Here is a 57447-nt window from a genome sequence, read left to right on the forward strand (position 1 = left end):
AGGTCGCGCTGCTCGGCGACTCCAGCGCGGCCGGGTACGGCGTGGACCGGGTCGAGGAGACCCCCGGCGCACTGCTCGCCAGCGGCCTGGCCGAGCGCGCGAACCGGCGGGTGCACCTGCGCGAGTTCGCGGTCGTCGGGGCGCAGAGCTCGGACCTGGACGCCCAGATCAGCCGGGTCCTGCCGATCGAGCCGGACGTCGCGGTGATCCTCATCGGCGCCAACGACGTCACCCACACCGTGCTGCCCTCGCACTCGGTGCGCCAGCTCTCCGAGGGGGTACGCCGGCTCCGCGAGGCCGGTATCGCCGTGGTCGTCGGCACCTGCCCCGACCTCGGAACGATCAAGCCGATCGCTCCCCCGCTCAAGCAGGTCGCCCGGGCCTGGTCGCGCCGGCTCGCGGCCGCGCAGACGATCGCGGTGCTGGAGGAGGGCGGCCGGACCGTCTCGCTGGGCTCGATCCTCGGCCCCGAGTTCGCGGCCGCTCCCGCCATCCTGTTCGGGCCCGACCAGTTCCATCCGTCCGCGGACGGCTACCGCTCGCTGGTCACCGTGCTGCTGCCCTCGGCGTTGGCGGCGCTGGACCTGGTCCCCGCGGACGAGGTCCAGCCCGAGGCGTTCCGCGGCGAGGGCGTGCTGCCGATCGTGACCGCCGCGGTGCAGGCCGTGAACAACCCCGGCACCGAGCTCGAGAGCACCGAGGTCGCCGGCGCGCGGCGCGGGGTGCGCGGGCTGTGGGTGGAGCTGCGGCACCGTCGCCGCCACCCGCAGACCGAGGGCGAGGCCCCGGACGTCCGCGACGAGCCCGTCGACGCCGACCAGGCATGACGAACGACCCCCACCTTCGTGAGGTGGGGGCCGTTCGGTGGGCTTGCCTGGTCAGGTCACCAGGTCTCGATCGCGCCCGCGGGCGCGGTCGCGATCAGTCCTGGCTGAAGATCGCCAGCAGGCGCAGCAGGTTGGTGTAGATCCAGACCAGGCTGACGGTCATCGCGAACGCCGCGCGCCACGACTCCCGCTCCGGGATCCCGTTGGCGATGCCCTGCTCGACGAAGTCGAAGTCCATCACCAGCATGAACACACCGAGCACCAGACCGGCGATCGCGGTTAGCAGGCCCAGGCCGCCGAAGCCGAAGAGCCCGAGCGAGGCGCCGAACATGCCGAGCACCAGCTCCATCAGGCTGAGCCCGATCATGCCGAAGACCGCAGCCATCACGAACATGCGGAACTTGTTGCCGACCTTGATGTTGAAGACCTTGTAGGCGGCGAGCGTGCCGGCGAACGCGGCGAAGGTGCCGATCACGGCACCGGAGACGACGCTGTCACCGAACTGCGCGTCGAACACCTTGCTCAGGCCACCGAGCGCCACACCCTCCAGGGCCGCGAACGCCAGCACCAGGGCCGGGCTGATCACGCGCTTGAAGGAGTTCACCATCGACAGCGCGAACGCGCCGAGGCTGCCGATCATCACCGCGCTGTAGAGGCCGCTGAGGTCCTGGGCGGTGGTGTTGGCGTCGATGGCGGGCGTGAGGATCCACGTGGCCAGGGCGAAGACGATCACGGTGCCGAGGGCGAACGCGGTCTTCTGCACGACCGAGTCGATCGTCATCGGGCCCGCGGACACCTCGGTGGGCGCGCCCGGCGTACCGGTGCCCCAGGTGGCGGGGTCGGTGTAGCCCTGCTGGCCGTAGCCCGGGTGGGCGGTGCCGTTGCCGGCGTACGTCTGGTTCCCGTAGGCGTTCGCGCCGGGACGGTTGAACTCCTCCGAGCGCCGGAACACCGGGTTGTTGCTCTGCATGGTCTCCTCCTTGGAGGCCGGGGGCGACCGTCTCCCTGACGGCTCGTCTCACAGAACCCAGTCTAGAAGGGTTCACGGGGTCCAACGCCTCAACGGCCCCAGACGTTCCCGCGACTGGTGACCTCCGGCCCTGAGCCGTCGGCCCCGGAGGCCGCCACACTCCGGACATGAGTGGGGTGGACGCATGAGTGGAATCGACTACGTGTTCGTCGCCGTCGTCGGCGCCCGGTTCCTGCTGCCGCTGCTCATTCCGCGCTACCCGCTGCCCGCGGTGGTGGGCTGCCTGGTCCTCGACGGGATCGACCAGTCGGTCTTCCAGTGGTTCGGTTACGACCCGCCCGGCTACCAGAGCTACGACAAGGCGATGGACGTCTACTACCTGGCGATCGCCTACCTGGCCACGCTGCGCAACTGGGCGGCGCTGCCGGCGTACGCCGTCGGCCGGTTCCTGTACTTCTACCGGCTCGTGGGCGTCGTGGTCTTCGAGCTCACGCAGCTGCGGGCCATGCTGCTGCTCTTCCCGAACACCTTCGAGTACTTCTTCATCGCCTACGAGGCCTGGCGGACGCGCTGGCAGACCGTGCGCATCACGCTGCGGCACTGGGTGGTCGTCGCGGCGCTGATCTGGGTCGTCGTCAAGCTGCCGCAGGAGTACTGGCTGCACGTCGCCCAGCTCGACGTCACCGACACGCTGGCGGAGTACGACTGGGCGTGGCCGTTGCTGATCTCGCTGATCCTGCTGCTCGTCGCGATCCTGTGGTTCGTCGTACGGCCTCGCCTGCCCGAGCCGGACTGGAGCCTGCGACTGGCCGCAGATCCCCTGCCGGAGGCGATCGACACCGCGGCCGAGCAGGCGGCCTGGCGCGCTGCCTCGGGCACCGTCGTCTCGGGGGCGACCTTCGAGAAGGTCATGCTGCTGGGTCTGATCTCGGTGATCTACGCGCAGACCCTGCCCGGCATCCACGCGAGCAACCTGCAGCTGTTCGTCGGGGTCGGCGGCTTCGTGGTGTTGAACGCCGCGATCACGCTGGCGGTCGCGCGCCGCGGTCGCTCCATCGAGTCGGCAGGGTTGGCCTTCGCAGCCCGGCTGCTGGTGAGCATCGGGATCGTGGCGGTGGCGCGCCTGTTCCTGGGCTCGGACGCGAGCGCATGGAACACGGTGTTCTTCCTCGCGCTGATCAGCCTGATCACCACGCTGCACGACCGCTGGCAGCCGGTGCTGGACTACCGCCGGCGGGCGGCCGCCCCTCCTGCGAATGCAGTGCCCGCCCGTGAGGCAGGTGCCTAGGGTTCAGCTCCACGAGGGCGTCACTCGCGGCGGGGTCGGCTTCGGATCCAGTCCGGGGGTGGGTGCCCGCGCTTCGGCGGGGGCCGGAACTCGGGTCGGCCGTCGTGGGGGTTGAGGCGGACCTGCCAGGGGGTGTGGTGGATGACGCGGTGGTGCTGGCCGCAGAGGAGGACGAGGTTTTCGAGGTTGGTGTGGCCGCCGTCGGCCCAGTGGGTGATGTGGTGGGCGTGGCACATGATCGGGGGGCGGGTGCAGCCGGGGAAGGTGCAGTGCCGGTCCCGGCAGACCACGGCCCGCCAGATCGCTGGGGTGACCAGTCGGCAGGTGCGGCCGACGTCGAGGACCTCGCCGCGGCCGCCGAGGGCGACCGGGATGATGTCGGCGTCGCAGGCCAGCCGGCGGATCACCGAGGGCGCCAGCTCGAGCCCGTCGTCGGTGACCGCACCCAGGGGCGCGGCGGTGCTGGCGCCAGTGGTGTAGGTGGTGGTGCCGAGGGTGGCCCAGTCGATCTGCTGGCGCAGCACCTCCAGGGACGTGGTGACGGTGACCCGGGGTCTTGCGCCGTGGCAGTCCGGGGGCAGGTCGGTGTCCAGGGCGTGCTGGGCGGTGGCCACCAGGGCGTCCCAGAGCCGGGCGCCGTGGTCGCGGGGGTCGACGTTCTCCTCGCAGGTCTCGGGGTCGACGGCGGGTTCGGGCTTGGTCAGCGGGAGGAAGGCGGCCTTGAGGATGGCGGCGTCCTCGACGGTGCCGCGGCCGCGGAGCCGGATGCCGCCGGCGCCGTCCTCGGTGATGGACAGGTGCCGGTGCAGGTGCGCGGCCCGGTCCTCGCGGTCCAGGGCCTTCTCGGCGTCGCGTTCGGCCTTGTCGGGGTCGACCACCAGCACCAGGCGCTTGGCGGCATGGTGCAGCTCGGTCGCGGTGAGCCGGGACGCCGCCTCCAACAGCAGCTCCTCGCCCTCCGCCCGCACCGACGGGTTGAGGGGGAGCTTCTCGACCGCGGCCACGATGATCGCGGCCTGCTCCGGGGACACCCGCCCGGCCAGCAGCGCGGCGTGGGTGGCGGTCCGCTCGCCCACCAGGAGCGGCGCCTGTTCGACGGTGCGGTGCCCCTGCCCGCGCTTCATCCCGGCCAGGTGGGTGAACCAGCCCGCGGTCGAGGACCAGGCCAGCTCCTGCTTCGGGACCTTCCGGGCCTCGATCTCGGCCAGCATCGAGGCCTCCAGGCCGGCCAGGTGCGCCCGGAGCGTCTCGGCCTCGGCGACCGCCTCGACCAGCTCCTCCGACGTCTTGGCCGCCCACAAGGTCTCGTCCAGGTTCGCGACCAGGCCGTTGGCAGCCGCGACCACCCCCGCGGGGGTGGTCGGCGTCCCGGTCTGCTGCTCCATGTCCTGACTCAACCAAAGCCCACCGACAGTGGCAGGTCCCTGACCTGTGCATATCTCATCTGGTGAGACGCTATACGAAGAAACTTTCGAGAATCTTTTCGAGCCGATGGGGACCGCCCGCGACCGTGAGCCGGGAGGCGAGCGCAACCCCGAGGAGACCCCCGCCGTAGCCAGCCAAGACCGCAACCAGAGCAGACCCGCGAGCGGGGAGGCCGCGGCAACCCCGAGCGGAACCGCCCCACAGCTCCCGAAAGCCGCAGCTACAGCCCATCCAGGCAACCGCAGGACGCAGTCGGCACACAGTGCCCCCGGTGGGACTCGAACCCACACTCGATCGCTTTTAAGGCGACTTCCTCTGCCGATTGGGATACGAGGGCCTGCCGGGGATTCTTGCAGCGGCCGCCGCACGACCGAGCACCTCGTCCAGCATCGGTTCGGTCAGCCTGCCGGTGAAGGTGTTCTGCTGACTGGGGTGATAGCTGCCGAGCAGGGTGACCTCGTGCTCGGGCCCGCGGATCACGGCCTCGGCGCCGTGGCCGAAGCGCGGCCGCGGACGCGGCACCTCCCACCCGACCCGGCCGAACGCATTCAGCGCCGCGGCCCAGCCGAAGGAACCGAGCGCGACGACCATCCGGACCGACCCGGCCACCAGCCGCAGCTCGGCGTCCAGCCAGGGCGCGCAGGTGTCGCGCTCCTCGGTGGTCGGCTTGTTCAGCGGAGGCGCGCAGCGCACCGTCGCCACCATCCGGGTGTCGACGAGCTGTTGGCCGTCGGCCGCGTGGGTGCTGGTCGACCGGGTCGCCAGCCCGACCCGGTGCAGGGACGCGAACAGCCAGTCACCGGAGCGGTCGCCGGTGAAGATCCGACCGGTGCGGTTGCCACCGTTGGCCGCGGGCGCCAGGCCGACGATCAGGACCCGGGGGTCGCGGGCTCCCCAGCCCGCGATCGGCCGTCCCCAGTAGGGCTCGGTGGCGAACGACGCCCGCTTGTCCCGCGCCACCCCCTCGCGCCAGGTGACCAGCCGGGGGCAGGCCGCGCAGACGGAGACCCGCGCGTCCAGCTCCTCAAGGCCGACACCGGCGGCCAGGCGGCGTACCTGCGCGGGCGTCCGGGCGACCGGGGTGTCCGGCGCGGCGGGGTCGTCGGGCCAGCCGGTGCCGGGCGGCACCGGCGAGTCGAAGAGCTCTCCGGTGGCGGGGTGTGGGAGGAGGAGTGGGCTCACCGGCCCATGATGCCCCGCCACCGAAGATGTCTCAGCAGGTCAGGAGACCGGCGGCGCGGCGGTGTCGGCGGGCCAGGTCTGGTCGGCGCTGTGCGCACCGCCCTCGCCGCGGCGTACCTTGTCCGCCGCGGCGGAGGCGGCCGTCGAGGCCGTCTCCTTGGCCTTCTCGACCACCACGTCGCGGGCCGCCGCGGCCTGCTCGGCGACGGCGTCCTGGGCCTGCTGGCGGGCGGACTGGACCCGCGGGTTGCGCATCACGCCGCGCGCGCCGGCGGCGATCTGCTCGTAGCGCTCGCGCCCGGCGCGGGCACCGAGGACGTAGCCGGCAGCTCCGGCCGCGATGAGGGTCAGCTTGCTCATGGTGTGTGCTCCTGTTCGGTTCGGGTCAGCGGGTACGACGCCACACGAGGAGGCCGATCACGGCCACCGTCACGACGGCGCCCGCGATCAGCTCGGGGCGGGGGCTGCCGGACTCGGTGGTCGCGCGGTCCCGCAGCTCGGCGGCCCGCTGCTGGGCACGCGCCTTCAGGTCGAGCTTCGACTGCAGCTGGGTGACGGTCGCGGCCAGCTCCTCGCGCTGCCGCTCGATGTCGGCCTCGATCTCGTCCGGTGACGTGCCGTTGGTGCTCATGAGTGCGCTCCCTTCACGGTCGCGACGTCTTCCCGGACGTTCGCGATGGTCCTCTCCGGTGCGGGCGGCGTCGCCTGCTCGACCTCCTTCTTGCCGGCCATGGCGACCGCGCCCGCGGCGGCGAGGACGACCAGGGCCACGATCAGGGCCGACAGCCACGCCGGCAGCAACAGCGCGAGAGCAAGGATCGCGGTCGCGATCAGCGTCGCCACCCCGAAGAACGCCAGCAGGCCGGCGGCGCTGAACATGCCGACGCCGAGGCCGGCCCTCTTGCCCTTCTCGGTCAGCTCCGCCTGGGCGAGGCGCAGCTCGCTGCGGACCAGCTCGGGGATCTGCTCGGACAAGCGGTGCACCAGGACACCGAGCGGCTCGTCCGGGGGGCGGGTCACGGGTTCGTCCATGTGTCCCCCGTGCCCACTGGCGGGCGGGGCTAACCCCCGGGCTCCACCATCGACCAGGCGATCCCGTCGAGGATGTCCGCCTCCGAGGCGACGAGGGAGTCGACGTGTGCGCGGGCGAGCACCCGCGACAGGATCAACGCGCCGGCGGCGATGACGTCGGCGCGGCCGGGGTGCATCGAGCCGATCGCCAGGCGCTCGGCGACGGTCATCCCGACCAGCCGGTCGACCACCTGCTGCAGCGCGACGAACGGGATCACCGCCTGGTCGATCGCGTCGGCGTCGTACGCCGGGAGGTCGAGCGCCGCGGCCACCACCGTGAGCACGGTCCCCGCCACCCCGACCACCGTCGCGGCCCGGCTCACGTCCACCGGGCAGGAGTCGAGGTGCGCGTCGATGTCGGCGACGCAGGCCGCGACCTCGTCGGCGGTCGGCGGGTCGGAGCGGAGGTGCCGCTCGTGCAGCCGGACCGAGCCGATGTCCATCGAGTGGGCGAGGTCCGGCGATCCCGAGGAGCCCAGGATCAGCTCGGTGGAGCCGCCACCGATGTCGATGACCAGCACCGGCTCCGCGGGCGGGGTGCGCAGGTTGCGGATCGCGCCGTCGAAGGCCAGCGCGGCCTCCTCGGCCCCCGTGACCACCTCCGGGGAGACCCCCAGCCGCTCCCGCACGCCGGCGGCGAAGACGTCGCCGTTGCCGGCGTCACGGGTCGCGGAGGTGGCGCAGAACCGGATCCGGGAGACGCCGTGCTCGCGGACCAGCACGGCGTACTCGTCGATGGCGGCGAACGCCCGCGCCAGCGCCTCGTCGGCCAGCCGACCGGTCCGGTCGACGCCCTGGCCGAGCCGCACCATCCGGGTCTCCCGCACGACGACGTCGGGCAGGCCCTGCCCGACCACGGGGGCGATGAGCAGCTTGATCGTGTTGGTCCCGCAGTCGACCGCGGCGACGACGGTCACGAGGTGGGGTCCACCGCCGTGACGCACGGACCAGTCGACCACCAGTCCCCCAGCGCCTCGAGGACCTCGTCGCCCAGCGGGTTGACCCCGTGGCCCTGGGCCAGCGCCTGACCGGCGAGCACGTGCAGGCACTTCACCCGATCGGGCATCCCGCCGGCGGAGACCCCCTCGATCTCGGGCACGCTCTGCCCGACCTCCCGGGCCAGCTCGCCGCGGAACTCGAGGTACCGCTGGTGCGCCGCGGTGTACGCCGTCGCCAGGTCGGGATCGGTGCCCAGCCGCGCCTCCATCTCCTTCATCAGCCCGGACCCCTCGAGGGTGCCGATGCGGGAGGCCGCGCGCGGGCAGGTCAGGTAGAAGGTCGTCGGGAACGGCGTGCCGTTGGGCAGCCGCGGCTCGGTCGTCACGACGTCGGGGTTGCCGCACGGGCAGCGGTGGCCGATCTCGTGGATCCCCCGCGGCTCCCGCCCGAGCTGGGCGGCGATCGCCGCCGTGTCGCGCGCGGTCACCGGTTCACTCACTGCTGCTTCTCCTCGGTCCCGTCGATCTCGGTGGCCGGCGGCGCCTCGGGCTCGGGCGGGACGCCGGCCAGCTGCACCGACCGCCACTCGGTGGTCCACCAGGCGGTGGGGCGGTGCTGGTTCACGGTGGAGGGATCGGTGAGCGTGCTCTGGCTCTCCAGCGGCTTGCCGTCCATGCCGAGCACGACGTACGACGTCTCTCCCGGCATCAGGTAGCCGAACCGCTCGCGAGCCTGGGCCTGGACGTAGGCCGGGTCGTGCCAGCGCCGCTTCTCCCGCTCCAGCTCGTCGATGTTCGCCTCACGCTGCGCGATCTGGGTCTTGAGGTCCTCGATGTGGGTGCGCTGCTGGAAGTAGGCGCGCATCGACGAGGCGTAGGAGATCGCCAGCACGGACAGCACCAGCACCAGGATCGCGGCGCGGCCGGTCAGCCGGGGGCGGCGTGGCCGGTCCCCGCCCGCGGCCTGTGCCGGGGGCGGCTGGGGTGGCCGGCCGCCTCCGCCCCGCCCGGACCCGGTGGTGCGACCGGGTCCGGTGCGACCCCGGGGACGTGAGCCCCGGGGTGGCGTGCGGCGGTTGTCGGCCATGGGAACGATCCTGCCCCGGTCAGGCCTGGAAACGCGGGAAGGCGGCCGCGCCGGCGTAGCGCGCGGCGTCGCCGAGCTCGTCCTCGATGCGGAGCAGCTGGTTGTACTTCGCGACCCGCTCCGAGCGCGCGGGCGCACCGGTCTTGATCTGGCCACAGTTCGTGGCGACGGCGAGGTCGGCGATGGTGGTGTCCTCGGTCTCGCCCGAGCGGTGGCTCATCATGCAGCGGTAGCCGTTGCGGTGCGCCAGGTCGACCGAGTCGAGGGTCTCGGTCAGCGAGCCGATCTGGTTGACCTTCACCAGCAGCGCGTTGGCCTGGCCGCCGCTGATGCCGCGCTGCAGCCGCTCGACGTTGGTGACGAACAGGTCGTCCCCGACGATCTGGATCTTGTCGCCGAGCTGGTCGGTCATCGCCTTCCAGCCGTCCCAGTCGTCCTCGTCGAGGGGGTCCTCGATGGAGACGATCGGGTACGCCGAGGCCAGCTCGCCGTAGTAGGCGGCCATCTCGTCGGCCGACTTCGAGACGCCCTCGAAGGTGTAGGTGTTGTTGTCGCAGAACTCGCTGGCGGCGACGTCGAGCGCCAGCACCACGTCGCGGCCGAGGGTCAGCCCGGCCGAGGACACGGCCTCGGCGATCAGGTCCAGCGCCGCACGGTTGGAGTCGAGGTTCGGCGCGAAGCCGCCCTCGTCGCCGAGCCCGGTGGCCAGGCCCTTCTTCTTCAGCACCGACTTCAGCGCGTGGTAGACCTCCGCGCCGGTGCGCAGCGCCTCGCGGAACGTGGGCGCGCCGATCGGCGCGATCATGAACTCCTGGATGTCCACGTTGGAGTCGGCGTGCGAGCCGCCGTTGAGGATGTTCATCATCGGCACCGGGAGCAGGTGCGCGTTGGGGCCGCCGACGTAGCGGTAGAGCGGGAGGCCGGCCGAGTCGGCGGCGGCGCGGGCGACCGCGAGCGAGACACCGAGGATCGCGTTGGCGCCGAGCTTCGCCTTGTTCGGCGTCGCGTCGAGCTCGAGCATGGTCTGGTCGATGAGCCGCTGGTCGTCCGCGGCCAGGCCCTCGATGGCGGGGGCGATGGTCTGGATCACGCCGGTGACGGCCTTGTGCACGCCCTTGCCGGCGTACCGGTCACCGCCGTCGCGCAGCTCGACCGCCTCGAAGGCACCGGTCGAGGCGCCGCTGGGCACCGCGGCCCGGGCGAACGAGCCGTCGTCGAGGAGCACCTCGACCTCGACGGTGGGGTTGCCTCGCGAGTCGAGGATCTCGCGGGCGCCGACAGCTTCGATGGATGCCACGGTTGCTCCTGGTGATGGGGGTACGGCACGGCCGCACCTCAGCCTAGTCCCGGCCGGTCCCGATCCCGGGAGCACCCGCGGCGGTGGACCGACCACGGGCGACGGGTCGACGTTCTCCCGGCTCGACGAGCGACGGGTCGGCGATCTACAGGAGGCGGCGGACGGCGTCGCGCAGGGCCTGCTCGGGGTCGATGCCGGCGGCATGGGCCTCGGCCACGAGCGCGAGCAGGCGGTCGCCCAGGTCCGGCGGCGTGGTCTCGACAGGCTCGACCACCGGACCCCGCTCGACCACCGGACCCCGCTCGGCCACCGGACCCCGCTCGACCACCGGACCCCGCTCGGCCACCGGACCCCGCTCGGCCACCGGACCCGGCTTCCGCTCGCGGGCCAGCCGGTCGAGGACCTTGTCGGCGTAGAGCAGCGCGGGGAGGGTGGGCGGGAGGCCCTCGGTCACGGAGTCGCGGGGCTTCTCCTGCGCCTTGATCGCCTGCCAGGCGTCGTTGACCGCGGCGGCGTCGCCGGCCGGTGCACGCGGCTGCCCCTCGGGCGCGAAGACGTGCGGGTTGCGGCGGTACATCTTCTCGGTGATACCGCGGGCCACGTCGTCGAGGGTGAAGCTGCCGGACTCCTCGGCGATGACCGCGTGGAAGTAGACCTGCAGCAGCAGGTCGCCGAGCTCCTCGCACAGGTGCTCGCCGTCGCCGGTGGCCTCCCACGTGTCGAGCGCCTCGAGCGTCTCGTGCAGCTCCTCGACGAGGTAGCGCGACAGCGAGCGGTGCGTCTGCTCGCGCTTCCAGCCGCACTCCGCCCGGAGCTTCCGCATCACCTCGCGGAACACCAGCAGCGGCTCCCCGGACGCGGGCTCGGCCACGGTTGCCTCAGCCGCAGCGGTGCGAGTCGGGCAGCCCGCCGGCGTACGCCGGGTCGGGCTGCTCGGCGTCGGCCTTCGTCGCGGTGTCGCCGAGCGCGTAGGACACGCTGGTGTCGGTCGGCACGGCCTGGGCGTTCTTGATCTCGACGCCGAACTGCGGGTCGATCGACACGTCCTGGTCGTCGAGCCACTGGCTGAACGCCTTCTGCCCGGCCGCGATGCTGTCGGAGGACTGCGCGCTCCGGACACCCTGGTCGCGCAGCACCTGCTCACCGACGGCCTGCTCGACCCCGGAGATGTAGGTCGAGGAGGACTCGATCTTGATGACCGCGTCCTGCTGGTCCTCGGGGAGCGAGGCCACCGCCGACTCGAGCTCGGCGACCTTCTGGTCGTACTGGCGGCCGGCCTCCACGCCCTTCTCCGCGGCGAGCTGCTGCGCCGCGCTCAGCAGCGCGAGCTGCCCGGCGACCCCGCCGCGCAGGTAGCGCATCGGCAGGACCTGGTTGTCGCTCTGGAGCTGGCCCTCGATCGCGCTGCAGTAGCTGGTGGCGGTCGAGTCGACCTCGGACACGCTGACGGTCCGGTCGCCGACCTGCGCGGCCACACCGGGATGGAAGTCGGTGCCCGCGACCCCGCACCCCGACAGGCCGCCGGCGAGCAGCAGGGACACGGCGACCAGACCGATCAGCGGGCGGGGCTTGCTCACGAGTTCTCCTCGGGTGGCGGGCTGCGCTAGGCGCCCTGGGGCTTGTCCTGGGGCGGATCGATGATGGCGTCGATCACACCGCGGGCCCATTCAAGCAAAGCCACCCCGGTGATCGGACGACCCCCGACCACTGCCGTCTGCGGGCGTGGCACGAGGATCGTGTCGAGCTGGGGCTTCACGATCGACTTCGGGTACATCCGGTTGAGCCGTACGACGCGCGAGTCCGGCAGCGAGACCGGCGCGAACCGCACGTTCTTGCCCGCGATCGTGACCTCGCCGATCCCCGCCTGGCGGGCCCGGGCCCGGAACCGCGCCACCAGCAGCAGCGAGGAGACCTCCTGCGGCGGCTCGCCGTACCGGTCGAGCATCTCCTCGTTGAGCAGGTCGACGTCGTCGTCGGAGCGCACCTCGGCCAGCCGCTTGTACATCTCCAGCCGCAGCCGCTCGCTGGGGATGTAGTCGTGCGGCAGGTGCGCGTCGATCGGCAGCTCGATCCGGACCTCGTTGAGCTCGGGTTCCTTGTCGCCGCGGAACTCGTTGACGGCCTCGCCGACCAGCCGGACGTAGAGGTCGAAGCCGACGTCGGCGATGTGACCGGACTGCTCCCCGCCCAGCAGGTTGCCGGCGCCGCGGATCTCGAGGTCCTTCATCGCGATCGCCATGCCGCCGCCGAGGTCGGAGTGCTGGGCCAGCGTCGCGAGCCGCTCGTGCGCGGTCTCGGTGAGCGGCTTCTCGGCCGGGTAGAGGAAGTAGGCGTAGGCGCGCTCGCGCGAGCGCCCGACCCGGCCGCGCAGCTGGTGCAGCTGCGAGAGGCCGAGGGTGTCGGACCGCTCGATGATCATCGTGTTGGCGTTGGAGACGTCGAGGCCGGACTCGACCAGGGTCGTGCAGACCAGCACGTCGAAGCGCTTCTCCCAGAAGTCCAGCATCACCTGCTCGAGCTGGCGCTCGTTCATCTGCCCGTGCGCGGTGGCGACCCGCGCCTCGGGGACGAGCTCCCGGATCCGGGCGGCGGCCTTCTCGATCGAGCTCACCCGGTTGTGGATGAAGAAGACCTGGCCCTCCCGCAGCAGCTCGCGGCGGATCGCCGCGATCACCTGGCGGTCCTCGTAGCCGCCGACGTAGGTCAGCACCGGGTGCCGCTCCTCCGGCGGGGTGGTGATCGTGGACATCTCCCGGATGCCGGTGATCGCCATCTCCAGGGTGCGCGGGATCGGGGTCGCGGACATCGACAGCACGTCGACCGAGGTGCGCAGCCGCTTCATCAGCTCCTTGTGCTCGACGCCGAAGCGCTGCTCCTCGTCGACGATGATCAGGCCGAGGTCCTTGAAGCGCACGTCGGGGTTGAGCAGCCGGTGGGTGCCCACGACGACGTCGATCGTGCCGTCGGCCATGCCGGCCATGACCTCCCTGGCCTCCTTGTCGGTCTGGAAGCGGGACAGGCCCTTGAGCACGACCGGGAAGCCGCTCATCCGCTCGGTGAACGTCGAGAGGTGCTGGGTCACCAGCAGCGTCGTCGGCACCAGCACGGCGACCTGCTTGCCCTCCTGCACCGCCTTGAACGCCGCCCGGACCGCGATCTCGGTCTTGCCGTAGCCCACGTCGCCGCAGATCAGCCGGTCCATCGGGACGGTGCGCCGCATGTCGGCCTTCACCTCGTCGACGGTCGAGAGCTGGTCGGGCGTCTCCTGGAACGGGAAGGCGTCCTCGAGCTCGCGCTGCCACGGGCTGTCGGGACCGTAGGCGTAGCCCTGCGTCGCCTGCCGCGCGGCGTACAGCTTGATCAGCTCGGCGGCGATCTCGCGGACCGCCTTGCGGGCCTTGTTCTTGCGCTTGGCCCAGTCGGCGCCGCCGAGCCGGTCCAGCGACGGCTGCTCGCCACCGACGTAGCGGGTCACCTGGTCCAGCGCGTCGGCCGGGACGTAGAGCCGGTCCGCCGGCCCCCCGCGCTTGGACGCGCCGTACTCCAGGACGAGGTACTCGCGCACCGCGCCGCCCACCTCGCGCTGCTTCATCTCCACGAAGCGGCCGACACCGTGCTGCTCGTGGACGACGAAGTCGCCGGCCTTGAGCTCCAGCGGGTCGATCTGCCGCTTGCGCCGCGCCGGCATCTTGCGCATGTCGCGCGTCGAGGACTTCTGCCCCGACAGGTCCTCGCCGGTCAGCACCACCAGCAGGGTCGCGTCGTCGACGAAGCCTTGCGAGAGGGCGCCGCAGGTCACCGTGACCACGTGCGGGTCCAGCGTGACCTCGTCGGGCTCGACCATCCGGGCGGCCACGTCGCGCTCGGCCAGCACCTCGACCATGCGCTGCGCGGGCCCGTGCCCGGGGTGGACCACCGCGACCCGGTGGCCCTCGTCGACCCAGCGCTTGATGTCGCCGAGGGCCCGGTCCACGTCGCCGCGGTAGGAGTCGACGGGGTGCGCGGGCAGCATCCGGCTGGGCACCGCGCCGGCGAGCACGTCGACGTCGACGCTGACCACCTCGCCCAGCGCGTCGCGCAGCGGCTGCCCGTCGGTGGTCGAGCCGGTCGAGACCCCGTCGTCGGCGATGCCGAAGGGGCTCATCGTCCACCACGGCTTGTGCTGGTCGAGACTGTGCTCACGCACGTCGGACAGCGAGCGGTACGACGCGGCGCCGAGGTCGATCGGGGCGGTGCCACCGCCGGCGGCCGCCGCCCAGCTGGCGCCGAGGAACTCCTCGCTCGTCGCGACCAGGTCGTGGGCCCGGCTGCGCGCCCGCTCCGGGTCGAGCACCAGCACGTGGGTGTCCTCGGGCATCAGGTCGACCAGCAGCTCCATCTCGTCGACCAGCACCGGAGCCAGCGACTCCATGCCCTCGACGGCGATGCCGGCGGCGATCTTGTCGGTGAGCTCGACCAGCTGCGGGTGCGCCTCGCCGAGCTCGGCGGCGCGGCGGCGGACGTCCTCGGTGAGCAGCAGCTCGCGGCAGGGCGGCGCCCACAGCCGCTCGACCTTGTCGAGCGTGCGCTGGTCGGCGACGGAGAAGCTGCGGATCTCCTCGACGTCGTCGCCCCAGAGCTCCACGCGCAGCGGGTGCTCCTCGGTCGGGGGGAAGACGTCGACGATGCCGCCGCGCACGGCGAACTCGCCACGCTTCTCGACCAGGTCGACCCGCGAGTACGCCGCGTCCGCGAGCCGGCGTACGACGTCCTCGAGCGGCGCTGTGTCACCGTTCGTCAGCTCGACCGGCTCGAGGTCACCGAGGCCCTTCACCTGCGGCTGGAGGATCGACCGGACCGGCGCCACCACGACCTGCAGCGGACCGTTCGAGACGTCGGTGCCCGGGTGCCGCAGCCGCCGCAGCACGGCCAGGCGACGGCCGACGGTGTCGCTGCGCGGGCTCAGCCGCTCGTGGGGCAACGTCTCCCAGCTCGGGTAGTAGCCGATGCCGGCGGGGTCCAGCAGGTCCCCCAGCGAGGTCACCAGGTCCTCGGCCTCACGCGCGGTCGCCGTCACCGCGAGCACGGTCCGACCGGCCCGCACCAGCCCCGCGACCACGAACGGTCGCAGCGCCTCGGGGCCCGTCAGGTCGAGGGCACGCACCGCCCCACCGCGGGCGTCGGCAAGCGCCTCGGCCAGCACGGGCTCGGCAAGGACGGCGTCGGCGAGGCCGGTGAGCGGCACAGGGGCTCCTGGAGACAGGGACAACACGACAGCCCCCTGCCGAGCGGGCGAGGGGGTCGGGGCAATCGTACGCGCGCGGCCACACGCGGCCCCGCGTGCCCGGAGCCGGCAGTGCCTCAGCGGCGGGGGGGCTCGCTCGCCCGCTCGAGCAGGCCGGCGCCGGCGAGATCGGTCGCCGCGCTGCACACCTGGGCGAAGTCGAGGTCGGCCCGGTCCGCGATGTCCAGCAGCGTGGCGCAACCGTCGGAGTACCCGAGCGTCCACAGCATCGCCATCACGGCGTCCGAGGCCGACTTGCCGCCGGTCGTCGGGTAGAGCCCGCGCTTGCCGAGCTGCGGCTCGCCATGCGGGCTGAGGTTGAGGTAGGCGGCGTCGTTCTCGAGGATCTCGACGATCCGCATCAACGCGGCGTGGGCGTCCAGCAGCTCCCCGTCCTTGACGAAGTCGAGGTCGTCGGCGGACGTGTGGTACTCCGGGAACTCGCCGTGCGGGGTGCGCGAGAGCCGGCCGACCGGGAGGTCGAACCCGATCGCGTTGAACTGGCGTTCGTCGTAGCCGTAGGGCGAGTAGTCCCGGACCTCCCCGCCCCGGCGGCTCACCACGTGGGTCGCCGCCCGGTCGATCGTCCGGTCCCCGCGGCGGGTCCGCTTGTAGACGAGCGGCCCGGGGCCGCCGAGGCCGGTGAGCACCAGCCCGTGCCGGATCCGGTCGAGCAGCGGCCGGTTGCGGCTCAGCCAGGTGATCGACCCGATCGTGCCCGGCGCGAAGACGAACCGGTAGGAGAACCGCCGCCACGGCAGCGCCGCCACCGCACGGGCCACCTCGAGGGCCACGACGATGCCGGAGAGGTTGTCGTTGGCCAGCGACGGGTGGCACACGTGGGAGGTGAACAGGACCTCCTCGGCGCTCTCGCCTGGGATCACGAGCTCGCCGTACGTCAGCTCCCCGGGCCGCAGGGTCGTGTCGACCACCACGTCGAACGGCCCCTCCCCCATCGCCTCGAGCTGCCGCTGGGCCAGGCAGAAGCCCCACGTGCGCTGGTAGTACGTCGTCCGGTACGGGATCCAGTCCGGGTGCTCGGGCAGCGTGTGCAGGTGCGGGCGCAGCTCGTCCATCGACATCCGGGCGCGCACGGGCACGCTGTAGCTGACCAGGTGCAGGTTGTGCTCCTGGAAGTCCACCACCCGCCGGCCGGTCGGGTCGGCGATCCAGGCGTCGCGGACGTTCCACTCGTCGTTGACGGTCCAGTCGTACGCCGCCGTGCCCGACGGCACTGCGCGCCGCCGCAGCTCCAGCCCGGGGCGCAGCGACTCGCCGATCACGTCGAGGGTCTGGCGCACGCCGTCGCCCGTGATGCTGCGACAGATCGGGTAGAGCAGCTCCATGCGCGAGCGCATGCGCTTCGCCCGGGCGGCGTCGTCCTCGGCGCCCATCGGCATCAGTGCCCCGGGATCATGGCCGCATGAAGAGCAGGTCGTCGAGCAGGCCCTGGCCCCGCAGCTGGTTGATCCGCTCGAGCCGGACGTACCGCGGCCCCTCGAAGTCGGCGGCCTCCAGCCCGATGCGCTCCATGTCCGCCGCGAGCTCGTCGATCCCGGCGGGGACCGTCCAGCTCGGGCGGAAGCCGGGCAGCAACGACGTCACCTTGCCGAAGTCGACCCGGTAGTCCCGCTTGTCGGAGGCCGCCCCCTCGGCGAAGGTGACCGGCACGTCGAAACGCTCCGCCACCGCGTTCGCGATGTCGCGGATCTGCACCACGTCCTCGTCCCGGCCGACGTTGAAGGCCTGGTCGTGCACGACGTCGCGCTCGGCCTCGAGCACGGCGAGGAAGGCGTTCGAGATGTCTCGCACGTGCACCAGCGGACGCCACGGCGACCCGTCGCTCTGCAGCCGCACCTCGCCCCGGGTGAAGGCGGTGCCGGTCAGGTTGTTGACGACGATGTCGGCGCGCAGCCTCGGGGACGAGCCGTACGCCGTGGCGTTGCGGAGGTAGGTCGGGCTGAAGTCGTCATCGGCGAGGCGGGAGATCAGCTGCTCGGCCATCACCTTGCTCTCGCCGTAGGGCGTGACCGGGTTGAAGTCGCTGTCCTCGGTCACCGGGGCGTCGCCGGCAGCGCCGTAGAGCGAGCACGAGGAGGAGAACAGGAACCGGGGCACACCTGCGGCCTTGGCCACCTCGGCCATGTGCGCCGCCCCGTGCGCGTTCACGGAGTACGTCGCCTCGGGGTTGAGGTGGCCGACCGGGTCGTTGGAGATCGCCGCGAGGTGGACCACGGCGTCGAACCCCGCCACGTCCTCCGGCTTCTGGTCGCGGATGTCCCCGGTCCGTGACTCGTAGTCGCGGGACGGCGACCCGAAGTCACAGCCGTCGTACCAGCCGGCGTCGAGGCCGACCACCTCGTGGCCCGCCTCCAGCAGCACGGGCACCAGCACCGCGCCCACGTAGCCGCGGTCACCGTTCACGAGCACCTTCATCGGGTCTCCCCTCATCCTGAGTAGACGGCGTACCGGAGAAGCTCCTCGGGCACGCCCCGGTCGTAGGGCGCGACCGTCTCGGCGGGGAGACGCTCCAGGTCGGACACGCGCAGGTAGTCGCGCATGGTGGTGCCGGTGCAGTGCGAGTCCACGTTGGGCGTGCCGGTGCCGCTCTCGACGTCGGCGCGGTGCACGGTCCGGAAGTCGACGCTGATCCTGGTCCGGCCGGAGTTGTTCGGCACCGACGAGTGCAGCTGTGCCCCGGAGAACACCATCATGCCGCCGACCGGCGGAACCGGGCGGATCTGCGGGTCGAGGTCGATGTGCTCCTCCGGCTTGGGCTGCTCGCGGGTGTCCACCCCGATCTGCGAGGCCGCCAGCGCCCTGCTGTCGCGGTTCCACTGGTAGTAGTTGTAGTGCTCGCTGCCGTTCTTCACCGGCCGGTCGAAGTACGCCGGGTGGAAGGCGACGACGTTGTCCGGCGTCACGTCGTAGATCGGCAGCCACCAGTTGACCTGCATCATCGGCGCGGAGTACCAGGTGTCGCGGTGCGGGTGGAACGCGTAGGCGATGCCCGTCGTCAGGTAGTCGTCCGAGGTCGAGGTCCGCAGCCGCGGCACGTCGAAGTAGGTCAGCTCCGGGTCGCAGCCGTGCTCGGTGAGGATGGCGCACAGGTGCCGCTTGGACTCCGGGTGGTGGATGAACGCCGGCTTGAGCGCGGCGAGCACGCCGGCATAGGTCTCGACGTCCATGTCGTACTGGGCCGTCTCCGGGTCGTGGCCGCGGAAGGCCTCCTCGACCATCCCCCTGGTGAACGCCACGAACTCCCGTACGGCCGGGGACGCGGTGTGCACGAAGAGGTCCCCGGAGTAGAGGGCGGTACGACGTTCGTCGTCGCTCACCCTCGGGTCGACGATGATGCTGGTCATTGCTTTCCCCGCTTCTCTTCCGATGAGGACCGCGGCGCGCGGTCCAGCTGTCGCGGTGCGGAGTGCTCGCGCAGGGCGGGCGCGACCGGCCTCCCGTGGAAGGAACCGGTGGCCGTGCCACGCTCGAGCGCCTCCCGGTAGACCGGGAGCGCACCTCGCACCGCATCGACGGTGATCTGGATGTCGTCGTCGGCGTGGGCCGCGGAGACGACGAAGGACTGGCCGAGCACGCCGCGGCGCAGCAGCTCCTGCAGGAACAGGGTCCGGAACTCCTGGGAGGGCTCGCCGTCCGGTCCGCACGTGGTGAAGAGCAGGCAGGACGGGCGCCCGGCGACCGCGAGGTGGTCCTCGAGGCCGGCGGCCCGGATGTCGGCGCTCACCGCCTCGGCCAGGGTCCTGCCCTGGCGCTCCATCTCCCCCACCACGTCCCGCTCCCGGTACGCCCGTTCCACGGCCAGGTAGGCGGCCAGGCCGGCTGTCTCGGCGCCGTGCGTGGTCGACAGCAGGAACACGCGCGACGCGTCGGTGCGCAGTCCGCCCAGCTCCATCAGCTCGCGCCGGCCGGCCAGCGCAGAGATCGGGAACCCGTTGCCGAGCGCCTTCCCCCAGGTGGACAGGTCCGGGGTGACGCCGTACAGGTCCTGGGCGCCGTGCAGCGACCAGCGCATGCCGGTGATCATCTCGTCGAAGATCAGCACGAAGCCGTCCCGGTCGGCCAGCTGTCGCAGGCCCTCGAGGAAGCCCGGGGCGGGTTCGGCCAGCGCCGTCGCGGGCTCGAGGATCAGGCAGGCGATCTCGCCCGGGTACTCCGACAGCAGCGCCCGGACGGAGTCGAGGTCGTTGAACCGGAATCCGACGGTCAGTGCCCGCTCCTGCTCGAGCGTTCCCGCGTTCATCGGCGTGGTGCCGATGAACCAGTCATCGGTCGAGAAGAAGGGCTGGCTGGCGCACCTGGCAACCCGCGTCCGTCCCGTCGCCGCACGGGCGAGCTTGACCGCCGCCGTGGTCACGTCGGACCCGTTCTTGGCGAACTTCACCATGTCGGCGCCCGGGACCTGCTCGAGGAAGGTCTCGGCCGCGCGGAGCTCCAGCAGGGTGGGGCGGGTGAAGCTCACCCCCTCGGTGATCGCCCGGGCCACCGCCGAGGTCACCGGCTCGTACCCGTGGCCCAGGGTCACCGCTCGGAGCCCCATGCCGTACTCGACGAACGTGTTGCCGTCCAGGTCCTCGACACGCGCGCCGGACCCGCGCACGATCATCGGCGCCATCCCCTCGGGGTACTGGTCCGAACCGCGTGCGTAGGTGTGGGCGCCTCCGGGGACCAGCTCGTGCAGGCGCGCCTGGGCTGCCGCCGACCTGTCGAACACGGGGACCGGCTCGTCGTCGTCGAACGTGCCGGCGACATCGGCGACCGTGCGGGCGACGGTCATGACGCGCTACCGCGCTCGGTGAGGTCCAGCACGACCTTCGACGCGAAGAACCCCTCGGCGTACTGGCTCCGGCACTCGACGCCGCGGATCCTCATCAGGCCGAGGAAGAACTCGTCGTCCCACCAGTCGCGGCCCACCTGGCTGGGGAAGCAGTCGTTGAGCAGCTCGACCTTCCGGCGCGCCACTCCGGCGTCCAGCGGCACGAAGTGGGTGGGCGCGCCGAGGTCCCCGTCCCACTTGGGGATCTCGTAGTGGAGGATCAGCGAATTCCGCCAGACGGTGCTCGCCAACGTCCCGATCAGCCGGTGGTCCTGGTGGGCGTCATCGACCCGGGGGGCGAACACGATGTCCGGGGCGCAGCTCGCGGCCACGTCCTCCAGGACCTGCTTCACGTCCTCCCACCGCGCCGGCAGTCGCCCGTCGGGCAGCTCCGCGGTCTCGACCTTCGCGCTGGGGATGAAGCGCGACAGCGCGGACGAGCCTTCGCGGACCCGCTCACCCTCGCCCGTCAGGACGACACCGGTGACCCGCACGTCGGACCGGAGGGCAAGCTGGAGCAGGGTGCCGCCACACCCGATCTCCACGTCGTCGGGGTGAGCCCCCAGGCAGAGCACGTCGAGCGGCCCCTCCCGCACGGCCAATCCGATCACGTAGTCCCCTCCATCGATCCCCGGAGGTTCGATCGTGTCCGAGGACGTGGGGGCACCGGAACCGCTCGGGAGGCAAGTCCCCAATATTCGGGGCCCCGTCGGCCGGATCTTGTTGCTCCCCACCGACGCGCTTACGTTCGACGAGACCTCGGTGCCCGTCCTCGGCCGCCGCCCGCTCGGAACGAGGAGCGTCATGCCCTTCCGCTCAGCTCCGGCCTCACGCCGGGACGACCTGGGCAGCAACGGGCCCCGTCCGGCCCGCTCGATGCGTGCGGCGCTGCTCGCCGCCGTCGGGGTGCTCACGCTCACGCTCGGCGGGAGCGCCCTCCTGGCGACCTCGGGGACGGGACCGGGGTCGCGCTCCGCCGACGGTGGCACCGGGCCGTACCCCGACGTCGCCCGCGGGGCTCCCACGACACCGCCGGCTCGCATCTGCGGCTCGAAGGAGCTCGAGGGACCGGCGACCCCGCCCGCCGGTGCGCGGGAGGTCAGCCCGTCCCAGGACCTGTCGCAGCTGGCGCTCCGCTCCCCGCCCGGCGCCACCTTCTGGCTCGCGCCCGGGGTCCACACGCTGGGCACCGGCGAGTACGACCAGGTGGGACCCAAGTCCGGTCAGACGTTCATCGGCGCCCCCGGGGCCATCCTCGACGGCCAGCACCTCAACCGGTACGCCTTCGGTGGCGACGCGACCGGGGTGACCATCGCGCACCTGACGGTCCAGAACTTCGGCGCGAGCGGGGACAACCCCAACGAGGGAGTCGTGAACCACGACGCCGGCGACAGGTGGCGGATCGTGCACAACACGATCCAGCACAATGCCGGCGCCGGGGTGTTCATCGGCGACGGCGACGTGGTCGCCGACAACTGCCTGCTCGAGAACGGGCAGTACGGCTTCAGCGCCGCCGAGGTCGACGGTGTCCGCAACGTGACCCTGCGGCACAACGAGATCGCCGGCAACAACACCGACGACTGGGAGGCGCGTCAGGAGGGCTGCGGCTGCACCGGCGGCGGGAAGTTCTGGGACACCCGCAACGCGCGGATCGTCGACAACTGGATCCACGACAACCTCAGCGCCGGCCTGTGGGCCGACACGAACAACACCGAGTTCCTCATCAAGGGCAACTACATCTCGGACAACGCCGGCCAGGGGATCATCTACGAGACCAGCTACAACGCCGCGATCATCGACAACGCCTTCGTCCGCAACGGCCTGGTCGACGGCCCGGACTGCGACTGCTTCCCCCTCGGCGCCCTGTACCTCTCGGAGTCCGGCAGCGACCCCCGCGCCGGAAAGAAGTTCGGCGCCAGCTTCGAGGTCGCCGGCAACCGGTTCGTCGACAACTGGTCGGGGATCATGGCGTGGGAGAACGCCGACCGCTTCGCCGGCTCACCGAACAACACCAGCACGGGCTACTCGACCCTGGTCAACCCGGAGGTGGCCACGGTGGAGGCGTGCGGCGACCCCGACAAGATCGGGACGCCCCCCTACGTCGACGACTGTCGGTGGAAGACCAGCAAGCTGCGGATCCACGACAACCTCTTCGCGTTCACGCCCTCGCACCTCGGGTCCGCGTGCACCCCGTCCGCCGGCTGCGGCTGGATGGGCCTCTTCTCCAACGTGGGGTCCTCCCCGTCCTGGTCCCCCTACCAGGGCGAGGGCGTCGAGAAGGACCTGACCTTCGGGCAGGACAACCGCTGGGAGTCGAACAGCTACGTCGGTCCTTGGCAGTTCATCGTCTACGACATGGGCCGCACCGTGGGATGGGAGACCTGGCGCAGCTCGCCGTACGGGCAGGACCGCCTCAGCACGATGCAGTGAGCGGGCCCGCCGGCCCGGCCGGCGACCGCGTCGTGGAGGCCTACCGCATGTTGGGGGATTTCGTCGCCGCCCCCCGGCCGCCCGGACGTCATCGATGACAGATTGAAGGCCCCACCTCGATCGGTGCCGTCGCCGGAGGATCAGGAGCGAGATGAGCATGTCTACCGTGCCGCGGGTGAGCATCGGGTTGCCGGTGTACAACGGCGAGAACTTCCTGGCCCAGGCGCTCGACGCCCTGCTGGGGCAGAGCTTCACCGACCTCGAGCTGATCATTTCCGACAACGCCTCGACCGACGCCACCGCGGAGATCTGCCGCCGGTACGCCGCGCAGGACGAACGCATCCGCTACGTCCGCCAGCCGCGCAACCTCGGAGGCGCGCGCAACCAGGCGATCGTGGGCGAGATGGCCCGTGGGGAGCTGTTCAAGCTGGCGGCGCACGACGATCTCTACGGCCGTGACCTGATCGCCCGATGTGTCGAGGTGCTCGATGCGCACCCCGACGTGGTGCTGTGCCATGCGGACATGGCGTTCATCGACGCGTCGGGCGAGATCATCGGTCGCTACGACTACACCATGGCCACCGACTCGCCCTCGGCCCCGGAGCGCTTCAGGAGCCTGCTCCGCACCGACGGCGGCGACGACGAGTACGGCGTGATCCGCACCGAGGTGCTTCGCCGGGTACGAGCCGTCGACAGCTACCACAACCCGGGCCGCCCCTACGTCGCCGAGATCGCCCTGCACGGCCGCTTCGAGCAGGTGCCCGAACTCCTCTACTTCCGCCGCGACCACCCCGACCGCGGTGACCGCAGCCCCACCATCTCCGCGCTGTGCGCGCGGATGGATCCCCGCCGCGCGAGCCACTCGAACGTCCGCCTGCTGGGCGAGTACGTCCTGGGCTACTTCCGGGCCGTCCATCGCGCACCGCTGTCCACCGCCGACCGGGTCGCCTGCTACCGGCACCTGGTCGGGTGGCTGGCTTCGCGGGCCGCCAACCGCAGCTGGCGCGTCGCACGGGGAGGCGGCCGGCTCGCCTGGCGGGTGCCCACGCCCGAGGTCGACGTCGCGCTGCCCGAGCGCCCCCTGCCCTGATGCGCCGCACCCGACACCGGACCCATCGCCAGCCACCGCTGCGCGTGGGGCTCTTCGGGATCCTCGGCTCGGGGAACCTCGGCAACGACGCCTCCCTCGACGTGGTGATGAGATCGCTGCGCGAACGCCACCCGGACGCCGACCTGGGATTCTTCGCGATGGGTCCGGACCACCTCGAGCGGCGCTACGGCGCCCCGGCCGTGCACCTGCAGTGGTACGAGGCGAACATGGAGCGCCTGGCCCGGCTGCCGGCCCCGCTGCTGAAGGTCGTGGGGAGGTTGCTCGACCCGGTGCGGACGCTGGCCTGGGTCCGGCACCAGGACGTGGTACTCGTGCCCGGCGCGGGCGTCCTCGAGACGACGACCCCGATGCGGCCGTGGGCGTTCCCGTACAGCCTGCTGAGCCTGGGCCTGGCGGCGAGGCTGGTCGGCACCCGCGTGGGCCTGGTCTGTGTGGGCGCCAACGTCGTGGCCAAGGGCCCGACCCGCTGGATCCTCTCGCGCGCGACGCGTCTCGTGGACTACCGCTCGTACCGGGACGAGCTGTCGCGTGACGCGATGCGTGAGATGGGCGTGGACGTCCACGCCGACAAGGTCTACCCCGACCTCGCCTTCGCGCTGGAGGTGCCGGAGCGCGGGCCCGTGGGACCACGCACCGTCGGCTTCGGGCTGATGAACTACCGCGGCGGTGCGCAGGACCGCGCCCGGGCGGACGAGATGCACGAGGCCTACGTCGACGCGGTGACGCGTCTGGTCCGGCTGCTCGTGGACGACGGATGGCAGGTCCGGCTGTTCCCGGGTGACAGGGAGGACGAGACCGTCGTGCGCCGGGTCCTGGGGGCGGTGCAGCTCCGGTCGGCGGGGGACGGTGCGGCTCCCGTGGTCGCCGAGCGGGTCGGCACCATGGCCGACCTGATGCGGGTCATGGCCGGGGTCGACGTCGTGGTGGCGACGCGCTACCACAACGTGCTCGCCGCCCTGAAGATGTCGATCCCCACCCTCTCGATCGGCTACGCCGCCAAGCTGGACGTGCTCATGGCGACGATGGGCCTCGGGGAGTTCTGCCAGTCGGCGGCCTCGATCGACGTCGATCGGGCCATCGAGCAGCTCCGGGAGCTCGAGGCCCGGAACGACGAGCTGACCGAGCTCCTGCGCCAGCGCAACCGTGCGCAGACCGAGGGGGTCCGGCGCCAGCTCGACGCCCTGTCGCGGTTCCTGCGACCCGGTACGGCCGAGGCAGTCGACCGCCGCTCAGCTGCGGGCGAGCCAACGTCGCAGGCGTGAGTCGCGGGGCGCCGGCACGCCACGCCGTCGTGGGGCGCTCGCGACCCGAGCCGGTCTGCGCCCGGGCAGCGAACGGCGGAAGAACTCCTGGAGCGGCCGCTCGAGGATCCGGTAGCAGAGGTAGGCGCCGACGACGACGAAGATCGGCGTGGCCACGAGCGTCAGCGCGTGGACCAGCGGTCCGGAGGGCAGCATCGGCGCGAGCACCGCGGCCAGGAGGGTCAGCGCAGGCACGTGGATCAGGTACAGCGAGTAGGAGCAGTCACCGAGGCGCTGCATGGGCCTCGGGAAGGTGCCGCCGTGGCTGACCTCGACGCCCACCGCACCGTAGACGAGGAGCGCCGCGGCGAGGCCGGGTCCGAGCACGCGGAACAGGTCGGAGGGGAACTCCGCCCAGCCCGAGGCGGCCAGGAGCGCGAGCACTCCCACCGCGGACACGATCCCGACCACGAGCACCAGCCGCGGCCGGAACAGCCAGCCGCGCAGCACGGCGTACCCGATCCCGACGCCGAGCACGAACTCCAGGCTGAGCGGGCTCGAGACCAGGCTCAGGTAGGGGTTGCTGCTGTGCCCCAGGGCGAGGAACAGCACCAGGGTGAGGCCGGTCCAGGCGCCCATCACCCAGCCGAACCGGCGTCGTCCCAGCGTCAGGGCGAGGGTGAACAGCAGGTAGAAGTACATCTCGTAGACCAGCGACCAGGCCACGAGCACCGGGAGCCGGCCCTCGTGGGGAAGCAGGAGGTAGGACCCCAGGATGTCGGTCTGGTTCCCGTCGTCGAAGCTGACGCTCGCGGGGCTGAGCACGAAGAGCAGCAGGATCGCGGTGTTGACGATCCAGTAAAGCGGGTAGATCCGGGTGATCCGGCGGTAGAGGAAGCGGCGGGCCGAGCCCGGCTCGTCGAACACCCGCCACGTGGTGACCACCATGATCAGGCCGCTGATCACGAAGAAGAGGTCGACCCCGGTGTTGGCCGGCAGGTTGCTCCGCCAGGTCCAGGACGAGCCGAACACCCGGGTCTCGAAGCCGTCGGGGCCGGAGACGTGCGCGCACACGACGATGAGTGCGGCGACGCCCCTCAGCGCCTGGATGTTCCCCAGCGTCGTGCCGCGCCCCCGCTGGTGCGTGGCGCGATCGACACGCTCGACCGACATCGGACTCCCCCTTTGTTGACCTCGCCTCAACCCCAGATGTCGCGGTGGACGTTGAAGATCACGCGGGAGCCGAAGGGCTCGATCTTGATCGGGAGCTCCTTCATGTGGCCCAGCTCCTCACGGACCGCCGCCTGGTACTCCACCGGGCAGGTGATCAGCACGAAGCCGCCACCGCCCGCACCTGCCACCTTGGCGCCCGTCGCTCCCACCGCGAGGGCGCTGTCGACCGACTCGTCCAGCTGCTGGTTGGAGACGCCCGAGGCGAGCTGCCGCTTCGCCAGCCAGCTCTGCCCCAGGGCGGTCCCGACACACTTGGTGTCACCACGGCGCAGGCCCTCCGCCGCCCCCGCCGCCAGGTCCCTGAGCTCGTGGAGCTGGACGAGCCGGTCGGCGATGTTGGCGGTCTGCTCGTGCAGAATCGTGTCCGCGCTGCGGGTGATCCCGGTGTAGAAGAGCATCAGCTCGTCCTGCAGCTGGTGGTGGTCGCGCGGCGGCAGGCGCAGCTGGTCGACGACCACCCGGTCACCGGGGCCGAAGCTCATGTCGCAGATCCCGCCGAACGCTGCGGCGTACTGGTCCTGCTTGCCGATCGGCTTCTGGCACCGGTCGAGCTCGATCGTGCAGGCCCGTTCCGCGAGCTCCTCCGCCGAGACCTGCCGGCCCTGGTAGGTGAACAGGGCGTGCAGGAGCCCCACCGTGACCGCCGACGACGAGCCGAGGCCCGAGCCCGCGGCGGGGATGTCAGCCAGCGTGGTGATCTCCACCCCCTTCCTGATCCCGGCCATGTGCATGGCCTCCCGGACCAGGTCGTGGCGGACGTCCTCGACGCGGGTGACGATCTCCTTCTGCGAGTAGTTGATGTAGATGTCGTCGTCGAAGCGCTGCTTGACCACGACGTAGACGTACTTGTCGATCGCGGCGTTGAGCACCCGCCCACCGTGCTCGCGGTAGTACGCCGGGAGGTCCGTGCCGCCGCCCACCAGGCCGATGCGCAGCGGGGTCTGGGTGATGATCATTCGACGCTCACGCCTCTCCATTCGCGAGTGGCGCGGGCGTGCGCCTCCGGGGTGCCGATGTCGAGGAACCAGGCATCGCCCAGGCTCAGCGCCCGGGCCCTGCCCACCAGCCGCGGCAACAGGTGGAAGCCGATGTCCTGGGGCGGTGACCCCTCGATGAGCCCCAGCACGTCGGGGTGGAAGGCATAGAGGCCGGCGTTGGCCAGGTCGCTGCGTGGACGGGCCGGCTTCTCCTGGAAGCCCGTCACGACGCCGTCGGTCACCTCCACGATGCCGCAGGCCTCGGGCTGTGCGGTCCGGAAGACGGTGAGGGTGGCCAGCGAGCCGCCGGTCGCCTGCGCCTCGACGAGCAGGCGCAGGTCGAAGTCCGTGAGGTTGTCGGCATTGACGGCGAGGAACATCTCCTCGCCCCGGACGAAGTCGCTGTTGGCCAGCAGGGTTCCCGCGCTCCCGAGCAGCCGGGGCTCGAAGACGGTCCTGACCAGGGGTGGTCCACCGCGCCGGGCCAGGTGGGCCTCGACCAGCTCCGGCAGGTGGTGCAGGTTCAGCAGCACCTCGTCGACCCCTGCGGCGGCAAGGGCATCGAGCCAGATGTCGAGCAGGACCTGCCCCCGGATGTCCACCAGGCACTTGGGGGTGTGGTCGGTGAGGGGCCGCAACCGGGTGCCGAGACCGGCGGCCAGCAGGACAGCCTTCACACCGATGCCTGACGTACGACGCCGAGCGACCGCATCTTCGCGTCCGCCTCGGCGAGGATCCGGTCGAGGTCCGGCATGCCCTCGAGCCACTTCGCGTACTCGGCCACCGAGTCCGCCGGTGTCCGCCTCGGCATCCAGCCCAGCGCCTCGAGCCGGCTGAGGTCGGAGACGATGTGGCGGGTGTCGCCGAAGCGGTACTCCCCGCTGATCCTCGGTGAGCGCTCGGAGCCGTAGTGGGCGCGCACCACCTCGGCGAACTCGGCCGTGGTCCAGCCGGTTCCGCCACCGACGTTGAGCACGCTGCCCACCGCGCGCTCGTCGAGGAGGGCGACCAGGTTCGCGTCGACCACGTCGTGGATGTTGACGTAGTCCCGGATCGCCCGGCCGTCCTCGTAGAGCACCGGCGCGCCACCGAGCAGGTAGTGCAGGCAGAAGATCCGGCACGCGCCGGAGTACGCGTTGTACACGGACTGACGCGGGCCCTGCACGATGCTGTAGCGCAACGCCGTCGTGGGGACGCCGTACCGACGACCGAGGTTGACGGCCACCATCTCCTGGCCGTACTTCGACATCCCGTAGGCGTTCTGGGGGTTGGAGACGCTCTCGGGCGTCCGCCGCATCTCCATGGGGCCCCCGCAGACCGGGCAGCCGATCTCCCACCGACCGCGCTGGAGGTCGGACTCGGGACGCATGTCGGGGGTCTGGTCGCCGTGCTCGGCGCAGTGGTAGAGCCCCTCCCCCATCGCGGACTGCGAGGAGGCGACCACGACCCGCTGCAGGTCGATGTTCTCCGCCACCAGGATCTCGTACAGCAGGGCGGTCGAGCCGACGTTGACGTCGGTGAACCTGGAGAAGTCGGTGAGGTAGTCCTGGTAGGCGGCGAAGTGGAAGACCGCGTCCGTCCGTCGCACCAGGTGGGTCAGCAGGTCCCTGTTGCGCACGTCGCCCACGAACAGCTCCGCCCCCGGCGTCAGGTAGCTGGGGCGACGGTCGCGGTGCACCGGTGCCGTCAGGGCGTCCAGCACGGTCACCTCGTGCCCCAGCTCGACCAGCCGGTCACTCGTGTGGGAGCCGATGAAGCCGGCTCCTCCCAGGACCAGGACCCTCATCGGCGACTCCTCCCCAGCTCGTGGACCTCGCGGTAGACCGCCAACGTCTGCTCGGCGGTGGCCGCCCAGGTGAACTGGCCCGCACGCTCGGGCCCGAGCTTGCGCAGCAGCTCACCGTCCTCGCCGCAGGCCGCGACGACGGCCCTCGCCAGGGCCTGGGGATCGCGGGGATCTGCCAGCAGGGCGGCACCGCCGGCGGTCTCGGGCATGGCGCTGACGTCGGAGGTGACCACCGGGCACCCGCACGCCATGGCCTCCAGGAGCGGCAGCCCGAAGGTCTCGTTGAAGGACGGGTACACGAAGACGTCCGCGGCCCGGTAGAAGTGCGGGGTCTCCTCGAGGGGGACTCCCCCCACCCACACGACGTCGTCGGCGATCCCCAGCTCCGCGGCCAGCGCGTGCAGCCCCGCCACGTAGTCGGTGTCTCGTCCGGGGCCCACGACCACGAGCTGGTGACCGCCCAGGTCGGGCCTGGCCGCCGCGAAGGCGCGGAGCAGGCCCTCGCAGTTCTTGTAGGGCCACAACGACGACACGAAGAGCACGTAGGGCCGGCTGACGCCGTACGCCGCCACCCGGCGCCGCGACTCGTCCGGGTCACCGGGGTGGAAGAGCTCGTGGTCGACCGCCTCCGGGATCAACCGCAGCTTGGCCGGGTCCACGTCGAGGTGCCGCTGGACCTCCTCGCGCAGGCTCTCGGAGTTGATGATGATGGCGTCGGCCACCCGGGCGGTCCGCGGGTAGTTCAGGCGACGGTAGAGGCGTACCTCGGGCCGGATGGTCTGGGGAACGGTGAACGCGTGCAGCGTCTTGAAGTGGGCCACCAGCCCCGGCGCGGGCCGCACCAGCGGCGCGATGAGCGTGCTGAAGACGTCGATGCCGGCAAGCGGCAGGCGTACCGGCGCGTAGACGTGCTCGCTGAGCGTCCGCAGTCGGGGACGCTCGTTGGACCACGGGAACCCGAGGTGGTGGACCCCGGGCCCGTAGGCCTGGTGCATCGGACGGGACCTGCGGCTCACCAGCAGGTGGAGCTCCTCCTCCTCCCGCAGCAGGCGGGCCATCTCCGGGATGACCCGGGTCCAGAACCAGTGCGCGCCCGAGGGGTGGTCCGGATCGTCGGTGAGCAGGTTGATGGCGACCCGCATGCCGTCAGAACGTCTGCGTGGCGACGTCATCGGAGGACATCCTCGACTGGCGGACGTACTGGGCCAGCAGGTGCATGCAGGCCTGGTGGGCGTCTTCGACGACCCCGTAGTTCTGGGAGTCGACGTGCACCGCGACGTCCGCGATGGACCGCGCCGGATGGCCCTCGAAGCCGGTCAGGGAGATGGTCTGCAACCCGTTCTCCCGCGCCCACTCCAGCGCCCGCAGGATGTTGGGTGAACGACCGGACGAGGACACCACCAGCAGGACGTCACCGGGTCGGGCCTGCGACTGGAGCTGGTACTCGAACACCGCCTCGTAGCCGATGTCGTTGGCGATGGCGCTGAGCAGCTCCGCGTTGGCGCTCAGGCTGGCGACCCGGGTGCGCAGGTCCGTGCCGTTGCGCACCCCCTTGCTGTGGTCGCACTGGAGGTGGTTGGCGATGGAGGCCGAGCCGCCGTTGCCACAGGCGAAGACCGCGGCGTCGCGCTCGTAGGCGGCGTTCAGCAGCTCGGCGGCCAGCTCCACCTGTGCGAGGTCCACCGTGGCGAGCGCCTTGGCGAGCTGCGCAGCGTAGTCGAGCGCGAAGGTGTCGGCGTGCTCGTAGTGCTCGGCCGGGAAGCGCGGCTCCAGGAATCCGGCCAGCCGGCCGGACACGGGATCCGGGACCGGTGGCGTGTCCTGGGTGCGCAGGATGCGCTCGACGGCAGCCGCGAGGTCCGGCACCGACTCCACGTCGGCGTCGCCGGTGGCCGTGCCGAGGTGGAGCGCACGCGCCCCCACCGCACGGGCCAGCCCGATGTCGCAGGCCGCGTCGCCGATCACCCACGACGCGGTCAGGTCCAGGTCGAGGGCCTCGGCCGCCGCGAGCGCCATGCCCGGCGAGGGCTTGCGATCGGCACTGATCCGGGCGAAGCCGTCGACGGTCCCGTCGGGGTGGTAGGGGCAGAACAGCCACATGTCGACGTGGGCGCCCTTCCGGGCCATCTCGGCTTCCATGTGGGCGTGCACGCGGTGCACGTCCTCGAGCCGGTAGTGGCCGCGGGCGACGCCCGCCTGGTTGGTCACGACGGCCACCGGGATGCCGGCGGCGTTCAGCTCCGCGACCGCCTCGATCGCCCCGTCGATGAAGACGACGCGGTCCACCGAGCCGACGTAGCCGCTGTCGACGATGATGGTCCCGTCCCGGTCCAGCAGGACGCCCGCCCGGCTCATCTGTTGCCCTCGTTCATCACAGTTGCCCCCTCGTGTGGTGCGCAGTCGTGTACGTGCTGGGTGGAAGGCTCAACCGACGGCGGGCTGGTCCACGGGAAAGATCTGTCGCCCCGGCTGCACCGGCTGGTCACGCCACAGCGCCCACGGACTGATGCCGTGCTTGTACGCCGTCTCCAGCGCGGTGCGCTCCTTGAGCGTGTCCATGGGGGCCCAGAAGCCGTCGTACCTGGCGGCGAGCATCTTGCCCTCGCGTGCCGCGCGCAGGCACCCGTCCATGACCAGGTCGTCGCCCTCGTCGAGGTAGTCGAAGATGCCCTGCCGGAGGATGAAGTAGCCGCCGTTGATGCACATCGCCATGTCGGCGACCGGCGTCAGTCCGGTGACGCGGCCGTCCTCGGTGAGGTCCACGACGTGGAAGGAGTCCTGGGGCTTGACCGCCAGGAACTGGCCGACCGCTTCGGTCTCGAGGAAGTCGTCGATGAGGTCGTTCATCGGCGCGTCCGTCAGCACGTCGCCGTAGTTGGCCAGGAACACCGAGTCGTCCTCGAGGTAGGGGCGCACGCGCCGCAGCCGCTCGCCGATCGCGGTGTCGATGCCGGTGTCGATGAAGGTGATGGTCCAGTCGCTGATGTCGGTGCCGAGCATCTCGACGTGCTTCCCGCCCTTGGTCAGCACGAAGTCGTTGGACGTGGCCTCGTGGTAGGTCAGGAAGTAGTCCTTGACCGCCTGTGCGCCGTGGCCCAGGCAGAGGATGAACTCCGTGTGCCCGAAGTGCGCGTAGTAGCGCATCACGTGCCACAGCACCGGTCGGGTCCCGATCGGCATCATCGGCTTGGGCAGGGACTGGTTGTCGGCACGCATCCGCATGCCCAGTCCTCCGCAGAACAGCACTACCTTCATCTCAAAGCTCCCGTGACGGTTCAGAAGATCTCGAGCTCGGGCAGGGCGACGACGAGCTTGCCGCCCCACTCGCGGACGTACTCCAGCTGGGCGCTGATCTCCTTGCGGAGGTTCCAGGGCATGACCAGCACGTAGTCGGGCCGCGCCTCGGCCAGCGCCTCGACCGGGTGGATGGGGATGTGGGTTCCCGGCAGGAACTTGCCGTGCTTGTGCGGGTTGCGGTCGACGCTGAACTCCATGAGGTCGCTGCGGATCCCGCAGTGGTTCAGCAGCGTGTTGCCCTTGCCGGGCGCCCCGTAGCCGACCACCTTCTTGCCGTCCCGCGCACAGGCGATGAGGAACTCCAGGAGGTCGTTGCGCACCTTCGCCACCGCACCCGCGAAACCGTAGTGTCCGGCCACGGTGTGGAGGCCGGCCGCAGCCTCTTCGGCGAGCACGGCCTCGACCGCCGCGCTGGCGGGGACGGCGGACTCGGTGGGCATCGACCACGTCCGCAGCGAGCCTCCGTGCGTCGGGAGCTCCTCGACGTCGACCACGGTCAACCCTGCCGCGGCCAGCACCCGCTGGGTCGTCAGGAGCGAGAGGTAGGAGAAGTGCTCGTGGTAGATCGTGTCGTACTCGTTGCCGTCGATGAGGCGCAGCAGGTGCGGGATCTCGATGCTGACGTAGCCGGTGTCCGCGACGAGCGCGCGCAGGCCCTTGCTGAAGTCGACGATGTCCGGCACGTGGGCGAAGACGTTGTTCGCGACCACGAGGTCGGCCCTGCCGTGCCTCTCGGCGACCTTGGACCCCGTCTCCTCGCCCAGGAACATCACCTCGGTCGGCACGCCCCTGGCGACGGCGGCCTCGGCGACGTTCGCGGCCGGCTCGATCCCCAGCGACCGGATGCCCCGGGCGACGCTGTGCTGGAGCAGGTAGCCGTCGTTGCTCGCGACCTCCACGATGAACGACTCGTCGTCCAGGCCCAGGCGGGCGGCGGCGAGGTCGATGAACTTCTCCGCGTGGCGGACCCACGAGTCGGAGTACGACGAGAAGTAGGCGTAGTCGGTGAAGATGTCCTCGGCCGGGATGTAGGCGGGCAGCTGCACCAGCAGGCACTGGGAGCAGACCCGCACGTGCAGGGGGTAGAAGGTCTCCCCCTGGTCGAGCTGGTCGGCCGACAGGTAGCTCTCGCAGGGCGGCGACATCCCGAGGTCGACGAACGTGTGCGTGAGATCGGCCCAGCACAACCGGCAACGAGGACTGCTCATAGAGGGTATTTCCTTCGTCGAGACGCGTTCACACGCCCGTCGCGTGTGATATTCGAGTCTCGAATCCGACCGCGGAGGATGGGCCGATGGAGTTCGCAAATACCGCAATCCGGGGACTGGTCCACTTCAGCGGACCCGTGCACCGGGACTCCCGGGGCTTCTTCAGCCGCACGTTCGACGCGGCGACGGCCCGGGAGGCGGGGATCGACCCGGACGCGTTCGTGCAGGACAGCCTGTCGCGCTCGGCCCAGGGGGTCCTCCGCGGCCTCCACCTGCGGGTGGGACACGGCGAGGGCAAGCTGGTCCGGTGCTCCAGCGGGGCGGTCTTCGACGTGGTCGTCGACCTGCGTCCGACGTCGCCGACCTACCGCACCTGGCTCTCCTTCGACCTCGACGGCGAGTGCCAGAACTCGATCTACATCCCGCCCGGGTGCGCCCACGGCTTCCAGGCGCTGACGCAGCCGGCCGACACGTCGTACCGGATCAACCGTCCGCACGACCCCTCCGAGGACCTGACGATCGCGCACGACGACCCAGAGCTCGCCATCCCCTGGCCCCTGCCGGTCACGGTGATGTCCGAGGCCGACCGTGCGGCCAGGCCGCTGTCCGAGCTGGCGGACCGGCTCGCGCTCGTCCGGGCGACGCCGTGACCCCCGAGGTTCGTCGCCGCCTGGCGATCCGGACCGCTGCCCTCGCCGGGCTCTGCTACCTGGCCCTCACCATCATGGTCGCCACCGGCACCACCCAGCACCTCGATGACGCCGTGCGCCAGTGGTTCCGGCCCGACGACGTGTGGGGTCAGGCCCAGATCCGGACGGGGCCCACCATCGACGCCCTCGAGCCGCGGCGCGTCTTCGCGGTCCTCGCCGTGGTCGGCGTCGGCGCGTCGGTCCGGAGGCGGACCTGGCGCCCGCTCGTCTTCACCGCCGGGGTGGCGCTGACGGCCAGCGTGCTGACCCTCGTCAGCAAGTACGCGACGGACCGCCCGGATCCCAGTGCGGACAAGTTCACCGGCGGGAGCTACCCGTCGGGGCACATGGTCGCCGACCTCGTCTGCATGGGCTGCGCTGCGATGGTGCTCTGCTCACGGACGCGGTGGTGGATGTGGGCGCTCGCCGGGCTGGTCTCCGTCGCGATGGCCCTGTCGCTGCTCTTCGCCGCCGCGCACTGGTTCACCGACGTGCTGGGAGGAACCCTGCTGGCCGTGGCCGTGCTGGCGGCCGCCAGCGCGGTCCCGCTGCGGTCGGCCCTCGGTCCTCGCCCGGGGAACCGGTCGGCTACGAAGACTCCCGACCCGCGATCGGCTCGTGGCCCAACGCTGCGCAGTGCTCGGTGAGCGCCATCCGCAGCTCGTAGCGCCAGATGACGCAGCCCACGACTCCGGCCAGCACCAACCCCCAGGTCGACCCCGCTGCGCCGTCCACGGCGGCGCCGAGGCTGCCGCACACCAGGTACAGGGCGGCGTTGCTGAGCTGGGCCGCCAGGCTGCGCCTCGAGGCTCCCAGGGCCCGGACACCCGCCGCCGCGGCGTTGAGGAAGCAGCCCGTGACGAGGACGGCGGTCATCGGCACCAGCAGCGACCAGGCCGGCTTCCACAGGTCCGCCAGCAGGAGCTCACCCGGTCCCTGGGGCAGGATGACGTAGACGGCCACGCCCCACGCCGTCGCGGCGACAGCCGGGACCAGGCCGAGCCAGAGGCAGAACCGTTCGAGCCGCTCGGGCGCGCGGTCCAGCACGTGTCCGGCCTCGGGGATGGCCACCTGGCTGACCCCGCTCAGCAGGACGAGGAAGGGCCCCATGAGGATCTCCGCCGCCCGGATCTCACCGACGGCCGTCAGCCCGGCGATCGCCCCGACAGCGAACATCCGCACCTGCCGGGCACCTCCGACGCTCACGTTCTCCGCCAGGTAGCGGCCGCCGAGGTCCCGGTGGTCGACCAACCAGGCGCGCACCCGGCGCAGCTGCGGCCGGATCCGGCTCTGGGCCAGGCCGACGAGCGCGGCCAGGGTGGCGGTGCCGCCGAAGGCCAGGACGCAGGTCACGTCCGTGGCGCGCCCGGTCGCGACCAGGGCGAGGACCGCTCCGATCTGGAGGACTGCCCAGACCAGGTCGTTGACGAAGGCCTTGTCGCCCCTGCCCTGCGCGAACCAGGCGAACCGGTAGCTGTCCTGGAGCAGGATCCCCGGCAGGCCGAAGCCCAGGGCGACCAGGCCGGCTCCGACCGTCGACGGGAGGGCGAGGCCGACCGCGATGCAGCCGAGCCCGGCGATGACGCCCGAGACGAGCGCCGTCGCGGTCGACGCGGCCACGGCCTGGCGCCAGGCCGATGGCTGGACTCCGCTGAAGCGCACCAGCAGCGGGTCGGTCGACGGGCCGCGCGAGGCCGCGAGGACGAACCCGAACGTGACGAAGGCGAGGGAGAACGCACCGAACCCCTCGGGGCCGAGGCTGCGCGCGACGAGGAGCCCGAGGACCAGGTTGCCCAGGCTCGAGATCCCCTGGTCCGCGACTCCCCAGCCGAGCCGCCGGAACAGGCCCATGGACCGCAGCCCGGCCCGACCTGCGTCGGCACCGTCGGGCGGGCCGTCCGCGTCGCCCGCGGGGTGGGTGCTCGAGCCGGCCGAGGACGGGGAGCGCATGGTCACGTCCGTCTCCCGGTCCACTCCGGTGCGAGCAGCGCCGCGGCGACGGTCAGGTCGAGGAGGTACGGCGAGGTGGACCCGAGCCCGCTCTCCGTGAACGAGGCGGTCAGGCAGTAGACGATCAGGAACAGCGCGACCGCACGCTGCGGGCTCCGGGGCCGCGTGGCCGCCATCAGCAGCAGGACCAGGATGATCGTCGCCTGCACGATGATGCCGAACCAGCCCTGGTCCAGGTAGGTCGCCACCCAGTTGCTGTCGACCGGCAGGCCGTTGAAGGACTGGTTGGACAGGCCCGAGCCGAACATCTCCTCGATCCTCGGTCGCGGCGTGTCGAAGACGACGGACCACACCTTCGTGCGGCCGGTCAGCTGCCCGGCCTCCTCGGCGCTCTGGCCGCGCAGCGCCCAGGCCGTCAGCTGCGGCGCGAACAGCGTGGCGACCCCCACGGCGCCGACCGCGCCGAGGGCCGACGTACGACGCACCCGCACGTGCCCGAGGAAGAGGCTCGCGCCGGCGACCACGAGCCCGACCAGGCAGGCGACCAGCGCGGTCCTGGTGTGGGTCCCGACGAGCACGGCGCCGGCGGCCACGAGCGTGAACAGCATGTGCCTCCCGGTGATCACGCGGCACAGCCACAGCACCGTCGAGGTGCCCAGCAGCACCGCCGCGTAGTGGGCGACCTGGGTCGGCGGTATCGGCCAGAGCACACCGGCGAGGCGCCCCTCGAAGGCGAATGCGAGCCCCGGCGCGATCGCCGCCCCGAGGAAGACCGAGCCGAGGATCACCCACAGGACGCGACGGTGGCAGCGCAGCAGGACCATGTCCGCGCGCCCCCACCAAGGCGTCAGGAGCCAGAGCACCAGGACGAACCCGGCGAGCCGACAGGCCCGGAAGGTCGAGCTGAAGGCGAAGACGTTGTGGATGCTGACCATCAGGGCCACGACGCCGAGCATCGTGAGCAGCACCAGGAACAGGTTGGGCCGCATCACTCCTCGCGGGTTCACCGCGAGGGCGAGCACCAGCGCGAGCATGAGGGCGGCCTGGGTCAGCAGCTGGCCCACGAGCTGCGGGATCGGGAGGACGGTCTGGCCGCCGATGAAGGTCAGGACGTTGAAGAACAGCGCCCCCCAGACGGCGACGAGGCGCCCGGGCACCGCGCGGACGCGCAGGTCGTCGGCCGCGCGCACCCGCCGGCCGGGGGCGAGGGTGCTCAAAGATCCGCTCACCGCGAACCCTTCTCGGCCTCGGTCCAGCCGGAGCCCGCCGGGTCCGGCCGGCCCAGGCTCTCGTCGGTGCGGTCGGCGCCGACCAGCATGGCGAAGTCCGGCTCGAGGCCCGCCGACCGGACCAGCTCCCCGGTGGTCCGGAGCCGCTCGGCGTTCGAGCGGCCCGCGGCCACCAGGAGCACCACGCGGTCGACCCACGACGGGAGGTGGTCGACCCCCACCGCCGGATCCACCTCGGCCAGCACCAGCACGACGTCCGCCCTGTTCCACGCAGCACGTCTGGGGTGGTCCTTGGGCAGCGCGTGGCGCATGCCGGGAGCAGTCCCGACCGGCCCGCGGGCAAGGCTCGGTTGTCCCTCGGGCCGGAAGACCACGGGCTCGTCCCGGCCACCCTCTCCCGTCTCCTGCCGGGCGAGCGCCTTCTTCACGGCCGCGTCGAGGCGTCCCGAGTCGCTGAGGTCGACGAGGAAGACCTTCTTGCCGAGGCCGGCCAGGTGGGCGCCCAGGGTAGCGGTGACCAGCGCCGCCTCCTCGATCTCGTCGACGGCCACCAGGGCCAACCGGGCCGTCTTGCCCCGGGGGGCCGACACCGCGGGCTCCAGCCCGCGCACCAGGACCTGCAGGCCTCGTTCGCGGGACTCGCGTCGAGCACCCCGCCGCCACCAGGCCTTCCCACCGCGCACCTTGCGAGCGCTGTACCGCACCGGAGTGCCGAGGGCCAGGGCCACCTCCTCGCGACGGCGGACCCGGTCGGAGGTCAGGGCCTGGAACAGGACCAGCCCCATGCCGATCGCCAGGCCGCCGATCAGGCCGGACCCCGCGGTGAGGACCAGGCGCTTGACGGCGGAGCGAGGGACGGCACTGGGCGGGTCCAGGACGTGGCTCGACTCGATGATGGCGTTCGACTGGAGCTCGGCCTCCTCGACGAGCTGCTGGATCCGGCCGTACTCGGCGTTGACCTGGGACCGTCGGGACAGCGCGTCCGTGGCCCGGCTCTGGCCCTCGGGACCGGTTGCGCTCAGCGCCTCGTACTGCGTGCTCAGCTTCTCGGACTGGTCCTTCAGGGAGGCCATCTGCTTCTCGTAGCCGGCGACCAGCGCCTGCGACTGCGACTCCAGCTGGTCGGCCCGGAAGGAGAGGTAGGCCTCGGCGAGCGCCGTGACCCGGGCGACGGCAGACGCGTCGTCGGGTGCGGCCACGTCGATGACCAGCACCGAGGGGGTCAGGTCGGTCGCGGTGATCGACGCCTGGAGCTCCTCGGGCGTCATGGGCAGCCCGAGGTCCTCGATGACCGACTCCGCGACCGTCCTCGTGCGCAGCAGGCTCACATCGGTGTCCATGGCCACGGTCTGCTCGGTCGCCGGGTCGTGCGACATCAGGAGCGTGACCGTGCCGTGCCCCTTGGCCGGCATGCCGAAGTTCCACGCGAGGCCCAGCAGCAGGCCGGTGATTGCGGCCGCGACCCAGACCTTCCAGCGCCGCCGCAGCGCGGAGCGCAGGAAGTGGAGGCTGACGAACCCGGTCGCCGGGCCGTTGCCCTCGGCCTCGTCCGGATCGGGGTCCTCGATGCGCCAGGAGGTGTCGATCATCGCGGCCTCCGACGCAGGCCGGAGACATTGCTGCCGCCGGGTGCGGGGCTCGGCAGGCCGGTGAGGCGTGTGGGAAGGGCGATCTGCTGGGAGCGCTCGTGCTGCAGCAGCCGGCCGGTCGTGCGATCCAGGTTGTCCGGGTCGGCGACGATGATGCCGGCGATCCTGCGACCGGCGTCGTCGGCGGTCACCGCGGTGAGGGCCAGCTCCTCGGCGGTCGCCGACCCGGAGGAGACGGCCAGGATCGTGACCGAGGTCTCCGGCAGCTCGACCAGCTCCGGCTTGCGTCGGTCGACGACTGCCAGGACGACCCTCAGGTCCGCGTCGTGCCTGTCCGTGACGTGGGCGTCGACCAGGAGTCCCGGGCGGACCTCCGCGCTTCCCTGCGAGCAGGCCGCCCACAGCGGCGCCGCGGACTCGTGGCGCTGACCGGCCACCAGGGCCGTCCGGACACCGGACGAGGCGGCGTACGCCGCGAGCTGCGGTCCCATGGCCAGTCCCCGCAGGTCCTCGGAGAGGGCGATCACCGTGATGGACATCGGTGGATGCGCGGCCTCGTCCCCGTCAGGCAGCCGTCCGAGGGGTGAACCGTCGAACACGAGCTGGTGGAGCGCCTGTCTCAGTGCCCAGGCGTCGACCGTGCCCGGCGCGTAGGTCTCCAGCAGGGAGGCCCAGCCTGCGACCGCTCGCGGCACCCGGCTGCGGATGGAGGCGATCACGGGACTCCCCAGCGCGTCGGCAATCTCGTCGCGGTAGCGCAGCTTCCGGTCGCGCTTGCCGAGCAGGGTCAGGATGATCGCCGCGATGGCCCCGACGACGACGAGACCGAACAGCGAGAAGGCGATCGCCCTGCCGACCAGCCCGGGTCGCTTCGCCGGCGTCGCCTTCTGGATGATCGTGGCGGTGCCGTCGGGCTGGCTGACCGCCGTCCGCTCCTTCACCTGGTCCAGCTGCAGGACCAGGCCGGCCTCCTGGGCGGTCAGCTGGGCCAGCGCGGCGGCATCCGCCTTGCCCTGCTCGGACGTCGGGTCCTCGCCCACCTTGCGGGCCTGGGTCTTCTTGATCTCAGAGGCGACGGTGGCCATGCTGTCGCGCAGCTCCTGCTCGCGCTGGTCGAGCGCGGCCAGCTCGGTGTTGGTCAGCGAGCTCGACGCCTTCGTCACGTACTCCACCTCGGAGGCCGCCACCGCGGCGGCCAGGGCCTCGGCGTAGTCGGGGGTGCCGGCTCGGGCCACGATCTCGAGCACGTCGGCGGTGGGCGCACTCACCTTCACGCGCTTGGCCAGGGCCTGCACCGACAGCGACGGCGTGACGGCCTCACCGGCGGGGCCGAGCACCGCGTCGCTGGTCGCGATCCGGATCTCGGTCTTGACGTCCCGGGCAGGCGTCTGACCGTCTGTCTGCTTCACCGGTGGGAGCAGCACCTGGGCGGTGCTGGCGTACGTCGGCGGACGGAGCACGACGAAGCACAGCCCGGCCGCGACACCCGCAAGGGCTGCCAGCGCCAGCACCAGCCGGTGCCGGCGAAGGATCGAGAGCGTCGAGCGCAGGTCCACGGACTGCTCAGCCATGGGTCACCGCCTCCTCGGTGGTCGTGCGGGGCTCGGGCCCGAAGTCGAGGGTGGAGCGCAGCTCGACCGACTCCTCGAGCACGCCGGACCCGATGAGGGTCGTCGTCGGGATCCGCTCGCCGAACCGGGGCGAGTACCACCCGAGGACTGGGTGCGCCTCGCCGCGGTGCGCCGTCCATCGCAGCTGTTCCGGCAGGTGCAGCACCGCCGCACAGGTCCCTCGCTCGCTCGGCCAGCTCAGCTCGGCGGCCGCCCCCACCAACCGCACGTCGACCTCCGGCCCGACATGGAACGCGAGCCGCAGTCCGTGCGAGGCCTCGCCGGTCACCTCGTCGAGGATCGCCAGGCTGCGCGTGCTGCCGTCCAGGGTGACGGTCCGGGTGTGCCGGAGGGTCGGGTCGAGCCGGGCGTAGCCCGTGTGGTGCGCGGTCCACGTCTGCACCGGGTGCTCGCCGATGTCTGCCCCGGTCACGTGGCCGTCGGTGTGGGTGCTCCACAGGAAGGGTCCGGTCTCGACGGACTGGCTGGTCCCGTCGACCTCGATCGTGTTGTGGGCCAGCGTGGACCGGAAGTAGCTCCGCCACGCCGGCTCGCCGTGGTAGCAGTAGGTGCCCGGGTCGACCAGCACGTCGACGCCCCCGTGCCGCACCTCGACGGACAGTGCGTCGGCGTGCGCATGGGCCGCGATCGACAGGAACCCGTGGGGGCCCCCGTCGCACCGGCACCAGATCTCGGGCCCGTCCCCGGCCGGCGTCCGGAGCAGGTACATCCCGGCGTCGGGGAAGGCACGGGGAGCGGTCTCCGGTCGGCGCATGCCCACGGGACGGTGCGGCACCAGCGCGGCCGTCGTGACGGCACCGACGCTCGCGGCGGTCGTCGGCCACCAGGGTCGTGGGTCGACCAGGGCGGCGCCCAGGCCCAGCAGCGAGCCCCAGGGTTCCGCGTCGGGGTCGTCGAGGACGAGCGCGCGGCCCTCGTCGCCGTCGCCCTGCCGCGGCGGCCGTCCGGTCTCGTCGACCATGGCGGCGGCCGCGTCGAGGGACGCGGCGAGCAGGGCCCAGGTGTCGACCAGCAGGGGATGGCCGACGGCTTCGCTCTCGACGGCGGCGACCAGGCCGAGCTCGGTGACGAAGCGGTGGTAGTCGGTGGCGAGCTCGCGGTTCACCCCGCTGTCGAAGGTGTTCGCCCGGAGCTCCCGCTGGAGCCGTCGGGACGCGTCCTCGCGCCAGGCGTCGCTCTCGGCGTACCACGGGAAGGCGCAGGCGGCCGCGAGCCGTCCGGCTTCCTCGGCCACGACGTGGTTGTTGGCCGACGAGCCGCGGCTGCGGAACGCGGAGAGGTAGTGCTGGTGCCACCAGATCTGGCGCAGCGCGTCCTCGTTGGTGTCGAAGAGGTCCTCGACCTTGGACCAGTCGTCGAGCAACCGGCGCACCCAGACCCAGCTCGTGAGCCGCACCCCGAGCTCGATCCCGCTGGTCCAGTGCACGCCGGACAGGAACGGGTTCTCCGCCCACCAGGACCGGAGCTGCTCGTCGACGAGCAGGGCGTAGGCGTCGTCGGACGTCAGCCACCAGGCGGTCGCCAGGACGGTCAGGTGGTGGTGACGCGAGAGCTCCCACACCGCCTTGACGTTGCCGGTCTCCTGCTCGTCGCGGTGGTTGATGCGGAACGCGAGCCGGTCCTGCGGGGCCCGCCGTCCGGTCACGGGGTCGCGGAACCAGTCCGGCCGGACGATGTCCTCGCGGGGGGTGCCGAGCAACGACCAGTGACCGGCCACGAGCCGGTCGGCGGCAGCCACCACCGTCCGCCGTGCCTCGGCGGGGACCTCCTCGCGCGTCCCCGCGGGCAGCGGCGTCGGGAACACGCGGCAGTCGCGCAGGCCACCGGGAAGGCCGGAGGCTGCTCCCGGGAGGACCTGGCGGCGTGCCCAGGTGGCCCGTCGCGCTTCGTCCACCACGCGGCCCGCGACCTCGGTGGCGGACATCTGGCGGAGCCGCTGGGCGTACCAGCCCAGCTGCCGGCTCACAGCATCACCCGCTGACCGGACACGAGGCTCTGCTCGGTGGCGATCGTCGCCCGGGTGGTGGCCACCAGGGACCCGGCGTCGATCGGCATGGGCGACCCGGCGCGGACGGCCTCCACGAAGGCGGCCAGCTGGGCACGCTGGCCCTTGTCCTGCCCACCGAGGGCCCGCTTGACGTCCTTGCCGTCGCGGCTCCACACCGTGGCCCGGGTGAAGTTGTCCAGGCGGGCGTTGCGGCCGCCTCCGGTGACGTCGAAGGTCTCCTTGGGGAACCGGCTGTCACCGCCCGTGACGTAGCTGATGGTCCCGAGGGAGCCGTCCGCGAAGCGCAGGCTCACCTGAAGGTCGGCTCCCCCGGGCGTCTGGCGGGCGTCCACCTCGACCGGCGGGTGGCCGATCCAGGCGCCCAGGGTGTCGATGAAGTGGCCGCCCTCGCCGAGGAACCTCGACCCCTCGAGCCCCTGGTCGAGGTACCAGCTGCCGGCCTCGAGACGCCCGGCGTTGACGAGGTAGCGAGCGATCACCGGCGCGTCGACCGGGCCGAAGCGGCGCTGCATCTGGGTGAAGAGCGGGGCGAAGCGACGGTTGAACCCCACCATCAGCCGGTCGTTCCCGGTCCGCTCGACCGTCTCGACGACCCGGTCGAGCTCCGCCTCCGACAGGGCGAGCGGCTTCTCGACGAAGACGGCCTTGCCGCGCTCGAGGGCCCGGCACACGAAGTCGGCGTGCGAGTGGTGGCGGGTCGCCACGACCACGGCGTCGATCGTCGGGTCGTCGAGGACGACCTCGGAGTCGGTCGTCACCGTTGCGAAGCCGAACTTCCGCTGCGCGTTGACCGCGGACAGTGCCCGGGTCGTCGCGACGGTGGCCAGCGTGGCCCCCGGGTCCTTCGCCAGGTGGGGCAGCAGCATCGACGACGCGTAGTTGCCGGCCCCGATGAACCCCAGCCGGACGGTCGGGCCGCTCGCCGGCCGGGGGTGTGACACGGCAGCCGGCGTACGGGTCAGCGTCCGGGCGGCGGGCTCGGACGCCACGTGGGCCGCGGCCGGCGAGGGGTACTCGAGCAGGAAGCCGACCCCGTGCAGGGCGCCGGTGCGCAGCTGCTCGTAGACCTCGGTGGCCTCGGTGACGGGGTGCACCCCGGACACGAGCGACGACACGTCGAGCGACTCGGCGGCGATCAGGTCGACGAAGCACTCGAGGTTGCGTCGTTCGGTCCACCGCACGTAGCCGGCGGGGTAGTCGATCCCGTCCAGCTCGTAGCGGTCGTCGTACCGCCCGGGGCCGTAGGACCGGGAGAACCGGACGTCGAGCTCCTTCTCGTAGTAGTCGTTCCACGGCAGGTCGAGGCGCGTCTTGCCGATGTCCACGACCCGCGCCCGGTCCCTGGCGAGCCGCGCCGCCAGCTCGACCGGCCCGTTCGAGCTGCCGCCGGCCGCGAGGAAGACGTGGTCGGCCCCCAGGCCGCCGGTCGCGGCGAGCAGGACCTGCTCGATGTGGGCCGCGCCCTCCGCGTCGGGTCCGGCGCAGGCGATGGCGCCGGCCTTCACGGCCATCTGGCAGCGGTCCTCGACGGTGTCGACGCCGACGACCCGCACCCCGGCGGCGACCAGCAGCCGGACGACCAGCTGGCCGACCAGCCCGAGGCCCACGACGCAGGCGGTCTCGCCCAGCTGCACCTCGGCGCGGCGGACGCCCTGCATGGCGATGGCGCCCACGGTGGCGAAGGCGGCGTGCTGGGGTTCGACACCGTCCGGCACGCGCACGCACAGGTTGGTGGGCACCCAGTTCACCTCGGCGTGCAGCGCGAACTCGTTCCCGGCGGCCGCGACCACGTCCCCGACCGAGAACTCCTCGGCCCCGGCGCCGACCTCCACCACGACGCCGCACAGCGAGTAGCCCAGCGGGGTGTAGCTGTCCAGCCGGTTGATCGCCTTCTTGTACGCCGCGACCGGTCCCTGCTGCGCGACCGAGTCCATCAGCTTGCGCACCTGGTCGGGCCGGGCGCGTGCCTTGCCGAGCAGGGACATCCGGGCCTCGCTGACCTTCATCAGCTCGGTGCCGGTGGAGATCAGCGAGTACGACGTGCGCACGAGCACGCCCCCCGGCCGGCAGGCCGGGGCGGGCGCGTCGAGCACCAGGAGCTCACCCGAGCGGTAGTTCTGGGCCACCTGCTTCATGTCACCTTCTGTCTCTTCGAGTTCCACTGGTCGTGAGGGGCTCAGGCCGCGCCGACGCCCGCAGAGCGCGCGTTCCGGTACCACAGCTCGAGGCTGAGGAGCTGCCAGATCTGCTTGGACTGGTCGCGGCGGCCGCTGCGCTGGTCGGCTATCAGCCGCAGCAGCGGGTCGCGCCGCAGGAAGCCGGTGGACACCAGCTCGCCGCCCACGAGCGCGTCGTCGACGAGCTCCCGCAGGTCGTTGCTGACCCAGGCCCGCAGCGGCGCCCCGAAGGACGCCTTCGGGCGGTCGATGATCTCGTCCGGGATCCACGCTCGCGCGGCCTGCTTGAGGGCGGCCTTCTGGACCCGGCCGTGGATCTTGGCCGACCCCGGCAGGGAGAACGCCGCCCCGAACACCACCGGATCCACGAAGGGCACCCGCACCTCGGTCGAGGCCGCCATGCTCGCGCGGTCGGTGTAGGTGAGGTTGAGGCCGGGCATGAACAGCCGCGAGTCCGCCAGGCACATGCGGCTGGTCTGGTCGGGCAGCTCGTTGTCCTCGTACAGGACGCGGTGGTCCTCGATCACGGCGTCGACGTGACCCGCCAGGTCGGGATCGAGGAGGTCGGCCAGCTCGTCGCGCCCGTACAGCGTGTAGCTGCGGCGGAACGCCTCCTCCTCCGGCAGCTCGGCGAAGGTGAGGAACCGCTGGGCCCACCGCACCGAGCGGATGCCGCGACCCCGGGCCACGACCGGGAGCCGGCCCACGAGCGGCTCGATCACGCCGGTCCGCAGCGGTCGCGGGACGCGGCGGTAGCGCTCGCCCAGCAGGCAGGCCAGGTGCTTGCGGTAGCCGCCGAAGAGCTCGTCGGCGCCCATGCCGGAGAGCAGCACCTTGACCCCGGCGTCGCGCGCGGCGTCGCACATGAGCAGCGTGTTGAGGGCCGCCGGGTCGCCGATGGGCTCGTCCAGGATGTCGACCATCCGCGGCAGCAGGTCCACGACGTCCGGCTGGATCTCGATCTCGTGCAGCCGGATCCCCAGGTGTGCCGCCATCCGGCGGGCGTAGTGCGCGTCGTCGGGCATGGCCTCCAGGCGCTGGTCCTCGGCCCGGAAGGCGATCGAGTAGGCCTCGATGGCGGGGTCGTGCCGGTGCGCCAGCGCGGTCACGATGCTGGAGTCCAGGCCGCCGCTGAGGAAGGAGGCGACCGGCACGTCGGCGACCAGGTGGGCCGCCACCGACGACTCGATGGTCTCGCGCAGGTCCACCGGTGGTCCGCTCGCGGCTCGGGTGGCCACCTCGGACGGGTTCCAGTACTCCCCCGACACGCTCGAGCCGTCCCGGCGGTACTCGGTCCAGGACCCCGCGGGCAGCTTCTGCACCCCGCGGACCGCGTCGTACTGGGGCGGCAGCCAGTAGTAGAGCGCCGAGGCGACCATGGCCGCCGGATCGACGCTGAGCTCGGTGCCGAGTGCCGAGACGATCGCCTTGAGCTCCGAGGCGAACACCACGCCCTTGCCCCGGCGCATCGTGTAGAGCGGCTTGATGCCGAGCGGGTCGCGGGCCACGGTCAGGCTGCCGGTGCCGGCGTCGTGGACGGCGAACGCGAACATGCCGCGGAAACGCGGGAGCGCGGCCGGCCCCCAGGCCCGCCACGCCTCGAGCACGACCTCGGTGTCGGAGCTCGTCGCGAAGGCCACGCCCCTGCCCTCGAGCTCGCGCCGGATCTCGCGGTAGTTGTAGAGCTCGCCGTTGTAGGAGAGCGTCAGCCCGCCCTTGGCCAGCGGCTGGTCGGCCGCCGTGGACAGGTCGATGATGGAGAGGCGCCGGTGCGCCAGGACGACGGCCGTCTCGGGGTCGACGAGCTCGAGCAGGCCGCACGCGTCCGGGCCGCGGTGGCCCAGGCGGTCGATCATCGCGTTGACGACGACCTTGCCGTCCGACTGCTGGTAGCTGCCCGCCACTCCGCACATGCGTCAGGCCCCCGTCCCCGCCTCGACGTCGTGCCACGCGTCCGAGCGGATCGGCTCGTCCGCCTCGACGGGCGCCCGGGTCCGGTGGGTCAGCTCGTCGAACACCGCGACGTAGCCACCGCACTGGTGGCTCCACGCGAGCTCCTGCTCCACACGCTCGCGGCCGCGACGGCCCATCTCGGCCCGCCGCTCGGGCTGGTCCACCAGGTCGAGGATCGCGTCGGCGTAGGCGTCGACCCGGTTCGGCTCCACGTAGACCGCCGCCTCCTGCGCCGACACCCGGGTCTCGCGCAGGTCGAAGGCGACCACGGGCAGGCCGAAGGCCATGTACTCCATGGTCTTGTTCATCGTGGAGACGTCGTTGAGCGGGTTCTTCGGGTCGGGACACAGCCCGACGTCCGCGGTCGACAGCACGGCGGCGACGTACTCGTCCGGCACCCGCCCCGGGAGCTCGACGTACTCGTGGAGCCCGAGCTCGTCGCGCTGGGCGACCAGGTCGTCGTAGGAGTCCCCGGCGCCCATCAGCGTGAACGCGATGTCGGTGCGGCCCAGTCCGTGCACGATCCGGTCGGCCGCGGCCAGGGCGAGGTCGACGCCGTCCTGGGGACCCATCACGCCGAGGTAGGCGACGAGGTGCTCGCGGCCCCGGCGCCGTGCCGGGTCCGCCTCGCCCCGCCGGAGCCGCTCGGGATCGGGGCCGGTCCGCACGACCGTGACGTGCTCGGGCGGCTTGCCGCCGCGCTCGACGGCGATCGAGGCGTAGGACTCGTTCGTCGAGGTCACCCGGTCGGCGGTGCGGAAGGTGGCCCGCTCGAGGGCCAGCAGGCCCCGCAGCGGCAGCCGCGCCCCGTCCGGAAAGCGCGACTCGTAGAGCTCCGGGCAGAGGTCGTGGTGGTCGAACACGAACCGGGTGCCGTCTCGCAGCCGCAGCCAGCGGGCGAGCGGCCAGAAGACGTCGGGCGGGTTGCAGGCCTGGACCACGTCGAAGCGGCCGCGGCGCCGGCGCGCCTGCAGCGCCAGGCGCGCGGTGGCCAGGAACGACCAGGCGTACTCCACGACGAACCCGGCGGCGCGGCCTCCCGGGGCGTACGGCGGGTAGGTGTGGATCGCCACCCCGTCGATGACCTCGTACTTCTTCGAGGTCTTGCCCCGCGGACAGATCACGGTGACGTCGTAGCCGGCGCCGACGAGGGACTGGCACTCGAGCCACACGCGCCGGTCGAAGGGGACGTGCAGGTTCTGCACGATGATGAGCACTCGGGGTGCCGCAGACCGTGGGTCGCGGCGGCGCCACTTCTTCACCAGCCGAGCCCCTCGTAGCCGGCGAGCTGCTCGACGTCGCTCCCGAGACGACCGTGGAGGTCGAGGACCAGGGTCGGCGACGCGGCGACCAGGGCGGAACGCACGGCGGGTTCGGACGACGACACGACCGCGACCGCCGCACCCGCCAACGCCTCCTCTGGGGTGCAGGCGAGCAGCCGGCTCAGGTGTGGCAGCTTCGCCTCGACGTGCCGGCGGTTGGCGCCCACCAGGCGGTCGGGGTTGATGATCGGGTCGTAGATGCGGACCTCGAAGCCCTTGCCGACCAGCCGCTCGGCGAGCTCGACGTTCGGGCTCTCCCGCAGGTCGTCGGTGTCCATCTTGAAGCTCAGCCCGAGCAGGCAGACCTGCCGGCTGTTCGAGGCGATGATCCGCTCGACCGCGTCGCGCACGACGAGCTCGTTGGTCAGCGTGGTCCCGGCCAGCAGGGGTGCGTCCACACCGCTCATCCGGGCCATGTGCTGGAGGGCGCGCAGGTCCTTGGGAAGGCACGACCCCCCGAAGGCGAATCCCGGGCGGAGGTAGGTCGGGGCGACGTTGAGCTTGTGGTCCTCGCAGAAGATGCGCATCACGTCGCGGGAGTCGACGCCGTGGAACCGGAAGATCCGGGCCATCTCGTTCGCGAAGGACACCTTCGTGGCGTGGAAGGCGTTGCAGGCGTACTTGAGCGCCTCCGCGGTGCCCACGCCGACGTGGTGGATCTCCAGGTCGAGGAACGCGAAGAGCTCCTCCAGGCCCTGCCGGGTGCTCTCGTGCGCGGTCCCCACCACCACGAAGGGCGGGGCGAAGAAGTCCTCGACACCGCAGCCCTCGCGCAGGAACTCCGGGCACATCGCCGTGCCCACGGACCAGCCGGCCGGGAGCTCGGAGGGTGCGAAGGCGGGGGCGACGACCATCTCGCCCGTGCCCGGTGGGACGGTGCTCCTGATCACCACGGAGTGGAAGCCCGAGGCCGGGGGCGAGACCACGGACATGGCTTCGCGCAGGTCGGCGAGGGCGCGCGTGATGTAGCCCAGGTCGGTCTCCCCGTGGGACCCCGACGGGGTGCCCACGCAGACCAGCGAGACGTCGGCCCCGTCGAGGGCCACGTCCATGTCCGTGGTCGCGCGCAACCGTCCCGACCTCACTCCCGCGGCCACCAGGTCGTCGATCCCGGGCTCCACGACGGGGCTCCGGCCCTGGCTGATCGCGTCCACCTTGGCGTCGTCGACGTCGACGCCGACGACCTCGTGACCGCGCGACGCCAGGCCCGCGGCCGTGACCGTCCCCACGTAGCCAAGTCCCAGGACAGCGACCTTCATGTGATCCCCCCTTGAATGAACCTCTGCGAAAGATCCTCGGAGTCCGGTCGGGCTCCTGCTCGAGGTCGCCCGGTGAGCCCGCTGTTGCGGGTACGTGGTCGAAGTTCTCTCGGGCCGGGAGCCGCTGGGGGCTATCGCTGCCGCATTCACCCAAATTAGGAACGGCCGCGAGCCTCACGTGGCTGGTGTGCCACCGTCCTCTCCCCCAGTCAGGGGATGGGTCTGACTTCGAGGGCCAGGACCTGCCGGTCCGCCGTCAGCGGGCCCGGGCGGCGTACGCCGAAGCCGCGGCGTAGACGTCGTCGACGTACGCGGTGGAGTGGTTGTAGGCGAGCACGGCCTTCTCCCAGCCGACGGAGGTCTGCAGGTCGCCGCCGGCCGCGCACAGGTAGCGCGCGGCGGTCGTGGCGGCGTCGTCCAGGTCGAGCGCGTCCGCGTGCCCGTTGCCGTCACCGTCGACGGCGTACCGGCCCCAGGTCTCGGGCAGGAACTGCATCGGGCCCACCGCGTGCTCCCACACGGCATCACCGTGCACGGCCCGGGAGGCCGGGGTGGACCGGATGGCCGCGAAGGCACCACGGCCGTTCAGCGCCGGCCCCAGGATCGGCGAGGACGAACGGCCGTCGGCCTGCAGCACGCGCCCCCCGAGCGTGCCGTGGTGGGACTCGACGTACCCGATCCCCGCCAGCGTGGTCCACCCGACGTGGCAGCCGCGGGGCGCGTGCAGCTGGGCGTGCGTGTAGGCCCGCACGGCCGGGGCGGGAATGTCCTCGGCGCGGGCGGTCCGCTGCACCCAGCGCGCGCCGACCCGCGGCGGCAGCGGGGCTCCGAGCCGGGCGGCGACGTACCGCTGGGCGGTCAGGTCCGCGTCGGCGGGGCGACCCTTCCGGTCGTGCGCCTGGAGCGCGAAGGCCCCGGCGGTGAGGACCCCCAGCGCCACCGCCAGCGCGGCGATGAGACGGAAGGACGGGGGCACGCGGAGAAGTATCCCCGCTGCGTCACACCAGTCCCAACCGCCTCAGCTGCCCACCCGGCGCGGGCCGGGTCAGCGGCCCGCCACGTGCCGCGCCGGCCTGGCGAACCGGGCCCGGCGGGTGACCTCCACGCGGCGGACGTACCGGTGCGACCACGGCTCCAGGCCACACCCGGCGCGCAGCCAGCCCTCCTGCTCGATCCGGCCCCTGAGGTGGACGAGGCTCAGCTCCCACCCGGGGCTCCAGGCGTCATCCGGCGAGAGGTCGTCGGGGTCGACGAACCGGGGGAAGGCCTCGCCCCGGACCAGCGCCGTCTCCCGGCCGTCCGGGCCCCAGACCCGGCCGACGAATCTCATGAACGCGTTGTCCGACCCGCGGTCGAGCGGAGCCATCAGGCTCGACCACCACGAACACTCCCCGGCTTCCTCGAGCTCGATCTCGAGGGTCTCCCACTTCTCGACCTGACGGCGCATGCTTCCTCCCCGTTGCGCCGGGCACCGGCTCCCGGCACGCCTGTCGTCCAGCGTCCGGGTGAGGGGCACCAGTGCGGCAGGGTCCAAGGTCGTCGGGGTCCCGGGACATCGGACCCTGACCTCGACCGCGGGTCGTGTGCTCGGGTCAGGACAGGACGACGCCGTGGCCCGAGAGCCGGTCCCGCAGGGCCTCGATCCCGTCGTCGACGTGCCAGCGCTCGGCGGCCAGGCCGCACTCCCGCGCCGCCACCACGTTGGGCTCGCTGTCGTCGACGAAGAGCACGTCGGGCGCGGCCGCGTCCAGGCGGTCGAGGACCGAGGCGAAGAACGCGGGCGCGGGCTTGGCGGCCCCGAGGTCGCAGGAGTAGAAGGACTCGTCGAACAGCTCGTCGTACCCCAGCTCCCGACGCATGTACGCCGCCCGCCGCTCGTGCTGGTTGGTCCCGAGGTGCACCCCCAGGCCGGCGTCACGCAGCTCGTGGACCACCTCCAGCGTGGTCGCCACGGTCTCGATCGTGTGCCAGACCTCGACGTACAGCTCCTCGGCGGAGACGCCCGGCGCCTCCCGGGCGAGCTCTGCGGTCAGGAGGGGCAGGAAGTCGCCGTCGCCGCTCAGGCAGGTCCGCTCCAGCTCGGTGACCGCGCGGAAGAAGTCGGCGCCGCGCTCCCCCAGGAACCCCTCCGCCGCGGCCGCCCAGCCGACGGGGTGCCGCTGCAGGACCCCGTCGGCGTCGAGGAGGACGTGCCGGATCACCGGGGTCGCCTCAGTCGGTGCCGTGCCGCTTGACGAAGTCCACGATCCGTTCGGCCAGCTCGGGCCGGCACACGATCAGGTCCGGCAGCGACACGTTCTCCTGGTTGTACGTCAGCGGGGTGCCGTCGACGCGCGAGGTGAACAGGCCCGCGGCGCGGGCCACCGCGACGGGGGCGGCCGAGTCCCACTCGTACTGGCCACCGGCGTGGACGTAGGCGTCGGTCACGTCGCGCGTCACGGAGATCACCTTCACGCCTGCCGAGCCCATCGGCACCAGCTCGGCGTCGATCTCCGCCGCCAGCGCCTCGACGAACGCCGGCGGGCGGGTGCGGGACACCGCGATCCGGGGGCGCTCGGAGGTGCGCTCCGGGACGGTCGGTGCCTGTCCGGTGTTGAAGGTCTCCCCCAGCGCCGGCTGGGCCACGGCACCGGCGGTCAGGTCACCGTCCTCCCACAGCGCGACGTGCACGGCCCAGTCGTCGCGCGGCGGCTCGGAGAACTCGCGGGTGCCGTCGAGCGGGTCGACGATCCAGACGCGCTTGGCCGTCAGGCGGGCCTTGTCGTCCTTCCCCTCCTCCGAGAGGACCGCGTCGTCGGGGCGGTGCTGGGCGAGCAGCTCCATCAGCAGCTCGTGGGCGGCCCGGTCGCCGGCGTCCTTGAGCTCCTTGCCCTCCAGGCCCTCCGCGCGGACCTCCAGCAGGCGCTCACCGGCGACGGTGGCGAGCCAGGAGGCGAGGACGTGGTCGTCGGTGGCTGCTTCAGCGGGCGGGGTGCCGGGTTCGAAAGTCACCCCGACACACTAGCGAGGCCGTTCCTAGGAGTTGAATCGCTGCTGGGTGCGTTCGAGGCCCTCGGTGACGAGGGTCTCGACGGCGTCGGCGGCGTGGTCGACCTGGAACGGCAGCTCCTTGCGCTCCACCGACGAGTAGCTGGAGAGCACGAAGTCGGCGACGTCCTGCCGCCCCGGTGGCCGGCCGATCCCGCAGCGGACCCGGAAGAAGTCGCCCGTGCCCAGCGAGGAGCGCATCGAGCGCAGCCCGTTGTGGCCGTTGTCGCCGCCGCCGAGCTTGGTCCGCAGCGTGCCGAAGCCGATGTCGAGCTCGTCGTGGATCGCGATGATCCGCTCCGGCGGCACCTTGTAGAAGGTGGCGAGCGCCTTGACCGGGCCACCGGTCTCGTTCATGTAGCAGCGCGGCCGGGCCAGGACCAGGCGCGGACCGGGCGTGCCCGGGGCACCGAGGCGCCCCTCGACCACGTCGGCCCGACCGGTCTTGTGGGCCCGCCAGGACGAGCCCAGCCGCCGCGCCAGCTCGTCGGCCACCAGGTAGCCGACGTTGTGCCGGTGCCCGGCGTAGGAAGGGCCGGGATTCCCCAGTCCCACGACGAGCCACACCTCGGTGTCTGTCATGGCAGCCTCATCGTGGGGGGAGTCCCGGCCCTTTCTACGGAAGAACAGTGAGGGTCACTCCTCGGTGGCGGCAGCCTCGTCGGCCTCGCCCTCGGCGGCGGCCTCGGCCTCCTCCGCGGACTCCTCGCGCTCGATGCCGGCCTCGGCCTCGGCCTCCTCCAGCTCCGCCTCGAGCATCTCGACCGTGGGGGCCTCGGTGATGTTGACGATCAGCGTGTCGGCGTCGACCAGCACGGTCGAGCCGGAGGGCAGCTTCAGGTCCGAGGCCAGGACCTGGGTGCCGGCCTCGGCGCCCTCGATGTCGATCTCGATGTACTCGGGGATGTGCGTGGCCTCGGCCTCGACCTCGACGGTGGCGCTCTCGGTGACGACCAGCGTGTCGCGCGCGGCCTCGCCGTTGAGGTGGACCGGGATCTCGACGGTGACCTTCTCGCCGCGGCGGACGGCGACGAAGTCGACGTGCTCGAGGTGGCGGGTGATCGGGTCGATCTGGACCTGCTTGGTCAGCGCCAGGTGGGTCTTGCCCTCGAGGTCGAGCTCGAGCAGCGCGTTCGCGCCGCCGTGCTTGAGCGCCATCATCGTCTCGTGGCCCGGCAGGGTGATGTGCATCGGGTCGTTGCCGTGGCCGTAGACGACGGCGGGGACCTTGTGCTCGCGGCGGATGCGGCGGGCGGCGCCCTTGCCGAACTCGGTGCGCGACTCGGCGGTGATCTTCTCGGCAGACATGCGACTACTCCTCGTGACCTTCGACATCTGTGGTGGTTCTGAAGCTGCGTGGCCGCCCCGGGCGCCGCGTCCCACCTGGCCGCCGGTCTCGCCGGCCGGTCATGAGAAACGCCGCGCACTCGTCTCGAGCAGCGCGGCGCACCAGTGGTCCAGCCAGCCCTGTCGATCACGGAACACCCGGACTGCGGGCGTTCCCTCGCCGAGGCAACCTGACGATCCTAGCCATGGCGGGCGCCTGAGGCGAATTCACCGCGAAAGCCCGGCGAAAGCCCGGCGACAGCCACGTGGACACGTCGTTAGGGTCGCCGGGTGTCCCTGACTCTCGCCGAAGCCCGCGCCCGCGCCGCCCTCGTCTCCGACGTCTCCTACGAGATCGACCTCGACCTCACCGGCGACGACCCCGACACCTACGGCTGCCGGACGACGCTCCGGTTCGACGCCGCCGGTCCGGAGACCTTCCTCGAGCTCACGAACGCGACCGGGCTGAGCCTGGCGGTCGACGGCACACCGGTCGAGCGTACCGGGTACGACGGGCGCCGGATCGCGCTTGACGGCCTCGCCGGGCGCACCGAGGTCGTGGTCGAGGCCCGGATGCCCTACGTCACCGACGGCGACGGCATGCACGCGATGACCGACCCCGCGGACGGCGAGCGCTACGTCTCGGCGTACCTCTCCCTCGACGTGGCGCAGCGGGTCTTCCCGTGCTTCGACCAGGTCGACCTCAAGGCGCCGATCACGCTCACGGTGGCCGCCGACCCGCGGTGGACCGTGATCGCCAACGGCCAGGTGACCTCGCGGGAGGGCGGCCGGTGGACGTTCGCCACCACGCCGCGGATCTGTCCCTCCCTGTTCGTCGTGTGCGCGGGCCCGTGGCACTCGGTGACCTGGGAGCACGCGGGCCTCCCCTTCGGCTGGCACGCGCGGCAGTCGCTGGCGGCCGAGCTCGACCGCGACGCCGCGGAGCTGGAGCGCACCACCACCGACTGCTTCGACCACTACGCGGAGCTCTTCGACGAGCCCTACCCGTTCGACTCCTACGACCAGCTGTTCGGGCCCGGGCACAACTGGGGCGCGATGGAGACGCCCGGGTGCGTGACCTACCGCGACGAGCTGCTGCCGCGCGGCCGCGTCACCGACGACCAGCGCATGAAGCGGGCGGCGGTGATCGCCCACGAGATGGCGCACATGTGGTTCGGCAACCTCGTGACGATGCGCTGGTGGGAGGACACCTGGCTCAACGAGAGCTTCGCCGACTACATGGGCTACCGGGTGGCCGAGGCCGGGGCCGGCTTCGCGGGCACCCTCGTGGCGCACGAGTCGCAGCGCAAGCCCGCGGCGTACGTCGCCGACGAGCGCCGCTCCACCCACCCGGTGGCGCCGCGGCCCGAGGACGTGCCCGACGTGGACAGCGCCTTCACCAACTTCGACTCGATCTCCTACGCCAAGGGAAACTCCTGCCTGCGCCAGCTCGTGACCTGGCTCGGCGACGACGACTTCCTGTCCGGCGTGAACGCCCACCTGACCCGCCACCGCTTCGGGAACGCCACCCTCGACGACCTCGTCGGCGCCCTCGACGAGGCCTCGGAGCGCGACGTGCGCCAGTGGGCCGAGCTCTGGCTGCGCCGGTCGGGCTTCGACACGATCGCCGTCGAGCGCGACGACGACGGGGTGCCCGTGCTGGTCCGCGAAGGCGTGCGCCCGCACAGGTTCCGGGTGACGGCCTTCCGCGCGGACGGCACCGTGGCCGGCAGCGAGCTGGTCGACCTCGCCGACTCGCCGGTCCCGCTGCCGGACTGGGCGGGGCTGGCGGTGGTGCCGAACAGCCACGGTGAGACGTTCGCCCGGTTGCGGCTGGACCCGGCCACGACGGCCTTCGTGCACGAGCAGCTGTCGCACCTCGACGACGACCTGGTCCGTACCGTCCTGTGGGCGCACGCCTTCGACGAGGTGCGGACGGGTGCGCTGTCGCTGCCGGTGTACGTCGACCTCGTGGCGCGGCACCTGTCCCCCGAGCGGAACCCGTCGCTGCTCACCGCTGTGCTCGACCGGACCCTCGGGTCGGTGCTGAGCCGCTCGGCGTCCGCGGCCGAGGTGCCGGGGCTGGTCGACGCGGTGGCCGCGGCGTGCGCCGCCGGCCTCGCCGGCACCGACGACGAGCAAGTGGCCATCGCGCTGGCCCGCGGACTGGCCGCGACCTCGCGCGACGCCGCGCTGCTCGGCTCCTGGCTGGCCGAGGGGCGCACCGACACCGGTGTCGAGCTCGACCCGGGGATGCGCTGGACCGTCGTGACCCGGCTGAGCACCCTCGGCGCGATGGACGCCGAGGCGATCGAGGCGGAGCGGCTGCGCGACGGCTCACTGGCCGGCGACCTGGGCGCCGCCCGGGCCCTCGCCGCGCGCCCGACCGCGGCCGCCAAGGCCGAGGCGTGGAAGGCCGCGCTCGAGCCCGACGTGTCGAACCGGATGTTCGAGGCGCAGGTCCACGGGCTGTGGGACCCCGAGCGGCTCGACCTGTGCGCGCCGTACGTCGACGCCTACCTCGAGCACGCCCCGGCCGTGGCCGAGCGTCGGGGCCAGGGCTTCTCGCTGGTGGTCGGTCGGGCGTTCCCGTCGCTCGAGGTCACCCCAGCCCAGCGCGACCGACTGGCCGCCGTGCTCGCATCGGGCTCGGTGCCCACCGTGCTCGCCCGCCTGTGGAACGACCACCTGGACGACCTGACCTGACCGCCGAGTCGGCGCAGTTTCACCCCGGACCCGGGCCGAGTCGGCGCAGTTTCACCCCGGACCCGGGCCGAGTCGGCGCAGTTTCACCCGCAAACCGGGTCGAGTCGGCGCAGTTTCACCCCGGACCCGGGCCGAGTCGGCGCAGTTTCACCCGCAAACCGGGTCGAGTCGGCGCAGATTCACCACCTCGCATCAGCGGTGAGTCAGCCACCGAACCCACACGGCGGGGAAACGGTGGCAGGCTCACCGCTCACCCGCGCGGGCCGGTGCGTGCGTCAGCGGTCAGCGTCGTCCGGGGCGTGCGATGGCAAGGCGGAGGAGGGAAGGCGGCCTTTGAGCGAAGCGGGCCGTCGACCGACGACAACGCAGCCAGCGTGCGTCCCGGGCGGCGCTGATCAGGCGCGTCAGGCGGAGCGCCTCGCAAGGCGGACGAGCGAAGGCGGCCTTTGAGCGAAGCGGGCCGTCGACCGACGACAACGCAGCCAGCGTGCGTCCCGGGCGGCGCTGATCAGGCGCGTCAGGCGGAGCGCCTCGCAAGGCGGACGAGCGAAGGCGTGCTGAAGGGCGGAGCGCACGTCGAGCGAGGACAACGCCGCGAGGCGCCCGCCTGGCGTGCCTGGATCAGGCGTGGCCGTCGAACATGGAGGTGACGGAGCCGTCCTCGAAGACCTCGCGGATCGCCCGGGAGACCAGCGGCCCGATCGACAGCGTGGTGAGCTTGTCGAACTCGCGCTCGGCCGGGATCGGCAGCGTGTTGGTCACGATGACCTCGCTGGCGGGGCTGTTCTTCAGCCGGTCCACGGCGGGGTCGGAGAGGATCGCGTGGGTCGCGGCGATGACCACGCCGGCGGCACCGTCGGCCATCAGCGCCTCGGCGGCCTTCACGATCGTGCCGCCGGTGTCGATCATGTCGTCCACCAGCACGCAGATCCGGCCCTCGACGTGGCCGACGACGCGGTTGGCCATGGTCTCGTTCGGGCGGTCGATGTTGCGGGTCTTGTGGATGAAGGCCAGCGGGGCACCGCCGAGGCGGGCCGACCAGCGCTCGGCGACCTTGATCCGGCCGGCGTCCGGGGAGACCACGGCGAGCCGCTGGTCGCCGTACTTCTCCCTGAC

The 57447-nt window shown here is 72.0% G+C and carries 50 protein-coding genes and 1 tRNA gene (2 of these 51 only partly in view); 8 read left to right on the forward strand and 43 right to left on the reverse strand.

Features of this window, described 5'->3' with window-relative positions:
* A protein-coding gene (locus ABD268_RS07360) for an SGNH/GDSL hydrolase family protein (protein ID WP_344149610.1) crosses the window boundary here: on the forward strand, nucleotides 1-827 show its 3' portion. Its footprint begins 202 nt before the window's first position; the window shows 827 of its 1029 coding nt (coding positions 203-1029); its start codon lies beyond the left edge, outside the window; its stop codon occupies nucleotides 825-827.
* A 94-nt stretch (nucleotides 828-921) separates the two neighbouring features.
* Here ABD268_RS07360 and ABD268_RS07365 read toward each other — a convergent pair whose 3' ends face one another.
* Nucleotides 922-1797, reverse strand: coding sequence for a Bax inhibitor-1/YccA family protein (locus ABD268_RS07365; RefSeq protein WP_344149612.1), 876 nt, complete (start codon nucleotides 1795-1797; stop codon nucleotides 922-924).
* A 184-nt stretch (nucleotides 1798-1981) separates the two neighbouring features.
* Between ABD268_RS07365 and ABD268_RS07370 the strand changes: the two genes are divergently transcribed.
* Nucleotides 1982-3085 carry a hypothetical protein gene (locus ABD268_RS07370; protein ID WP_344149614.1) on the forward strand — a complete coding sequence of 368 codons (1104 nt, stop codon included), beginning with the start codon at nucleotides 1982-1984 and terminating at the stop codon, nucleotides 3083-3085.
* 20 nt (nucleotides 3086-3105) lie between these two features.
* On the opposite strand, the gene ABD268_RS07375 is transcribed toward ABD268_RS07370, so the two are convergent.
* The 18 genes from ABD268_RS07375 to ABD268_RS07460 all read right to left on the reverse strand — a co-directional run bounded on the left by ABD268_RS07375 (nucleotide 3106) and on the right by ABD268_RS07460 (nucleotide 20793).
* Complete coding sequence (locus tag ABD268_RS07375) at nucleotides 3106-4470, reverse strand: HNH endonuclease signature motif containing protein (protein WP_344149616.1); 1365 nt, start codon at nucleotides 4468-4470, stop codon at nucleotides 3106-3108.
* A gap of 303 nt (nucleotides 4471-4773) precedes the next feature.
* Nucleotides 4774-4847: transfer RNA gene (locus ABD268_RS07380), tRNA-Leu, on the reverse strand.
* Entirely contained in the window at nucleotides 4811-5692 is an 882-nt protein-coding gene (locus tag ABD268_RS07385; RefSeq protein ID WP_344149871.1) for a uracil-DNA glycosylase, read from the reverse strand. The genes ABD268_RS07380 and ABD268_RS07385 overlap by 37 nt, the downstream gene beginning before the upstream one ends.
* A gap of 39 nt (nucleotides 5693-5731) precedes the next feature.
* Nucleotides 5732-6052: a hypothetical protein gene (locus tag ABD268_RS07390; protein WP_344149618.1), complete on the reverse strand. Its 321-nt coding sequence runs from the start codon at nucleotides 6050-6052 to the stop codon at nucleotides 5732-5734.
* A 25-nt stretch (nucleotides 6053-6077) separates the two neighbouring features.
* Nucleotides 6078-6323, reverse strand: coding sequence for a DUF3618 domain-containing protein (locus tag ABD268_RS07395; RefSeq protein ID WP_344149620.1), 246 nt, complete (start codon nucleotides 6321-6323; stop codon nucleotides 6078-6080).
* On the reverse strand, nucleotides 6320-6724 hold the full coding sequence (locus ABD268_RS07400) for a phage holin family protein (protein WP_344149622.1): 405 nt from the start codon (nucleotides 6722-6724) through the stop codon (nucleotides 6320-6322). Before ABD268_RS07400 ends, ABD268_RS07395 begins: the two co-directional genes overlap by 4 nt.
* 29 nt (nucleotides 6725-6753) lie before the next feature.
* Complete coding sequence (locus ABD268_RS07405) at nucleotides 6754-7680, reverse strand: Ppx/GppA phosphatase family protein (RefSeq protein WP_344149624.1); 927 nt, start codon at nucleotides 7678-7680, stop codon at nucleotides 6754-6756.
* On the reverse strand, nucleotides 7677-8201 hold the full coding sequence (locus ABD268_RS07410) for a DUF501 domain-containing protein (RefSeq protein ID WP_344149626.1): 525 nt from the start codon (nucleotides 8199-8201) through the stop codon (nucleotides 7677-7679). Before ABD268_RS07410 ends, ABD268_RS07405 begins: the two co-directional genes overlap by 4 nt.
* On the reverse strand, nucleotides 8198-8788 hold the full coding sequence (locus ABD268_RS07415) for an FtsB family cell division protein (protein ID WP_344149628.1): 591 nt from the start codon (nucleotides 8786-8788) through the stop codon (nucleotides 8198-8200). The genes ABD268_RS07410 and ABD268_RS07415 overlap by 4 nt, the downstream gene beginning before the upstream one ends.
* Before the next feature lie 19 nt (nucleotides 8789-8807).
* Nucleotides 8808-10085: a phosphopyruvate hydratase gene (gene eno / locus ABD268_RS07420; protein WP_344149630.1), complete on the reverse strand. Its 1278-nt coding sequence runs from the start codon at nucleotides 10083-10085 to the stop codon at nucleotides 8808-8810.
* A gap of 145 nt (nucleotides 10086-10230) precedes the next feature.
* Nucleotides 10231-10956 carry a MazG nucleotide pyrophosphohydrolase domain-containing protein gene (locus ABD268_RS07425; protein ID WP_344149632.1) on the reverse strand — a complete coding sequence of 242 codons (726 nt, stop codon included), beginning with the start codon at nucleotides 10954-10956 and terminating at the stop codon, nucleotides 10231-10233.
* A gap of 7 nt (nucleotides 10957-10963) precedes the next feature.
* Complete coding sequence (locus ABD268_RS07430; protein ID WP_344149634.1) at nucleotides 10964-11662, reverse strand: hypothetical protein; 699 nt, start codon at nucleotides 11660-11662, stop codon at nucleotides 10964-10966.
* A 26-nt stretch (nucleotides 11663-11688) separates the two neighbouring features.
* Nucleotides 11689-15309, reverse strand: a complete 3621-nt coding sequence (gene mfd, locus ABD268_RS07435; RefSeq protein ID WP_344149636.1) for a transcription-repair coupling factor — start codon at nucleotides 15307-15309, stop codon at nucleotides 11689-11691.
* A gap of 116 nt (nucleotides 15310-15425) precedes the next feature.
* The gene (locus tag ABD268_RS07440; RefSeq protein ID WP_344149638.1) at nucleotides 15426-16748 is read right to left on the reverse strand and encodes a DUF4910 domain-containing protein; all 1323 of its coding nucleotides are present in this window, start codon (nucleotides 16746-16748) and stop codon (nucleotides 15426-15428) included.
* Between the two features lie 13 nt (nucleotides 16749-16761).
* Complete coding sequence (locus ABD268_RS07445) at nucleotides 16762-17784, reverse strand: NAD-dependent epimerase/dehydratase family protein (RefSeq protein WP_344149640.1); 1023 nt, start codon at nucleotides 17782-17784, stop codon at nucleotides 16762-16764.
* Nucleotides 17785-17795: 11 nt separating this feature from the next.
* Complete coding sequence (locus ABD268_RS07450; RefSeq protein WP_344149642.1) at nucleotides 17796-18713, reverse strand: phytanoyl-CoA dioxygenase family protein; 918 nt, start codon at nucleotides 18711-18713, stop codon at nucleotides 17796-17798.
* Nucleotides 18710-20143: a glutamate-1-semialdehyde 2,1-aminomutase gene (locus ABD268_RS07455; RefSeq protein WP_344149644.1), complete on the reverse strand. Its 1434-nt coding sequence runs from the start codon at nucleotides 20141-20143 to the stop codon at nucleotides 18710-18712. The genes ABD268_RS07450 and ABD268_RS07455 overlap by 4 nt, the downstream gene beginning before the upstream one ends.
* Nucleotides 20140-20793, reverse strand: coding sequence for a PIG-L deacetylase family protein (locus tag ABD268_RS07460; RefSeq protein WP_344149646.1), 654 nt, complete (start codon nucleotides 20791-20793; stop codon nucleotides 20140-20142). The genes ABD268_RS07455 and ABD268_RS07460 overlap by 4 nt, the downstream gene beginning before the upstream one ends.
* A 193-nt stretch (nucleotides 20794-20986) precedes the next feature.
* Between ABD268_RS07460 and ABD268_RS07465 the strand changes: the two genes are divergently transcribed.
* The 3 genes from ABD268_RS07465 to ABD268_RS07475 all read left to right on the forward strand — a co-directional run bounded on the left by ABD268_RS07465 (nucleotide 20987) and on the right by ABD268_RS07475 (nucleotide 24985).
* Entirely contained in the window at nucleotides 20987-22612 is a 1626-nt protein-coding gene (locus tag ABD268_RS07465; protein WP_344149648.1) for a right-handed parallel beta-helix repeat-containing protein, read from the forward strand.
* 151 nt (nucleotides 22613-22763) lie between these two features.
* On the forward strand, nucleotides 22764-23702 hold the full coding sequence (locus ABD268_RS07470) for a glycosyltransferase family 2 protein (protein WP_344149650.1): 939 nt from the start codon (nucleotides 22764-22766) through the stop codon (nucleotides 23700-23702).
* A complete protein-coding gene (locus tag ABD268_RS07475; RefSeq protein WP_344149652.1) occupies nucleotides 23702-24985 on the forward strand; it encodes a polysaccharide pyruvyl transferase family protein in 1284 nt (427 codons plus the stop codon). Before ABD268_RS07470 ends, ABD268_RS07475 begins: the two co-directional genes overlap by 1 nt.
* Here ABD268_RS07475 and ABD268_RS07480 read toward each other — a convergent pair.
* The 8 genes from ABD268_RS07480 to ABD268_RS07515 form a co-directional block, all read right to left on the reverse strand.
* The gene (locus ABD268_RS07480) at nucleotides 24953-26137 is read right to left on the reverse strand and encodes an acyltransferase family protein (protein WP_344149654.1); all 1185 of its coding nucleotides are present in this window, start codon (nucleotides 26135-26137) and stop codon (nucleotides 24953-24955) included. The genes ABD268_RS07475 and ABD268_RS07480 overlap by 33 nt on opposite strands.
* Before the next feature lie 26 nt (nucleotides 26138-26163).
* Entirely contained in the window at nucleotides 26164-27153 is a 990-nt protein-coding gene (locus tag ABD268_RS07485; protein WP_344149656.1) for a GHMP family kinase ATP-binding protein, read from the reverse strand.
* Nucleotides 27150-27851, reverse strand: coding sequence for a nucleotidyltransferase family protein (locus tag ABD268_RS07490; protein WP_344149658.1), 702 nt, complete (start codon nucleotides 27849-27851; stop codon nucleotides 27150-27152). The genes ABD268_RS07485 and ABD268_RS07490 overlap by 4 nt, the downstream gene beginning before the upstream one ends.
* Entirely contained in the window at nucleotides 27848-28960 is a 1113-nt protein-coding gene (locus ABD268_RS07495; RefSeq protein WP_344149660.1) for an NAD-dependent epimerase/dehydratase family protein, read from the reverse strand. Before ABD268_RS07495 ends, ABD268_RS07490 begins: the two co-directional genes overlap by 4 nt.
* Nucleotides 28957-30102, reverse strand: a complete 1146-nt coding sequence (locus ABD268_RS07500) for a glycosyltransferase family 4 protein (RefSeq protein WP_344149662.1) — start codon at nucleotides 30100-30102, stop codon at nucleotides 28957-28959. The genes ABD268_RS07495 and ABD268_RS07500 overlap by 4 nt, the downstream gene beginning before the upstream one ends.
* 4 nt (nucleotides 30103-30106) lie before the next feature.
* Entirely contained in the window at nucleotides 30107-31315 is a 1209-nt protein-coding gene (locus ABD268_RS07505) for an HAD-IIIA family hydrolase (RefSeq protein ID WP_344149664.1), read from the reverse strand.
* 69 nt (nucleotides 31316-31384) lie between these two features.
* The gene (locus ABD268_RS07510; RefSeq protein ID WP_344149666.1) at nucleotides 31385-32215 is read right to left on the reverse strand and encodes a sugar phosphate nucleotidyltransferase; all 831 of its coding nucleotides are present in this window, start codon (nucleotides 32213-32215) and stop codon (nucleotides 31385-31387) included.
* Between the two features lie 20 nt (nucleotides 32216-32235).
* A complete protein-coding gene (locus ABD268_RS07515; protein ID WP_344149668.1) occupies nucleotides 32236-33465 on the reverse strand; it encodes a class I SAM-dependent methyltransferase in 1230 nt (409 codons plus the stop codon).
* 86 nt (nucleotides 33466-33551) lie between these two features.
* Between ABD268_RS07515 and ABD268_RS07520 the strand changes: the two genes are divergently transcribed.
* Together ABD268_RS07520 and ABD268_RS07525 are read left to right on the forward strand one after the other, a co-directional pair.
* Nucleotides 33552-34115, forward strand: coding sequence for a dTDP-4-dehydrorhamnose 3,5-epimerase family protein (locus ABD268_RS07520; protein WP_344149670.1), 564 nt, complete (start codon nucleotides 33552-33554; stop codon nucleotides 34113-34115).
* Nucleotides 34112-34801: a phosphatase PAP2 family protein gene (locus ABD268_RS07525; protein ID WP_344149672.1), complete on the forward strand. Its 690-nt coding sequence runs from the start codon at nucleotides 34112-34114 to the stop codon at nucleotides 34799-34801. The genes ABD268_RS07520 and ABD268_RS07525 overlap by 4 nt, the downstream gene beginning before the upstream one ends.
* Here ABD268_RS07525 and ABD268_RS07530 read toward each other — a convergent pair.
* The 15 genes from ABD268_RS07530 to ABD268_RS07600 form a co-directional block, all read right to left on the reverse strand.
* A complete protein-coding gene (locus ABD268_RS07530; protein WP_425573694.1) occupies nucleotides 34743-36104 on the reverse strand; it encodes an MATE family efflux transporter in 1362 nt (453 codons plus the stop codon). The genes ABD268_RS07525 and ABD268_RS07530 overlap by 59 nt on opposite strands.
* Nucleotides 36105-36106: 2 nt before the next feature.
* Complete coding sequence (locus ABD268_RS07535) at nucleotides 36107-37333, reverse strand: O-antigen ligase family protein (protein WP_344149676.1); 1227 nt, start codon at nucleotides 37331-37333, stop codon at nucleotides 36107-36109.
* A complete protein-coding gene (locus ABD268_RS07540) occupies nucleotides 37330-38922 on the reverse strand; it encodes a YveK family protein (RefSeq protein WP_344149678.1) in 1593 nt (530 codons plus the stop codon). The genes ABD268_RS07535 and ABD268_RS07540 overlap by 4 nt, the downstream gene beginning before the upstream one ends.
* Complete coding sequence (locus ABD268_RS07545; RefSeq protein WP_344149680.1) at nucleotides 38919-40493, reverse strand: Wzz/FepE/Etk N-terminal domain-containing protein; 1575 nt, start codon at nucleotides 40491-40493, stop codon at nucleotides 38919-38921. The genes ABD268_RS07540 and ABD268_RS07545 overlap by 4 nt, the downstream gene beginning before the upstream one ends.
* Entirely contained in the window at nucleotides 40486-42519 is a 2034-nt protein-coding gene (locus tag ABD268_RS07550; RefSeq protein ID WP_344149682.1) for an alginate lyase family protein, read from the reverse strand. The genes ABD268_RS07545 and ABD268_RS07550 overlap by 8 nt, the downstream gene beginning before the upstream one ends.
* The gene (locus ABD268_RS07555) at nucleotides 42516-44696 is read right to left on the reverse strand and encodes a bi-domain-containing oxidoreductase (RefSeq protein WP_344149684.1); all 2181 of its coding nucleotides are present in this window, start codon (nucleotides 44694-44696) and stop codon (nucleotides 42516-42518) included. The genes ABD268_RS07550 and ABD268_RS07555 overlap by 4 nt, the downstream gene beginning before the upstream one ends.
* A 41-nt stretch (nucleotides 44697-44737) precedes the next feature.
* Nucleotides 44738-46651 (reverse strand): asparagine synthase (glutamine-hydrolyzing), encoded by a 1914-nt coding sequence (gene asnB, locus ABD268_RS07560; RefSeq protein WP_344149686.1) that lies wholly within the window; start codon nucleotides 46649-46651, stop codon nucleotides 44738-44740.
* Nucleotides 46652-46654: 3 nt separating this feature from the next.
* Entirely contained in the window at nucleotides 46655-47908 is a 1254-nt protein-coding gene (locus tag ABD268_RS07565; protein ID WP_344149688.1) for a glycosyltransferase family 4 protein, read from the reverse strand.
* A 41-nt stretch (nucleotides 47909-47949) separates the two neighbouring features.
* Nucleotides 47950-49272 (reverse strand): nucleotide sugar dehydrogenase, encoded by a 1323-nt coding sequence (locus ABD268_RS07570; protein ID WP_344149690.1) that lies wholly within the window; start codon nucleotides 49270-49272, stop codon nucleotides 47950-47952.
* 256 nt (nucleotides 49273-49528) lie between these two features.
* A complete protein-coding gene (locus ABD268_RS07575; RefSeq protein ID WP_344149692.1) occupies nucleotides 49529-50248 on the reverse strand; it encodes a lytic murein transglycosylase in 720 nt (239 codons plus the stop codon).
* 69 nt (nucleotides 50249-50317) lie between these two features.
* Nucleotides 50318-50719 carry a hypothetical protein gene (locus ABD268_RS07580; RefSeq protein ID WP_344149694.1) on the reverse strand — a complete coding sequence of 134 codons (402 nt, stop codon included), beginning with the start codon at nucleotides 50717-50719 and terminating at the stop codon, nucleotides 50318-50320.
* A 145-nt stretch (nucleotides 50720-50864) separates the two neighbouring features.
* Nucleotides 50865-51473, reverse strand: a complete 609-nt coding sequence (locus ABD268_RS07585; protein WP_344149696.1) for an HAD-IA family hydrolase — start codon at nucleotides 51471-51473, stop codon at nucleotides 50865-50867.
* A 10-nt stretch (nucleotides 51474-51483) separates the two neighbouring features.
* A complete protein-coding gene (locus tag ABD268_RS07590) occupies nucleotides 51484-52263 on the reverse strand; it encodes a 3'(2'),5'-bisphosphate nucleotidase CysQ (RefSeq protein ID WP_344149698.1) in 780 nt (259 codons plus the stop codon).
* A gap of 24 nt (nucleotides 52264-52287) precedes the next feature.
* On the reverse strand, nucleotides 52288-52881 hold the full coding sequence (gene pth / locus ABD268_RS07595) for an aminoacyl-tRNA hydrolase (RefSeq protein ID WP_344149700.1): 594 nt from the start codon (nucleotides 52879-52881) through the stop codon (nucleotides 52288-52290).
* Between the two features lie 54 nt (nucleotides 52882-52935).
* Nucleotides 52936-53607 carry a 50S ribosomal protein L25/general stress protein Ctc gene (locus tag ABD268_RS07600; protein ID WP_344149702.1) on the reverse strand — a complete coding sequence of 224 codons (672 nt, stop codon included), beginning with the start codon at nucleotides 53605-53607 and terminating at the stop codon, nucleotides 52936-52938.
* Nucleotides 53608-53916: 309 nt separating this feature from the next.
* On the opposite strand from ABD268_RS07600, the gene pepN reads away from it, so the two are divergent.
* Complete coding sequence (pepN, locus tag ABD268_RS07605) at nucleotides 53917-56331, forward strand: aminopeptidase N (RefSeq protein WP_344149704.1); 2415 nt, start codon at nucleotides 53917-53919, stop codon at nucleotides 56329-56331.
* A gap of 621 nt (nucleotides 56332-56952) precedes the next feature.
* Here the strand turns inward: pepN and ABD268_RS07610 are convergent.
* A protein-coding gene (locus ABD268_RS07610; protein ID WP_425573690.1) for a ribose-phosphate diphosphokinase crosses the window boundary here: on the reverse strand, nucleotides 56953-57447 show its 3' portion. It continues 486 nt past the right edge of the window; only the last 495 of its 981 coding nucleotides appear in the window; the start codon falls outside the window, past its right edge; its stop codon occupies nucleotides 56953-56955.

The sequence above is a fragment of the Nocardioides koreensis genome, assembly GCF_039531775.1.
Taxonomy (GTDB): Bacteria; Actinomycetota; Actinomycetes; order Propionibacteriales; family Nocardioidaceae; genus Nocardioides; species Nocardioides koreensis.

Bases quoted from the DNA above. Each gene is read 5' to 3' on its own strand.
- ABD268_RS07510 (WP_344149666.1), bottom strand. From the start codon at position 32,215: ATGAAGGTAGTGCTGTTCTGCGGAGGACTGGGCATGCGGATGCGTGCC.
- ABD268_RS07530 (WP_425573694.1), bottom strand. From the start codon at position 36,104: ATGCGCTCCCCGTCCTCGGCCGGCTCGAGCACCCACCCCGCGGGCGAC.
- ABD268_RS07370 (WP_344149614.1), top strand. From the start codon at position 1,982: ATGAGTGGAATCGACTACGTGTTCGTCGCCGTCGTCGGCGCCCGGTTC.
- ABD268_RS07570 (WP_344149690.1), bottom strand. From the start codon at position 49,272: ATGAAGGTCGCTGTCCTGGGACTTGGCTACGTGGGGACGGTCACGGCC.
- ABD268_RS07400 (WP_344149622.1), bottom strand. From the start codon at position 6,724: ATGGACGAACCCGTGACCCGCCCCCCGGACGAGCCGCTCGGTGTCCTG.
- ABD268_RS07375 (WP_344149616.1), bottom strand. From the start codon at position 4,470: ATGGAGCAGCAGACCGGGACGCCGACCACCCCCGCGGGGGTGGTCGCG.
- ABD268_RS07455 (WP_344149644.1), bottom strand. From the start codon at position 20,143: ATGACCGTCGCCCGCACGGTCGCCGATGTCGCCGGCACGTTCGACGAC.
- ABD268_RS07465 (WP_344149648.1), top strand. From the start codon at position 20,987: ATGCCCTTCCGCTCAGCTCCGGCCTCACGCCGGGACGACCTGGGCAGC.
- ABD268_RS07395 (WP_344149620.1), bottom strand. From the start codon at position 6,323: ATGAGCACCAACGGCACGTCACCGGACGAGATCGAGGCCGACATCGAG.
- ABD268_RS07495 (WP_344149660.1), bottom strand. From the start codon at position 28,960: ATGAGGGTCCTGGTCCTGGGAGGAGCCGGCTTCATCGGCTCCCACACG.
- ABD268_RS07540 (WP_344149678.1), bottom strand. From the start codon at position 38,922: ATGATCGACACCTCCTGGCGCATCGAGGACCCCGATCCGGACGAGGCC.
- ABD268_RS07445 (WP_344149640.1), bottom strand. From the start codon at position 17,784: ATGAAGGTGCTCGTGAACGGTGACCGCGGCTACGTGGGCGCGGTGCTG.
- ABD268_RS07505 (WP_344149664.1), bottom strand. From the start codon at position 31,315: ATGAGCCGGGCGGGCGTCCTGCTGGACCGGGACGGGACCATCATCGTC.
- ABD268_RS07470 (WP_344149650.1), top strand. From the start codon at position 22,764: ATGAGCATGTCTACCGTGCCGCGGGTGAGCATCGGGTTGCCGGTGTAC.
- asnB (WP_344149686.1), bottom strand. From the start codon at position 46,651: ATGTGCGGAGTGGCGGGCAGCTACCAGCAGTCGGACGGCAAGGTCGTC.
- ABD268_RS07520 (WP_344149670.1), top strand. From the start codon at position 33,552: ATGGAGTTCGCAAATACCGCAATCCGGGGACTGGTCCACTTCAGCGGA.
- ABD268_RS07600 (WP_344149702.1), bottom strand. From the start codon at position 53,607: ATGTCTGCCGAGAAGATCACCGCCGAGTCGCGCACCGAGTTCGGCAAG.
- ABD268_RS07555 (WP_344149684.1), bottom strand. From the start codon at position 44,696: ATGAAGCAGGTGGCCCAGAACTACCGCTCGGGTGAGCTCCTGGTGCTC.
- pth (WP_344149700.1), bottom strand. From the start codon at position 52,881: ATGACAGACACCGAGGTGTGGCTCGTCGTGGGACTGGGGAATCCCGGC.
- ABD268_RS07480 (WP_344149654.1), bottom strand. From the start codon at position 26,137: ATGTCGGTCGAGCGTGTCGATCGCGCCACGCACCAGCGGGGGCGCGGC.
- ABD268_RS07515 (WP_344149668.1), bottom strand. From the start codon at position 33,465: ATGAGCAGTCCTCGTTGCCGGTTGTGCTGGGCCGATCTCACGCACACG.
- ABD268_RS07545 (WP_344149680.1), bottom strand. From the start codon at position 40,493: ATGGCTGAGCAGTCCGTGGACCTGCGCTCGACGCTCTCGATCCTTCGC.
- ABD268_RS07475 (WP_344149652.1), top strand. From the start codon at position 23,702: ATGCGCCGCACCCGACACCGGACCCATCGCCAGCCACCGCTGCGCGTG.
- ABD268_RS07440 (WP_344149638.1), bottom strand. From the start codon at position 16,748: ATGCCGATGGGCGCCGAGGACGACGCCGCCCGGGCGAAGCGCATGCGC.
- ABD268_RS07450 (WP_344149642.1), bottom strand. From the start codon at position 18,713: ATGACCAGCATCATCGTCGACCCGAGGGTGAGCGACGACGAACGTCGT.
- ABD268_RS07415 (WP_344149628.1), bottom strand. From the start codon at position 8,788: ATGGCCGACAACCGCCGCACGCCACCCCGGGGCTCACGTCCCCGGGGT.
- ABD268_RS07365 (WP_344149612.1), bottom strand. From the start codon at position 1,797: ATGCAGAGCAACAACCCGGTGTTCCGGCGCTCGGAGGAGTTCAACCGT.
- ABD268_RS07500 (WP_344149662.1), bottom strand. From the start codon at position 30,102: ATGCGGGTCGCCATCAACCTGCTCACCGACGATCCGGACCACCCCTCG.
- ABD268_RS07580 (WP_344149694.1), bottom strand. From the start codon at position 50,719: ATGCGCCGTCAGGTCGAGAAGTGGGAGACCCTCGAGATCGAGCTCGAG.
- ABD268_RS07390 (WP_344149618.1), bottom strand. From the start codon at position 6,052: ATGAGCAAGCTGACCCTCATCGCGGCCGGAGCTGCCGGCTACGTCCTC.
- ABD268_RS07485 (WP_344149656.1), bottom strand. From the start codon at position 27,153: ATGATCATCACCCAGACCCCGCTGCGCATCGGCCTGGTGGGCGGCGGC.